General features: G+C 46.9%; 36 protein-coding genes (2 of these 36 only partly in view). 24 read left to right on the top strand and 12 right to left on the bottom strand.

Features of this window, described 5'->3' with window-relative positions; translation table 11 throughout:
* From BUR42_RS05420 to BUR42_RS05440, 5 genes are all read left to right on the top strand, one after another.
* Positions 1 to 145 carry the 3' portion of a hypothetical protein gene (locus BUR42_RS05420; protein ID WP_074238252.1) on the top strand. The gene continues 116 nt to the left of window position 1, outside the view, so the window shows 145 of its 261 coding nt (coding positions 117–261); its start codon lies beyond the left edge, outside the window; it ends in the stop codon at positions 143 to 145.
* A 224-nt stretch (positions 146 to 369) separates the two neighbouring features.
* Positions 370 to 1,464 carry a TlpA family protein disulfide reductase gene (locus BUR42_RS05425; RefSeq protein WP_159442219.1) on the top strand — a complete coding sequence of 365 codons (1,095 nt, stop codon included), beginning with the start codon at positions 370 to 372 and terminating at the stop codon, positions 1,462 to 1,464.
* A 20-nt stretch (positions 1,465 to 1,484) separates the two neighbouring features.
* Positions 1,485 to 3,227 (top strand): galactosyltransferase-related protein, encoded by a 1,743-nt coding sequence (locus BUR42_RS05430; protein ID WP_074238254.1) that lies wholly within the window; start codon positions 1,485 to 1,487, stop codon positions 3,225 to 3,227.
* An 8-nt stretch (positions 3,228 to 3,235) separates the two neighbouring features.
* On the top strand, positions 3,236 to 4,318 hold the full coding sequence (locus tag BUR42_RS05435; protein ID WP_143197344.1) for a glycoside hydrolase family protein: 1,083 nt from the start codon (positions 3,236 to 3,238) through the stop codon (positions 4,316 to 4,318).
* Positions 4,319 to 4,480: 162 nt separating this feature from the next.
* Positions 4,481 to 6,685 carry a hypothetical protein gene (locus BUR42_RS05440; RefSeq protein ID WP_074238256.1) on the top strand — a complete coding sequence of 735 codons (2,205 nt, stop codon included), beginning with the start codon at positions 4,481 to 4,483 and terminating at the stop codon, positions 6,683 to 6,685.
* Between the two features lie 44 nt (positions 6,686 to 6,729).
* Here BUR42_RS05440 and BUR42_RS05445 read toward each other — a convergent pair whose 3' ends face one another.
* Together BUR42_RS05445 and BUR42_RS05450 are read right to left on the bottom strand one after the other, a co-directional pair.
* Positions 6,730 to 9,111: an ABC transporter permease gene (locus BUR42_RS05445; RefSeq protein ID WP_074238257.1), complete on the bottom strand. Its 2,382-nt coding sequence runs from the start codon at positions 9,109 to 9,111 to the stop codon at positions 6,730 to 6,732.
* 118 nt (positions 9,112 to 9,229) lie between these two features.
* Positions 9,230 to 9,913, bottom strand: coding sequence for a hypothetical protein (locus BUR42_RS05450; RefSeq protein ID WP_074238258.1), 684 nt, complete (start codon positions 9,911 to 9,913; stop codon positions 9,230 to 9,232).
* 26 nt (positions 9,914 to 9,939) lie between these two features.
* Between BUR42_RS05450 and BUR42_RS05455 the strand changes: the two genes are divergently transcribed.
* A complete protein-coding gene (locus BUR42_RS05455; RefSeq protein WP_074238259.1) occupies positions 9,940 to 12,135 on the top strand; it encodes a glycosyl hydrolase family 95 catalytic domain-containing protein in 2,196 nt (731 codons plus the stop codon).
* Here BUR42_RS05455 and BUR42_RS05460 read toward each other — a convergent pair.
* The gene (locus tag BUR42_RS05460) at positions 12,118 to 12,960 is read right to left on the bottom strand and encodes a DUF4349 domain-containing protein (protein ID WP_074238260.1); all 843 of its coding nucleotides are present in this window, start codon (positions 12,958 to 12,960) and stop codon (positions 12,118 to 12,120) included. The two genes, BUR42_RS05455 and BUR42_RS05460, sit on opposite strands and share 18 nt — an antisense overlap.
* Before the next feature lie 56 nt (positions 12,961 to 13,016).
* Entirely contained in the window at positions 13,017 to 14,003 is a 987-nt protein-coding gene (locus BUR42_RS05465; protein ID WP_074238261.1) for an LLM class flavin-dependent oxidoreductase, read from the bottom strand.
* A gap of 129 nt (positions 14,004 to 14,132) precedes the next feature.
* Here BUR42_RS05465 and BUR42_RS05470 point away from each other — a divergent pair, with 129 nt between their 5' ends.
* The 6 genes from BUR42_RS05470 to BUR42_RS05495 all read left to right on the top strand — a co-directional run bounded on the left by BUR42_RS05470 (position 14,133) and on the right by BUR42_RS05495 (position 23,430).
* Positions 14,133 to 14,711, top strand: a complete 579-nt coding sequence (locus tag BUR42_RS05470; protein ID WP_074238262.1) for an RNA polymerase sigma factor — start codon at positions 14,133 to 14,135, stop codon at positions 14,709 to 14,711.
* Between the two features lie 39 nt (positions 14,712 to 14,750).
* Positions 14,751 to 15,896 (top strand): FecR family protein, encoded by a 1,146-nt coding sequence (locus tag BUR42_RS05475; RefSeq protein ID WP_074238263.1) that lies wholly within the window; start codon positions 14,751 to 14,753, stop codon positions 15,894 to 15,896.
* 170 nt (positions 15,897 to 16,066) lie between these two features.
* Positions 16,067 to 19,498 (top strand): SusC/RagA family TonB-linked outer membrane protein, encoded by a 3,432-nt coding sequence (locus BUR42_RS05480; RefSeq protein ID WP_234979613.1) that lies wholly within the window; start codon positions 16,067 to 16,069, stop codon positions 19,496 to 19,498.
* A 20-nt stretch (positions 19,499 to 19,518) separates the two neighbouring features.
* Complete coding sequence (locus BUR42_RS05485; protein WP_074238265.1) at positions 19,519 to 21,075, top strand: RagB/SusD family nutrient uptake outer membrane protein; 1,557 nt, start codon at positions 19,519 to 19,521, stop codon at positions 21,073 to 21,075.
* Between the two features lie 20 nt (positions 21,076 to 21,095).
* On the top strand, positions 21,096 to 21,926 hold the full coding sequence (locus BUR42_RS05490) for a PKD domain-containing protein (protein WP_143197345.1): 831 nt from the start codon (positions 21,096 to 21,098) through the stop codon (positions 21,924 to 21,926).
* Positions 21,927 to 21,984: 58 nt separating this feature from the next.
* A complete protein-coding gene (locus BUR42_RS05495) occupies positions 21,985 to 23,430 on the top strand; it encodes a glycoside hydrolase family 30 protein (protein WP_074238267.1) in 1,446 nt (481 codons plus the stop codon).
* Positions 23,431 to 23,452: 22 nt separating this feature from the next.
* On the opposite strand, the gene BUR42_RS05500 is transcribed toward BUR42_RS05495, so the two are convergent.
* A complete protein-coding gene (locus BUR42_RS05500; protein WP_074238268.1) occupies positions 23,453 to 25,630 on the bottom strand; it encodes a DUF5916 domain-containing protein in 2,178 nt (725 codons plus the stop codon).
* Between the two features lie 97 nt (positions 25,631 to 25,727).
* Between BUR42_RS05500 and BUR42_RS05505 the strand changes: the two genes are divergently transcribed.
* Positions 25,728 to 27,347 (top strand): DUF4139 domain-containing protein, encoded by a 1,620-nt coding sequence (locus tag BUR42_RS05505; protein ID WP_074238269.1) that lies wholly within the window; start codon positions 25,728 to 25,730, stop codon positions 27,345 to 27,347.
* Between the two features lie 36 nt (positions 27,348 to 27,383).
* Here the strand turns inward: BUR42_RS05505 and BUR42_RS05510 are convergent, their stop codons facing one another.
* The 4 genes from BUR42_RS05510 to BUR42_RS05525 are packed head-to-tail and all read right to left on the bottom strand — an operon-like array spanning position 27,384 to position 32,111.
* Positions 27,384 to 29,225: an outer membrane protein assembly factor BamB family protein gene (locus BUR42_RS05510; protein WP_074238270.1), complete on the bottom strand. Its 1,842-nt coding sequence runs from the start codon at positions 29,223 to 29,225 to the stop codon at positions 27,384 to 27,386.
* A complete protein-coding gene (locus tag BUR42_RS05515; protein WP_074238271.1) occupies positions 29,222 to 29,542 on the bottom strand; it encodes a cupin domain-containing protein in 321 nt (106 codons plus the stop codon). The genes BUR42_RS05510 and BUR42_RS05515 overlap by 4 nt, the downstream gene beginning before the upstream one ends.
* Complete coding sequence (locus BUR42_RS05520; RefSeq protein WP_200798219.1) at positions 29,543 to 30,784, bottom strand: tetratricopeptide repeat protein; 1,242 nt, start codon at positions 30,782 to 30,784, stop codon at positions 29,543 to 29,545. It abuts the gene before it with no gap.
* Positions 30,785 to 30,797: 13 nt separating this feature from the next.
* Positions 30,798 to 32,111, bottom strand: a complete 1,314-nt coding sequence (locus BUR42_RS05525) for an AAA family ATPase (RefSeq protein WP_074238273.1) — start codon at positions 32,109 to 32,111, stop codon at positions 30,798 to 30,800.
* A 75-nt stretch (positions 32,112 to 32,186) separates the two neighbouring features.
* On the opposite strand from BUR42_RS05525, the gene BUR42_RS05530 reads away from it, so the two are divergent.
* Complete coding sequence (locus BUR42_RS05530) at positions 32,187 to 32,666, top strand: RNA polymerase sigma factor (protein WP_234979614.1); 480 nt, start codon at positions 32,187 to 32,189, stop codon at positions 32,664 to 32,666.
* Entirely contained in the window at positions 32,654 to 33,190 is a 537-nt protein-coding gene (locus BUR42_RS05535; RefSeq protein WP_074238274.1) for a hypothetical protein, read from the top strand. Before BUR42_RS05530 ends, BUR42_RS05535 begins: the two co-directional genes overlap by 13 nt.
* Positions 33,191 to 33,360: 170 nt before the next feature.
* Here the strand turns inward: BUR42_RS05535 and BUR42_RS05540 are convergent, their stop codons facing one another.
* The gene (locus BUR42_RS05540; protein ID WP_200798220.1) at positions 33,361 to 34,509 is read right to left on the bottom strand and encodes a putative sensor domain DACNV-containing protein; all 1,149 of its coding nucleotides are present in this window, start codon (positions 34,507 to 34,509) and stop codon (positions 33,361 to 33,363) included.
* A gap of 113 nt (positions 34,510 to 34,622) precedes the next feature.
* Here BUR42_RS05540 and BUR42_RS05545 point away from each other — a divergent pair, with 113 nt between their 5' ends.
* Positions 34,623 to 36,566, top strand: a complete 1,944-nt coding sequence (locus tag BUR42_RS05545) for a lectin-like domain-containing protein (protein WP_074238275.1) — start codon at positions 34,623 to 34,625, stop codon at positions 36,564 to 36,566.
* A gap of 5 nt (positions 36,567 to 36,571) precedes the next feature.
* Here the strand turns inward: BUR42_RS05545 and BUR42_RS05550 are convergent, their stop codons facing one another.
* Positions 36,572 to 40,879 carry a T9SS type B sorting domain-containing protein gene (locus BUR42_RS05550; RefSeq protein ID WP_074238276.1) on the bottom strand — a complete coding sequence of 1,436 codons (4,308 nt, stop codon included), beginning with the start codon at positions 40,877 to 40,879 and terminating at the stop codon, positions 36,572 to 36,574.
* Positions 40,880 to 40,987: 108 nt separating this feature from the next.
* Here BUR42_RS05550 and BUR42_RS05555 point away from each other — a divergent pair, with 108 nt between their 5' ends.
* The 7 genes from BUR42_RS05555 (at position 40,988) to BUR42_RS05585 (ending at position 53,690) form a co-directional block, all read left to right on the top strand.
* The gene (locus tag BUR42_RS05555) at positions 40,988 to 41,497 is read left to right on the top strand and encodes a GNAT family N-acetyltransferase (protein ID WP_074238277.1); all 510 of its coding nucleotides are present in this window, start codon (positions 40,988 to 40,990) and stop codon (positions 41,495 to 41,497) included.
* 48 nt (positions 41,498 to 41,545) lie between these two features.
* On the top strand, positions 41,546 to 44,596 hold the full coding sequence (locus BUR42_RS05560; protein WP_074238278.1) for a glycosyl hydrolase: 3,051 nt from the start codon (positions 41,546 to 41,548) through the stop codon (positions 44,594 to 44,596).
* The gene (locus BUR42_RS05565; RefSeq protein ID WP_074238279.1) at positions 44,596 to 46,323 is read left to right on the top strand and encodes an alpha-L-rhamnosidase-related protein; all 1,728 of its coding nucleotides are present in this window, start codon (positions 44,596 to 44,598) and stop codon (positions 46,321 to 46,323) included. The genes BUR42_RS05560 and BUR42_RS05565 overlap by 1 nt, the downstream gene beginning before the upstream one ends.
* Before the next feature lie 45 nt (positions 46,324 to 46,368).
* Positions 46,369 to 46,932 (top strand): RNA polymerase sigma factor, encoded by a 564-nt coding sequence (locus BUR42_RS05570; RefSeq protein WP_143197346.1) that lies wholly within the window; start codon positions 46,369 to 46,371, stop codon positions 46,930 to 46,932.
* Between the two features lie 68 nt (positions 46,933 to 47,000).
* Positions 47,001 to 48,062 (top strand): FecR family protein, encoded by a 1,062-nt coding sequence (locus tag BUR42_RS05575; protein WP_074238281.1) that lies wholly within the window; start codon positions 47,001 to 47,003, stop codon positions 48,060 to 48,062.
* 198 nt (positions 48,063 to 48,260) lie between these two features.
* The gene (locus BUR42_RS05580) at positions 48,261 to 52,049 is read left to right on the top strand and encodes a SusC/RagA family TonB-linked outer membrane protein (protein ID WP_084185417.1); all 3,789 of its coding nucleotides are present in this window, start codon (positions 48,261 to 48,263) and stop codon (positions 52,047 to 52,049) included.
* An 18-nt stretch (positions 52,050 to 52,067) separates the two neighbouring features.
* A complete protein-coding gene (locus BUR42_RS05585; protein ID WP_074238282.1) occupies positions 52,068 to 53,690 on the top strand; it encodes a SusD/RagB family nutrient-binding outer membrane lipoprotein in 1,623 nt (540 codons plus the stop codon).
* Positions 53,691 to 54,033: 343 nt separating this feature from the next.
* On the opposite strand, the gene BUR42_RS05590 is transcribed toward BUR42_RS05585, so the two are convergent.
* The gene (locus tag BUR42_RS05590) at positions 54,034 to 56,853 is read right to left on the bottom strand and encodes a triple tyrosine motif-containing protein (protein WP_074238283.1); all 2,820 of its coding nucleotides are present in this window, start codon (positions 56,851 to 56,853) and stop codon (positions 54,034 to 54,036) included.
* 254 nt (positions 56,854 to 57,107) lie between these two features.
* Here BUR42_RS05590 and BUR42_RS05595 point away from each other — a divergent pair, with 254 nt between their 5' ends.
* Positions 57,108 to 57,671, top strand: the beginning of a protein-coding gene (locus BUR42_RS05595; protein WP_074238284.1) for a family 16 glycosylhydrolase. It continues 648 nt past the right edge of the window; 564 of the gene's 1,212 nt are visible here — the first part of the coding sequence; its start codon is at positions 57,108 to 57,110; the stop codon falls past the right edge of the window.

Here is a 57,671-nt window from a genome sequence, read left to right on the forward strand (position 1 = left end):
TATCAGCCAGGCCTGTCACAGCGGATTGACCATTAGCTGTTCAGGAAGTGGTTCTGCCTGCAAATCTGTAACCTGCGCCAGCGGCACTGTTGGGATCCAATGCGATAGCGATGATCCGATCTGCTGCTCCAGGGATGAAGCTTAGCAGCTTCCCTGCCGGTAGTATATAACGCTGGTAAAAAATGTTATCCGCAACCCTGGAAAAAGTGATTTTTTCTTCAGGGTTGCGGATAGTTTGGTATCTTGAAATAAAAGTCTGGTATGAGATTTTACAGCGGATATATCCTGGTTAACTTACTGCTTATATGCTCAACTGTTTCTCTTGCGCAGGAACGGATAGTCAAAGCAGGGATGAAACCAATCACCTATATGAGAGGCACAGGAAGAACGATCACTGTGCTTAAGGAGCTGCAGGTATGGTGCAAAGGTGCCCAGCCTGACAGTGTTTTATGGGCGGTTCGCTATGCATCGCGTGGAGATACCAGCTGTGAAGACTTAGCAGCAACGTTAAAGGTATTGACGAAAAGGGAAGGCCGGAACCTGAAATTAGCCATCCTTCGCCACTATAATCCTTTTCTCAGCAAAGACGTAGTACTGAGTTATGTTTCCGATTCCCTGAAAAAATGGAATCGCAGTAATTATCCGGATGATGCCGTACCCCCCGTGGTGCTTGAACTTCCATTCTGTATAAACAGCCGGATAACACTCCGGCCATCAGAGATCTATTTTTTCCCTTTTAATACCGGTATAGGTTATCCGGACACTTGTTTGAATGAAATGCCACTTGCTGCGTCCATCGGGAGGAGCGGAGTGGTAGAACTGGGAAGTACTGAGCTCTATTTTAATAAACCTACCTATAATTCACCGGATGAGAAGATCTCCATTATGGTGAAACAGAATGGAAAAGTGCAGGAGGATAAGATCGTTGATCAGCTTGTTTATAAGAACAAGTATAAACTGACGGATACCCTTGTGATCGGTAAAGAGCTGTTCAGGATAGACAGCATTGGAGGGGATTGGGAAAATGTTTACCTGCGCCGCTTGAAATCCGGCACACTGCAGGCAAAAATGCCGGAAGCGTATATGCGCCAGCTGGCACCATATTTTAAAAATGCAGAGGAATACCTGATGCTTGATTTCTGGGGAACCTGGTGTAAACCATGTATTGCTGCCATGCCGGAATTACGGGAATTACACAGTAAAGTAAGGTCCAGGGTGCCCTTTGTGAGCGTTTGTTTTGATAACCCGGAGAATTATACCAGGGCAAAGGAGATCTTTGCTGAAAATAAGCTGGAATGGCCGCAGATCTTTAGCAGCATGAAGGATAGGGAGCACACCATTGTAGGCGCGCTGTCTGTAACTGTTTTTCCTACCTATATGCTCGTTAAAAAGAACGGAGATATATTTTTCAGTTCCGGCCCCACGGGGTTCAGAGAACTAAATGAGATCGTTTTGAAACATTAACCCTTTTGAAAATTGATTTAATGGTTTTTCTTTCCGCTCAGCCAGACGACTATTATTTCACATGGCAGATTGAACTGCAGATCTTTAATTTCAATAAGCTCGGGATCCTCCCGGAGAATATTCATATACTGATCGGGTACGATCCCAAAAAGCAGCTCAGTCATTACTTCCATGATATTATAGATAAGTGGAAACACAAGGCATCCTTTTTTGTATACCCCGATGAACGGCAACAAAAGAAATACCCTTCTTCCATAAGGCCTAATATTATCCGGCAACATTTTGAGCAATTCCCTGCATTGCAGCATGAGGTCATTTTTTATCATGATTCAGACATCGTGTTCCGTGAATTACCTGATTTTGAAGAGATGGCGGCAAACGATACCTGGTATGTTTCTGATACCAGGAGGTATCTTGATTCTGCCTACATTAAAAGAACAACGCGGGAAGGTTTTTTGGAAGAAATGTGTGCCACAGTGGGGATACCTCCTGATCTGGTTATAGAAAATGATCCCAATTGCGGTGGCGCACAGTACCTGTTAAAAAATATCCCCATTTCCTTCTGGAGTAAGATCGAAGCAGATAGTGAAGTGCTTTATGAGCAGATGCTGGTACATAACAGGGAACAATCCAGGATACCGGTTTCCACAACTGAACCAGATCAGCCCAAAAGCAGAGGTATCCAGGCCTGGTGTGCGGATATGTGGGCACTCTTCTGGAATGCATTGCTGATGGAAAGAAAAGTAGAGATCCACCCCCAGTTGAACTTTTGCTGGGCCAGCACACCTATAGAAGATTGGCATCAGAACAGGATACTGCATTACACCGGTCATATTACGAAAACAGAGGTCTCCAAATTCAGGAAAGGTAATTACCTGCATTTCCCTCCTTATTACGACAGTGAGCTGGTGCATATCACTGAAGATACCTGCAGCTTTGCACTCACTACCCTGATAAAGGAATTTGTAAATGAGGAAGCTAAACAACGGATCGATCTGACGGATGTAACTTTTCTGATCGCAGTGCGCATTGATTCCGATAGCAGGCTCGAAAACCTGTCTATCCTGCTGCAATACCTGAAAAAGTATTTCAATACGAATATCTGTATACTCGAGTCGGATACGGAACGGAAAGTGCCGGAAAAATTAACGGAAGAATGCAGGTATGCTTTCGCTGAGGATACGCAATTGCTGCTATACCGCACCAGGCTGAACAATAGCCTGATATCAGAGGCATCTACAGATATTATTGTGATCTATGACACGGATATTGTCCTGCCCATCGGCCAGATCCTGCAAAGTGTTGAAAAGTTAAGAGAAGGAAAAGCAGATATGGTATTTCCCTTTGATGGAAGGTGTACCAGTGTAGATATGATCTTTAAAACGATGTTCAGCAGAATGCTGGACCCTGAACTATTTACTTTTAATGAAGGGAAATTTGTAACAGGTACAAGCCATTGTTATGGCGGGGCTGTTTTCATAAACAGGGAAAAATACAGGAAAGCGGGTATGGATAATGAATACATCACCAGTTGGGGGCCGGAAGATGTGGAACGTGCAAAACGGATGAAAAATCTTGAGTATAAGGTAGAGCGGGTACCCGGCCCTTTATTTCACCTGCCACATATGAGAACTGAAAATTCGGCATATGCCGACATAGATACGAGGGTGGGCTTTATGGAAGAATATCTTAAAGTGTGCAATATGGATAGAGCAGAGCTCGAAGATTATATCACATCGTGGCCCTGGGCGCGAGCAGTTTAAAACAGCATATGAATAATCAATCAACATTAACAGCAGTTAAATCACCCACATTGCTCAAACGCCTTCACGCCGCAAGCGGAGATACGCAATATGGACTATTGAGTGGGCAGATAGGTAGTGCTATCTTATATTACCTCTTATCCAAACACACTTCGGATGAAACATTGAAGGAAGAAGGCCTTGCTTTGCTGGATGAGATCAGTGAAAATATAACATCCATACAAAAGCTGGGTTTCGGTGATGGCCTGGCCGGTATTGGCTGGGGAGTAGAGTGGCTGGTGCAGAATGAACTGCTGGCCGATACAAATACCGATGATGTATTGGAAGATGTGGACAACACCTTATATAAAGCCGTGATCTATACAAGAGAGAAAGATACCTCTTTAATGACCGGCATGCTCGGAAGTATCGCTTATTTTTTAAGACGGGAATTAAGCCGCAACCCCGGAACACACCGGTTTAGAAGAATCTGCCACCAGGAATGCATCGTAATATTGACGGATTGTTTATATGAGACATTATCCGGAGAAAATGGTTTGCTGAAAGATACCCCGGAACCAGCAACGGAGAATAATTTCATTATCAACCTGGGGCAGGTACTTACATTAATGTCTTCCATCATTGATATAAACAGGCCTACAGTTAAAGCCATACTGAGAGGATCGGTGAAGTATGCAGGGGAAGTATTAACCGGCGTTCTATCATTAGAAGCTTCTGCCAGGCCCTTAAACGAGCACCTGAACTTTTTGTATCTCGCTATTTGTATGCTGATAGCTGGTAAAAAACGGCAGGATAGCCTGTTGCAATCACAGGCAATTGAATACATAGGGCAATTGTATACAGCACTGCCCGGGGATGCTCTCTCAGGCCAACAGCTGCAGCTCAAAAAACTCTCTGTTCTTATGTTGCTTTATGTTCATCTGCCGAAGAATGAATATAAGGAAGAAATGGAGACGCTGATCCGCTCCCTCTCAGCGGAGGATCTGCCGTTCCTGCTTTATAATGGTTCAGGAACACTCATGCTGGCAGAAATATGTTTAAATGATCCATTGCTGATTGAAGATTGGCATGAACTTATCTTCTTGAAATAAGACGCTCCATTCTGTTTTTTTAATGTTCCCTGCCTGTGAAATAGCGTATTAGTACGCATGCCTTTCCCGTATAACCCTCCTAACTTTATATCCGGTCTTTCTCCATTAGCCCCAGAATAGTATTCGAAACACCCCAAATAGTACACCCCAAAATTGAACATCATGGAAAAACTGAAGATCCCCAATGTGTCGGCGGCTCAGTTATCAGAGCTTCTGTACAATCGCCAGACCTTCCTGCTCAACAAATTCTTCCTGCAGGACCTCAAGGCAGCCAGCATCACACAATGGGAAGAGATCACCTGTGTAGGTTTCAACCCCGAAAAAGCAAAACTGGAAGCCATCGTAAGCATTAAACTGGCCTCCGGTTACAGCGGCGGCCTCTGCTCCAACGGCTCCAAAGAGTACGTCCGTTTCTTCGTAGACTTTAAAGATGGCAACGGCTTCCAGGACATGGGCTATTCCAGCTTCAAAGTAGCAGACATCTCCGAAGCCCCAGCGGGCCCCCAGCACCCCCTCAAGTACATGACGCATCTTTTCATCGACGATGAAAAGTACCGTAAGTTCCTGACCTGTGGTACGGCTGTGATCCCAACTGTCCGCGCCGTATTATCCTGGAATGTGGTACCCTCCACAGACCCCAATGCCACCCCGCATTATGGAAACGTAAAGGATGTGGACATTCAGCTGAAACGTAAAAGGCGTTTTATCTGGGGAGATATCTTCCAGGCCCTGGACGTAAAGATCAAACCGGACTTCCTGGCCCACATCAGCATCAACGAGGAAATTCACATCCCTCAACCACCGAACCCGCCGCTGGAAACTTTCTACGCTGCTTACAAACGTGCAAAGGTTCCCGATCACAGAACCTTCTATTCCTCCGTGGCACCCCTGCTCACCAATGCGAAGAAGTTCAAAGCCCTCAGCAGCTACAACCTCTTCGAGGTTCAAAAGTTAAAGATAGACGTAAAGGCCATCTCGGACTTCATCCTTAAACCCGTTAGCCAGGCAGATGTAACCTTCGAGGAACTGATGTGCGTAGGCTTAAACACACCCCTGGATACCCTCGGTGCCGTCATCAAACTAAAGAAAAGCAGCGGCTTCAGTGGCGACCTTTGCCACAATGGCTCACAGGAGCACGTGGCCTTCTGGGCAGACTGGAATAACAATGGCATCTTTGATCAATACCTCGGCACCGCCAGTATTACTGTGCATGATATTGACAATATCCCCGCAGATGGTTTATACTACAACGTAGACCTGCCCATCAATCTCACCAACCGCATCCGCACCTGCGCGCAGCCCAATATCATCAGGGTAAGGGCCGTACTATCCTGGTCGTCATTACCATCTACCACAGATCCTAATGATCTCAACACCTGGGGTAACCGGGTAGATGCTGTTGTACAGATCCGCCCAAGCCAGGCCGCGAAAGTAGAAGCGGAACTGACGCATGTGGGAGGAGTGGACCGTGATCTGATACACCCGGTAACTTTCCTGGTGAACTCAGATACTACTAATCCTACTTCCAGCAACAACCGTCCATATGGCGGATGGGTAAGTTTCCATGGTATCATTAACCGCGCGGGTTTCAATGGTATTATCAAATACAAGATCGAATATAAGAAACATGGTGCGGCAGATAGCACCTATGCATCTGTATCTACAGCCGAAACATTCTCTATGATTGATTTTGCGCCGGATCCGAATGTAGAGTTCAGTGATACGCAAACGCCTGCTGATGGCTGGTTCATCTACAAAGAAAACCCCGCTATCGGTTTGTACAATCAAACACATTATCTAGCAGGCTGGAGTACGAATGGTTTAACAGATGGTAATTATACGATCCGTTTTACCCATACAGATGCATTGGGTATTGAACAGGTAGCTGATCTGTTCTCTGTAGTGATCAACAATGTGCACATGACCATTAGCACAACGGCGAATGTATCCGTTGATCTCACTAAAACACTGGATCTCGTGATTGATGGTGGTGATTGCCATTGCTATGATAAAACGGCTACCAATCACACCGTGAGCGGTCACCTCAGAGCAGTGCATCCATACTTCGCATTGTGGAGCCTGGACCTGCAACCATCTTCACATACGCATGGAACAGTACCAACACCATCCAGCCGTTATTACGATGCATTGCCGAATGCCGGTGATGTAGGTAACCTTGCGGATAATACGGATGATGGAGATGAAAATGCACCATGGAGCGTAGATGTATCTGCCATGGATAATTGCGGATATACAGTAAGCCTGGCTGCACGTAGCCGTGTGATCAGGGATAGTTCAACTGTATTCCCATGGTATGGTATCAAAGCTGTAGGATTCTCTGTTACGGACAAATGTCCGAATACTTAACCCCAAAGATAGCGCCCCGTGTAACAGCGGGGCGCTTATTAAATTTATTCGCTTGCTAAACTATCTGCCGGGTTCGCCAATGCTGCCTTCACCGATTGCAAACTCACCGTTATCAAAGCAATCAATAAAATAGCCCCGCCCGCTAATGCAAACAGCCACCAGGGCATAGCTGCCCGCGCCGCAAAATCCTGTAACCACTGCTGTTCCGCCCATATCGCAACAGGGATGCCGATCACCATCGCTATCAATACCAGTTTAACATAGTCCTTTGCAAAAAGCTGAACAATGCCTATAGCACTGGCTCCCAGCACTTTTCTGATACCAATCTCTTTTGTACGCCGTGCAATATTATGCGCCGTAAGCCCCAGCAAACCAAGGCAGGTAATAAAAACAGTAAGGAAAGAAAACACCGAAATGATCTGCCCGAATTGCACATCAGATTTATATTGCCGGTTATACAACTGGTCCAGGAAAAAATAGTCGAAGGCCCTGCCCGGATAATGAGTGAGCCAGGTTTTCTCTGCCGCGGCAATGACTTTATCCACCTCCCGGGTATTGATCTTTACCGCGATGTATTTAGCATGATGAGGAATATAATAATTGATCATAGGCAACTGTGCCTCTTTGACTGATAGCTGGTTGAAATTCTTTACAACACCGATAACCGTTGTTTTTCCATGATAAGTGATCACCTGCCCAATGGCTTTTTCAGGTGAAGAAAAACCCAGTAAACGGCAGCTTTCTTCATTGAGCAATACTTCATTAGCATTTGCAGCACTATTGCTGAAATTCCTACCTGCCAGTAATGTCATCTTCAGTAAGGGAATAAAACTGGAATCTATAGCATAGGCAGAAAAGTTGTAACCGTTCTTTTCACTCCCCAGCAAAGCCACGTTATTGGTGGTGTTCATATAACTGGGATCTACTCCCGGTAAAGCACCTGCTAAGGATACTTCTTTAACCGCAGGGAGTTTCAGCAGATCGTTACGCATGGCCTGATGAAGACTTACACGTGCGGAATCGCTTTTCCCGTCGTCGAGATCATTGATAACGAGGATCTGTTCAATATCCATCCCTTTATCCTGCTGCCGCATGAATTGCAGCTGCCGGTATATAACAAGTGTGAAGGCGATCACTACCGTGGCTACGGCAAACTGCCCTACCACCAATGTTCTTCTTAATGTACTTCCGCGGGCGCCACCTTTGTTGCTGGACCTGCTCATGATCACAACTGGTTTCACCGCAGAAAGCATTATGGCAGGTTGTAGCCCGGACAGCAAACAGTTCAGCCCAAATAGAAGTACGCAGGTAGTCCAGAAGGAAGGTGAATGAAAGATTTCTGCATCCAGTGGTTTGCCCACTATTTGCAGGTAGAAGGGAATGAATACATATACCAATACCAACGCCAGGATAAAGGCCGCCAGGTTAATAAGCAGCGATTCCAGGAAGAACTGGTACACCAGGCCAAGGCGGGTAGAACCTAATACTTTCCTGATCCCTGCTTCCTTTAATCTTTCTGAAGAACGGGCAGTAGTAAGGTTTACATAATTAACGGAACCGATTACCAGGATCAGGATTGCTATCAGCAGCAGGAATTTCACGGTTCCTGCATTCCCCGGAGGCTCCGGTTCGTAAGTACGTTTGGAGTAAAGATGAATGTCTTTGATAGGCCCTGCCGTCAATATCTCATCTTTCAAACGTTGTTTGGATAAAGCAAGCAGTTTCTGATTCAGTGCTGCAGGAGAGGCGCCGGGCACCAATTCCACATAAGTGAAGTTGTTGTTGCTGCTCCAGTTATTAAGGGTGGAATCTGTTTTGGTAACAAGGGAAAAAGGAATTAACAGATCGAACTTCAGATGAGTGTTCTCGGGAATGTCTTTAAACACACCTGTTACTGTTAGCGTGAATTTGGCTACCTGTAATACTTTTCCAACAGGACTTGTTTTCCCGAAGATCTTTTTCGCTGTATTTTCACTCAGCATAACTTCGTCAGGCCGGGTCAATGCCCTGCTTTTATTTCCTTCAATAAGATCTATATTGAAAAGTGAGAAGTATTGTGAATCTGCTGCATATACCTTGTCTACTATAAACCCTTTTTCGCCGGACTTTACCTCTGTATTTCCCACATGTTCTATCCGGGCATAATTCTTCACTTCAGGCATATCCTTTAACATCGTAGGGCCCAGTACCGGATAAGTTTCACAATCCGTAGTTACATATTCCGCACCATTGTAAATATCCAGCGTTACCCGGTAGATGTTGTCTGCCTTGGTGTGAATATCCTCATAGCTATGCTCAAACCGCACATAATGGATAATAAGGAGGAAAATAGCGGTAGCCAGTGCCAGGCCAGTGATATTAATAGCGCTGTAAACCCTGTCTTTCCAGATATTCCTGTAAGCGATCTTTAGATGGTTTCTGAGCATAGCGGGTTGTTTATGGGAACAGCAGTAACAGGAATTGTGCCATGGGTTAAATTATTGTAAATCAATTATCTGGATAGGAATATCTGTCCGGATACGGACAGGCAATGTCCGCAGATGATCACCACCCCTTTTTCTCCATCCACTTCCGGATTATCCTCAGGTCTCCTGTTGGAATTTCCCTCGTTTCATATTTGAACTTCGTAAGATAATAATGCCCATCCGTTTTATCCATTGTTTCCACCCATGCAAACCGCCCGTCGGCTGCTAATTCAGTAGGCCGGTGATAAGAATAGGAGGAAGTATTCCTAACCGGCAAAAGATACCCTGTTATAACTGTATTTTTCCTGGGCCCATGTTTTATACACCGGTAGCGGATATAGCTTGTATCGCGTATTACAGTATCAGCGATCCGTACAGCGCTGTCCATTACAGCAATATGGCGCATCTGAATACCCAGGGGTTTCAGCGCGAGGTCCTGTGCAGCAGTATCTGGTAAAGCGGCAGCAGAAAAGTTTTTATATGGAACGTATTTCTGCAGTGCAGTATTGATGAAATAGTAGCTGGTGTCGTTGTAGAAGGGCGGTTTTAATTCAGCTGGCGTCTTTATCTTTTTGAAGTCTATCTTTAAAAGGCGCTCTACGATATATTCCTTGTAACATCTCAAATAGAAATCGGCAACAGGTGCACCCGTCCACCTGTCTTTTACAGGGTATACCACGGAAATCTCAACGGTCACCACTGTTTCAGATTGCGCAGCAGCAGCCTGATAAAAGCAGCATAGGAATAGGATTTTTTTGTACATTGGACTAAGATAATAAATTCCACCGCATGAAAATTAGCCGCCTGTTGCTCGGCCTGTGTTTCATTACACAAGCTGCTGCACAAACGCCGGGTAACTATAGCTTTGTCTATACTTCAGCCCCGCAAAATGTTCCTACTGCAAAAGTACCGGATGCCCCCCTGGCAGGTAATGGCGATATCGGCCTCACATTTGGCGGAACGCCCGATCACATGAAACTCTATTTCGGAAAGAATGATTTCTGGCGTGCCTATCCTGTTTACCCTGGTGGAGGTATTGCTTTTCCCGGAGGGCTGGATATAAGGATCAAAGCACTCAGCAATGCTTCCTACTATGCGGAACAGATCCCCACAAAAGGCTCCATTCATGCCGTTTTTGCAAAAGATGATTTAAAAGTAGAAGTGAATACATTAGTCACTGCTATGCACAACACCGTGATCACGGAGATCACTGCCAATAGAACCTGCAAGGTAGAATTAGACCTTTGGGCACCGGAGGGTAATACCGCCGTAGTAAAGAAAGGCCCCGGTTGGGTCTCCCGCTCTTTCTCCAATACCCCCTTACTGGAATGGCCCAGCGAAGTAACATTGAGAATGAAAGTATACGGAGACCAGACGTTACAACCGGGTAAAAAACTAACCATCACTGTTACATTTAACAAAACACCTGAAGAAAATATCGCCGAAATGAAAGCCGCACACCAGCAATGGTGGGATAAATTCTGGCAACGTTCCAGCATACAGATCAACGATACCATGCTGGAAAAATACTACACCAATTCCCAATACCTCTTTGCCGCTTCATCAAGGCCCGGGAAATACGCACCAGGCATCTGGGGCCCTTTCATCACCAAAGATTCTTCCGCATGGGGTGGCGATTATCACCTCAACTATAACTACCAGGCTCCTTACTGGGCAGCCTTTTCTTCCAACTATATAGACCTCACGGATAACTACGATCAACCCCTGCTGGATTACATGGAAAAAGGAAGGTGGCACGCAAAAGACCTCCTGAACATACGTGGCATCTATTTCCCGGTAGGTATCGGACCGGGGGGATTATGCACCACATTATGGCCGCTCACGCCTGATGAAATGGAAGCCCGCTACGGTACACGGGAAAATACTATCGACCATGGTTATAAATTCCTGGGCCAGAAGATCAACGCCGTTTTCGGTGCCGCGAATATGCTGATGCGCTTTTATAGTACTTATGATGAACAGTATGCTGAAAAAGTATACCCTTACCTGTTAGCCTGTGCCGATTTCTGGGAAGACTATCTCAAATTCGAAAATGGCCGTTATGTGATAGAGAATGATCATTACGGAGAAGTAATGCCGAACTTAAAGAACAAAGGGCAGTGGCGGCACATGCTGGGAGATTATAATTCCACCCTTTCACTGGGGCTTGTAAAAATGCTTTTTAAAGGTATGATCAATGTGAGCACTTACCTGCATAAGGATGCAGCCAGGCAGGCTAAATGGCAACACATTCTCACACACCTTAGCCCATTTCCAACACAGGAGGTTGATGGCAGGGTGCGTTTAAAAAGCGTGGAAAAGAGTCCTTCTCCATGGCACAGCGGAGCCATGGGATTAGCCAGGGTTTCCATTCACGGATTAATACTTCCCGGAGAAGTATGCGGCCCGGTAACTGATTCTGCTTTCAACGCCATCTTATTGAGTGATGTATCACATTGGAAAGACAAAATGCAGGAACCCGGCAGCTGGGGCAACACATTCGGTAACGGCATAGAAACCTGTTTTCCCGCAGCCGTACGCGTAGGTTACGATGCAGATGAGATTATTAAACAATTGAAAGCACGTATCTATGCACAATCCAACCGCAATGGCTGGATCACTGCTGCAGGTGGGGGAACGGAAACATTATCTGCCGTACCGCTCACCATCAACGAAATGCTGCTGCAAAGTTATGAAGGCCGCGTTCGCATCTTTCCCAACTGGAATCACAAAAAAGACGCAAAGTTCAACAACCTGCGTGCATATGGCGCTTTTGTGATCAGCAGCAGTTTGAAAGATGGCCGCGTGGAATATGTGAAACTGCAAAGCGAAAAAGGTCGTGACTGTGAGATGGAGAACCCATGGCCCGGTAAAGCAGTGAAACTTACACGCAATAACAAACCTGCATCCTCCACCTTAACAGGCAGGACCTTTACTTTTAAAACCAGTAAGAACGAATCGATTGAACTAAGCCCGCTTGAATAACAAACGCTTATAGCCAAACCAGAGCAGGATGGCTATGATCCATAACGGCCAGAGCTGAAAGAAGAAGATGAAAATACTGCGTGTTACATTCACGCCGGTGCGGAAGGCGGTTGCCGTTTCTGTGCCAAACCCGGCACGCGTAATGCTGGCAGGATTGAGTACGATCTGTACATCAGCTACCTGCGGTTGAAATAACTGAACATTGATGGTAGAATAAGCTACATCTTCCACGATGGCCATGTTGGCGATCTCGCGTTCAATGAAAGCTGTTTTCTTCTGTTCATTGTATTTCCGTACTTCCAGCTCACTGTCTTTTTTAGTGTGCGTGGTTTCCCGTTCATCCTGCACCGCCGCATCATTTTTTAATTCATTGCTCAGGTACTGCAGGGTAACATCACTGTCCCGCAAGGTGCGTTGATCAATGTAACCAGCCATCGCTGTAATGATGTTGAAAACGGAATCAAGATGTGCAACAGGTACTCTTAGAGTGAGTGTAGATACAGGTGTGTAGAGCTGTACCTGTTTAATGGAATCTGCACTGTAGGAGTACTCATGTTGCTCCTGTGCATCGTTACGGAGGACGCTTTCCACTACAATACCATCCACGGACGTCACCAGTTTTTCCAGCTTAATGGTAGCAGCGGTTACATCCTGCACACGGCAATGGATGTCTGCTGTTTTGATCCTTTTGCGGGAAGGTGATAGAAGGTTAGTGGTATCTGCAGCGGCGGCAATCTCGTCCTTCGCTTCGTTGTAGCGGGCCTGTTCACAGGCAAACAAAGTTAACATGGGTATGGCTACCCAATAGATAGAGGAACTGCGCATAGGAAATAGATTTCCTGTTTATACGCAGTCTTTTAAAAAGTAACCTTATTGAAATGTTAAATTCCAAATTCCTTCGCCAGTAATTTAAAAGAAGTGATCCTTTCTTCCGCGTTTTCAGAAATGGTACACAGCACCACTTCATTCACGCCATACTGCGCACAAAGCGTTTCAATCTGTTGCCGCATTCTTTTCGGCGTACCGGAGATCATGCGCCCGCGGTTATAATTGATCCGCAGTTGTTCTTCCGGCATGTATTCCATGTCGGCGATCTCTTCATAAGAAGGGAGAGGGGTATCCCTTCCTCTTTCAATATGCAGGATGCGGTAATCAAATACCGTTTGCCATCTTTCCACTGCTTCCTCATCTTCTGAACAAAAGGCAAAGATGCCGAAGTTAGCTTCCGGTGCTTTGAGCGTAGCAGATGGTTTGAAATGTTTACGGTATTGCGCTACCACTTCAGGCCCGCCGGTAGGATTGATGAATTGTGCAAAGGAAAGCGCAGATCCGAAGTGTGCGGCAAGGCTGGCACTGCCACCGCTGGAAGTGAGCATCCACAATGGAGGAACTGTTTCCGCTTTGGGCATGGCTTTTACCTGCTGATGTTTATCTGTAAGAAAATGCTGCAGGTCCATGATCTGCTGCACGAATTCTGCTTCGCTGAAAGAATTCATGGGGTTCAGTAAACGTGCCGTTACCCTGTCGCCTCCCGGCGCACGGCCAATACCCAGATCAACCCTGCCGGGGAACAAAGCTTCCAGCATCCGGAAGTTCTCTGCTACTTTTAAAGCACTGTGATTGGGAAGCATAATGCCCGCCGCACCCAGCCTGATCTGTTTGGTCTGCCCGCCCAGGAAGCCTAACAGCACTTCCGGCGTTGAGCCTGCTATATTCGCTATATTATGATGTTCCGATACCCAGTACCGGTAATAACCCAGTTCGTCTGCCAGTTTAGCCAGGGCCAGGGTTTCCTGCATGGCATTGGTGGTTGTGCTGCCCAGCCTTACATGAGATTGATCCAGGATACTTAATCTGATCTTTTCCATAAGGATCAAAGGTAGGTACAATGGTACTGTGCAACAAGTAGGTACTTTTTGGTAACCAGTTACCTTGAGTATAGTATTTTTCTTTAGATTTACACAACACACAGTCTGCCAAAATCTACAAATATTATCATGGATAGGGAATTGGTGATACGTATGAAGCAGGGAGATGAAACAGCGTTTACTGCCATTTATCGTCAACTTCATCCTTCATTGTACGTTTATATGCTGCGCTTTTGCAAGATGCCATCGCTTGCGGAAGACCTCGTGCATGATGTATTTCTCAGGATCTGGGAAATAAGGGACCGTATTAACCCGGACCTTCCCTTTATGGGCTACCTCTACCGCATAGCCCGCAACCATACCTTTAAAACCCTTCAGAAGCTCGCTACAGACCGCACATTAAGGGAACAGCTCCTCAATCACATAGCCGCACAGGAATCCGAACAACCGGAACAGCTGGTGAAAGCCAAGGAATACGACCGCCTTTTTCATGAAGCCCTGAACCATATGCCTCCCCAGCGCCTCAATGTTTTCCGCCTTTGCAGGCAGGAGGGCAGAACTTACGACGAAGCTGCTGCCATCCTGGGCATTTCCCGCAATGCCGTTAAGAAACACATGGTACTCAGCATGCGTTTTATCCATGATTATGTATTCCGCTACGGAGATGTAATGATGGCCCTTTACGTGTCCGGAAAAATTATTTTTTAAGCAGGGTACCCTACCCGGGTCTTTTCGGATATTATAGATATGCCACAACAGGAAGAAGACCTTTTACAGCGTTACCTCGAAGGTAAATGTACACCTGAAGAGGTGCTTACATTAATGCAATGGTTAGAGGGAACGGATGCCCACCGTTCCCTGTTACGCCGGATGCAGAGCGAGTTTCAGCGTACCATGGCGGAGCAGCATCAGATATCTCCCGTACAGAGCGATCGTATAGAAGCCCGTTTATTACAGGATATCAGCACGGTAAAGATCGTGAGGATGAAGATCTACCGCCGCTGGATAGCTGCCGCAGCCATCGTGGCAATTTTAGCGGCTGCTAGCACGGTATTTTTACTAAAGGAAAAAGAACGCTCCACTGTACCCCTTGTTAAAACAGAAGTTCCCGATGTAGCCCCCGGCACCAATAAAGCCGTATTGACCCTCGCCAATGGTTCCACTTTAACGCTGGACAGTGCTGGCAACCAGGTGATCAAACAGGGCGCTACCGTAGTACATCAGAAAAATGGTCAACTCCAATACGATACAGAGCGCAACTCCACGGCCGTAGGTTACAACATACTCACCGTACCGCGTGGAGGACAATTCCACGTGGTGCTGCCGGATGGGAGTAAAGTATGGCTGAACGCCGCATCCAGCCTTAAATACCCCACTGCTTTCACCGGGAATGAGCGCCTGGTGGAATTGCAGGGGCAGGGTTATTTTGAAGTCACTAAAAATGCAGAACAACCCTTTATTGTAAAGGTGGAAGAGATGACTGTAAAAGTACTGGGCACCAGCTTTGATGTGATGGCCTACAAAGATGAAAAAGCCATCAACACCACGCTCATAGAAGGCGCCGTAAAAGTGAACGATCAATTGCTGAAACCCGGGCAGCAGGCTTCCCTCGATAACGCCAATGGTTGTATGTACGTGTACAATAATGCAGACATTCAGCAGGTGATTGCCTGGAAGACCGGCTTCTTTGAATTTGATAACGCTAAGCTGGCAGACATTATGCGCCAGGTTTCCCGCTGGTACGACATTGACATTACATACAACGCGAATACAGAACCAAAACTATTCGGTGGGCGGATCAGCAGAAACCTGCCCCTTTCCGAAATATTACATATGCTCGAAGCTAACGGAGCAAAGTTCAACATGAAAGGAAGAAGTTTATCAATAGAATAAATCCACGTATAACCTAAATCTAATCGTTATGAAAAAAACTACTACAAGTTAATGTAAAGGCATGCCCATAAAAAAACCGGAAGCGCTTGCAACACCTCCGGCAACGTCTGGGTATCCCTAATCGTCCCGTTAAGAACTGATATTTCGTAATTCCCAAACAATGCAAAAGTATGAAATTAAACTTTAGTGGCGGAGCTGGCACCGCTCAAAGCCCACATGTACTTCGTAAATTCCTCGTCGTTATGAAACTTACCACCTTCCTGATGCTCGTAGCCTGTCTGCAGATCAGTGCAAAAGGCCTGAGCCAGCAGATCTCCATTAAGGAAAGGAACGCTCCCCTTAAAAGGGTGCTGAAAGAGGTAGCCCGCCAGGCCGGTATTTCCATTGTTTACGATGAAAGCCTGATGGCCCGTTCCAACCCTGTGAACATAGAACTCAAAAATGCCACGGTAAAAGAAGCTTTAGACCTTTTACTCCTGAACCAGCCCTTATCCTTTTCCATGGAAGGCCAGCGCATCACCATTCTCCAGTTAGCAGCTGATCCAAAACCTATTGCCGATACCGGTTTACTTATCACCGGCCGTATCCTGGGGGATGCCGGAGAACCTATTCCCGGCGCCACCGTAAGGATCCAGGGAACCACTTCCGGTACCACGGCAGATGCCAATGGCCAATATTCCATCCGGGTGCCCAATGCCAAAACTTCCCTGGTTTTCAGCTTTATTGGTTATGCCCCGCAAACCCTCAGGCTCAGTGGCAAAACACTCAATGTAACCCTCCAGCTTTCTGAAACCGCATTAACGGAAACCGTAGTGGTGGGATATGGTGTTCAGAAGAAAAGTGTGGTAACCGGCGCTATCTCCAGTGTTCGTGCCAAAGAACTGGAAGATATGCCCATTACCCGTTTGGAACAAGCCCTCCAGGGCCGTACTGCCGGAGTGATCATTGCCCAGAACTCAGGCCAGCCGGGTTCTGCCGCTGCTGTGAGAGTGAGAGGTACCACCTCCTTCTCCAACAACGATCCCTTATGGGTAGTGGATGGTGTGGTGGTAGACAATGGCGGTATCGGTTACCTGAACCAATACGACATTGAATCCATAGAGGTATTAAAGGACGCCGCTTCACAAGCGATCTATGGTGCCCGTGCCGCTTCCGGCGTTATCCTCGTTACCACTAAAAAAGGGAAAGCAGGAAAAGTGACCGTGAACTATAATGGGTATTACGGAACTTCTGCTCCCGCCCGCAAGCTCAAATTACTTAACGCCACTGAATATGCCACGCTCCGCAACGAAGCCGCGGCCGCCAATGGGAGTGCTTTGCCTTATGCAGACCCAAAATCCTTTGGCGTGGGAACAGACTGGCAGGCACAGATCTTCAACAACGATGCCCGCCGCCAGAACCACGAGCTGAGTGTAAGTGGTGGTAATGAAAAATCCACTTATTATACCTCTTTCGGTTACCTGAACATGGAAGGGATCGTTGCTTCAGATATCTCTAAATACCAGCGTTTCAATATCCGTATCAACTCTGTACATAAACTAACAAAATGGCTCACCTTCGGAGAGAACATCGGATATGCCTATGATAAAAGCGTAGGCCTCGGTAATACCAACAGCGAATTTGGTGGCCCTTTAAGCTCTGCTATCAACCTGGACCCTATTACACCCGTAGTAGTAACAGATCCTGCAATAGCGGCAGCTGCACCTTACAACAATGTGGGGGTAAGGAAAGATGCACTGGGCCGTCCATATGGCATCTCTTCTGCAGTAGGGCAGGAAATGACCAACCCGCTGGCCTTCATCTCAACCCGCATCGGCAACTATGGCTGGTCTCACAACGTAGTGGGCAACGTTTACCTGGAAGCTGAACCCATTAAAGGATTGAAGTTCCGTTCCACCATGGGTGCCAAGATCGCTTTCTGGGGCGGCGAAACTTTCACGCCCATTTCCTGGTTGAACTCTTCCAACATTTCCTCCCGTACTTCCTTCAACCGCAGCATGAACGAAGGGTACAACTGGAACCTGGAAAACATCGTATCCTATTCCCGTGCCATTGGCCAGCATAACTTTACCGTGCTGGCTGGTCAGGGTGCTTATATGGATAGCCGTACCCGCAACATCAACGTTACTTTCAACGATGTGCCGGCAGATAATTTCAAAGATGCTTCCCTCAACTTTAAAGTGCCGGCAGACAAACGTTTATCTGACGGGGGAGAAGGAGCCGATCACCGCGTTGCTTCTTTCTTTGGAAGAGTGAACTATAACTATAAAGAAAGATACCTCGCAGAAGGTATCATCCGCTGGGATGGTTCCACCCGTTTTGGTTCTAATAACAAGTACGGCAGATATCCTTCTTTCTCTCTGGGATGGGTGCCTTCCATGGAAACATTCTGGCCGGAAAACAAAGTGGTAGACCGCCTGAAGATCCGTGGTGGTTATGGTGTGGTAGGAAATGATAACATCGGCAACTTTGCTTATCTCTCCACCATCGGTAGCGGACGCAATTACACTTTTGGTAATAGCGGCAGCTACCAGGTAGGTTACAGTCCTAATGCCCCTGCAAACCCTGATCTGGCCTGGGAAGAAACCAGCCAAACGAGTATTGGTTTTGATGCGGACATCCTCAGGAATATCCGCCTCACTTTTGAATGGTTCAGAAAAAGGACCACGGGTATCCTCCAGAATCCCCGGATCCCTGCTTATGTAGGCGCTATCGGTAACCCTGCGGATAACATAGCTTCCATGAACAACACAGGGCTTGAACTGGAACTGGATTACCGCAACCACATCGGCGATGATTTTGAATTCAATATAGGCGGTAACGTTTCTTATGTGAAGAATGAAGTAACAGACCTGGGCCCTGGTATCAGTTACCTGGCAGGTGGCCAGACCTTCCAGACCATGGGAGCTATCACCCGTACTGCCATTGGTCAGCCACTGAACAACTTCTTTGGATACAGAACAATGGGGGTGTTCCAAACCCAGGCAGATGTAGATGCCTACATCGGAAAGGATGGAACAAAGATCCAGCCCAATGCAAAACCCGGAGACTTCCGCTGGAAAGATGGCAACGGCGATGGAAAGATCACTGAGCTGGACCGTGAATTCATGGGCACGCCCACACCTAAATGGACCTATGGTTTTACCGTAAATGCAGCCTATAAAGGATTTGATCTCGTGATCTTCGGACAAGGCGCTGCCGGCAACCAGATCTTCCAGGGCCTGCGCCGTTTGGATATCGGAAATGCCAACTGGCAGACAAAAGCATTGGAACGCTGGACCGGCCCCGGTTCTACCAATACTTATCCAAGGCTGATCACATTGGATCCCAATAAGAACTTCACCAATCCATCTGATTTCTATTTGGAAAATGGTGATTACTGGAGATTGAAAACAGTACAAATAGGTTACTCCTTACCCAAAGCATTGATCAACAGGATAGGCCTGCAGAAATTACGTGTGCACATTATGAGTGAGAACCTGCTCACCTTCACCAAATATACCGGTTACGATCCTGAGATCGGCGGAGGTGTATTGAGCATCGATCGTGGTATCTATCCACAGGCACGCTCTTTTATGGCAGGCATGAATGTTACTTTCTAATGTTTTAAAAGCTGATCAAAATGAAAAGAAGACATATTCCATACGTTATCGCTTTAACAGCAGGCTTGCAATTAATGAGCGGCTGTAATAATTTCCTCGATATCAAACCAAAGGGAACTGACCTGGAATCCAATTTTTACCGCAATGAAGATGAAGCTTTCAAAGCACTCATCGCTGTATATGATGTAGTAGGCTGGCAGGGCAATGGTTATGTAACAAGGGTAGGTACTTTTAATGCTGCTTCCGACGATCATGTGGCAGGTGGCGGCGGCCCGACTGATATCAACGACTTCCAGGTTATTTCCAATTATACCCTCACACCTGAAGTAGGCCCGCACAACGAGTTATGGCGGAAAGGTTTCTCCGGTGTGTTCCGCGCAAACGTGATCCTCACTAAACTGCCAAACATACCCATGGATGAAAACAAAAAGAAAAGGTTCACCGCAGAAGCAAAATTCCTGCGCGCCTATTTCTATTTTGATCTCGTGCGTATGTTCAAGAACGTACCGCTCTTCACCAAACCCGTGCAGACCAGTGAAATGTACAATGTGCTGCAGGCGCCTCCGGCAGATGTTTACAAACTGGTGGAGCAGGACCTGAAAGATGCCATCGCTGAAGCGAACCTGCCCAACACAGTGCCCATAGCCACAGAAGGCGGCAGGGTTACAAAAGGAGCAGCCCATGCTTTACTGGGTAAAGTATATCTCTATCAGCAACAATGGGCAGCAGCTGTTACAGCGCTTGAAAATGTAAATGGCACAACGCCGGGGCAACTAAATGCCACCTATGGTTACAAGTTGCTGGACAATTTTGCCAATCTCTGGAAATCTGATCTTGCTTCAAAGTTCAACAGCGAATCTGTCTTTGAAATATCCTATACTTCCACTTCGGCCGGTGGCTGGGGCTGCGTATCCTGCACGGAAGGAAATGTACTCAACATCATGGTAGGCCCGAGAGGATATAAAACCCTTACAGCCGCTGCGCCGGATTATGCTTCCGGCTGGAGCTTCCTGCCCGTCACCACTTCTCTTTTTGATGCCATCCATTTTGACCCGCGTTATAAATCCACTGTTGCTAACCTGGACAGCCTGGAGAAGAACAACATAGCGACGTATGAAAAAGGTTATATGAACACCGGTTACTTCCTCGAAAAACTGGCAGGCAGGTTATCCAACAAAACCACCGGCGGTGGCGCAGTAGAATTGAACTATCCGCAGAATATCTATGATATCCGCTTAGCAGATACTTACCTGATGGAAGCAGAAGCACGCGTGCGTGGAGGAGAAAGTGGTGCAAGCGGCACCCGCTCCTATGCATTGCTGAATGCGGTGCGCGCACGTGTGGGATTAGGTCCCATCCTCGCTACCATCGATAATATCTTTGATGAAAGAAGACTGGAACTCGCCGGAGAAGGGCATCGCTGGTTTGATCTCGTAAGGTCTGGCAAAGCAGCTACCAATGCGGTTTTACTGGCCCGTGGTTTTAAACCGGAAAAACATTCGATCCTGCCTATTCCATTACTGGAGCTGGATAATACCAAGATGGAACAAAGCAAAGAATGGGGAGGAACAAAATGATCATCAAAAAAATGCACAACATGAAGTTACTATATAGCATAACGGCTGCTTTATTACTGGCAGCCTGTTCTCCTGAATCAGAAAAAATGGACCTCGTTTCTGCTGCACCGGCTACTTTTACTGCAGTGCCGCTGGCAGCGAACCCTAACAAGATCGTAGTGACCAGTACCACTTCCGGCGGATTTATCTGGAAGTGGCAATATGGTGCCAGTGGTACCTCCGCAAAAGAAAAAGATACGCTCACCTTTTCCAAAAAAGGTAATTACAATATACAGCTCACTGTTTTCACCAGGGGTGGATTTACCACAGCAGCACAAGCGGTGACCATTGCAAACGATCTGCCCGCAGTAGATATCCTCAAAGGAGGAAATATGGAAGCAGGCAGTGAAGCACACTGGACCCTGCTGAATACCGGCGGCGCACAAACCACTATTGCCATAGCAGGTGGTGTGATGAGGTTCTCCAATACGGCCAATTCCAACGGTGGTATTTACCAGGCCATTAATGTAATAGCAGGGAAGGAGTATACTTTTTCCGGAAAGGTAAAAGGCGCCGGTGCTACCAACTCCTGGTTTGAAGTGGTATTTGGTACCACTGCCCCTGTACAGGGTGCAGATTACAGCGGTACCAAATGGAATTCCATGAACACCTGGTCCGGATGCGGTATCTTGCCTTTCAATGGAGACCTGGCAGAGATCGGTTGTGACGGAGATGGAAAAGGTAAAGGCGGAAAGATGAAATTCACGGCTACCGGTAAAGTGTACATGGTGATCAAAGCTGGCAGCTCCGGCGGTACATTAGGTACCGGTGGTATAGAAATTGACGATATTAAATTTTTAGAAGAGCAATAATTACCTGGCATAACGGCTGGTAGTATTCTTGCTGCCGGCCGTTATAAATTTATGAACCATGAAGCAAAAAATATCTCTGACACTAATTGTCTGGGCCTTTAGCGCCATCTGTTGTAAAGGAAACGGAGGTGATGCCCCCGGTCCTGTAGGCCCGCCACCCGGCCCTCCGGGACCAATAGCCTCTGATGTGGCCTTCTGGTTAACCAAACCGGATAAGTCCGTATTATTCCAGAAACAAAATGTAAGCCTGGTGTTTAAGGATGCCGCCAACGCATTCCCCACCATCACGGTAGATGATACACAATCCTTCCAGGGCATTGATGGTTTTGGTTATACCCTTACGGGAGGAAGTGCCACCCTCATTAATTCCTTATCTCCTGCCAAACAGGATGCGCTCCTGAAAGAATTATTCCTTTGGGACAGTACTTTCATCGGTGTTAGTTACCTCCGTGTAAGCATTGGAGCCTCAGACCTGAGCGCCAGTACTTTCTCCTATAATGATCTGCCTGCGGGGCAAACAGATCCTGATCTGCTGCAGTTTAGCATCAGTAAAGAACAAACAGACCTGATCCCTGTATTGAAGAAGATCGTGGCGCTGAACCCCCATATCAAAATATTGGGTTCACCCTGGAGCGCACCTACCTGGATGAAAACCAATAATGATTTCAAAGGAGGCAGCCTGAAGCCGGAATTTTATGGTGTATATGCAAAATATTTCGTAAAATACATTCAGGCCATGAAAGCGGAAGGTATTACGATCGATGCTATTACTCCCCAGAATGAACCCTTGCATGGCGGAAATAATCCCAGTATGGTGATGCAGGCTGCTGAACAGGCGGCATTCATCAGGGACCACCTGGGGCCAGCCTTCCGGGCGGCGAATATCACAACCAAAATCATTACTTATGATCACAATGCAGATCGCCCTGATTATCCTGCTGATATCCTTAAAGATGCTGGAGCCAGGCAATTTGTGGATGGTTCGGCTTTTCATCTTTATGGTGGTTCTATTTCTGCTTTAACCCAGCTGCACAATGCTTTTCCCGATAAACATATCTACTTCACGGAACAGTGGGTAGGTGGCCCCGGAAATTTTGCAGGAGACCTCCAATGGCACATTTCTACCCTCATTATCGGCGCCACGCGTAACTGGAGCCGTAATGTGCTGGAATGGAACCTCGCCGCAGATGCCAATTATAAACCGCATACAGAAGGAGGATGCACCACCTGCCTCGGTGCCCTCACTATTGGTACAGATGTATCAAGGAATGTAGCCTATTACATCATCGCACACGCATCGAAATTCGTAAGGCCGGGCTCAGTACGTATTGCATCAGACATTTCCGGCAACCTGGAAAATGTGGCATTCAAAACGCCGGATGGAAAAAAAGTACTGATCGTGCTGAATAACGGGAATGCTCCGCAATCGTTTAACATCCGTTTTAATGGAAAAACAGTCACCACGGAACTGGTGAATGGTGCCGTAGGAACCTATGTATGGTAAACCAGGATTTATGCATGGTGAACTAGAGGTTTAACCAATACACCAGTTTAAGCACCAAAGCCCTGTTTTTAACGTAGTAAGGTTCCGGAAGGTAATTGTCCGTATATACAATGAACAGGTCTGAAGCGGGCCGGTAACGCCATTGCAAACGCGTATTCAGGTTCACATTCTTCATCTGTTCATTGTATTGCATAAAACCTGTGAAGAAAAGTGTATTCGTCATGGTTACATCCACACGGGGCCCCACCAGCCAGAAAGCCTGGTTGCCCCATGGCTGCGGTAAACGGATGTCGTTATAGTTCGCGCTCAAAGCTAGGCTCACATAAGGCTGAAAACGATACCCCAGTTCTCCCGTAAAAGTAAAGCGTTTGCCATCTGCATAATAACCGCCATAACGGGTGGATAATGCATACGTAAAAAGGCTTTGCGGTTTGGAAACATAATCCGCGCCGATGGTGTTCCAGCTATGCCGTGTACCCGCGGCCAGGCTATCCTTCCCGATATTCACGGGGTCAAAGGGTTGCAGTAATTTGATATAGCTCGTAGAGCTCCATAACGTAAAAGTATTGCGCTGACGGAACACCATGCCATAGGATAACAATACTTCATTATCCGTACGTTTCATTTTTTCATCAAAGAAATTAGTAGTGCTAAGCTGTGGTCCATGACTCAGCAGCGCACCTTTCTTTGGGAAAAAGAGCCGCGTGATCTGCGGGTTCAGTTTGATATACCCCTTCCTGGGTACATAACCCACTTCTGCATTATAATTGTTACCAACGTATTCATGCTGCCAGCTGATATTCCATACACGGCTGGTGTATTGCAGGTTGGCGGCATGCACCCAGTCTTTCCCTGATCTGCCCGGTGTATTGGATTTTAACACCATGGCTTTCCCTGTCCAGAAATTATTAGCAGAGGCCAGGTTGTATTCCAGCCCGTAGTTGCGGTTGTAGCGATTGTAAACAGGCTGGCCCGGCAATGCTTTGTCCGGGTTGTAGTTCAGTGATTCTTTATTGATAAAGATGAACCCCACATTGGAACGTGCAAACACACGCCTTTGCAGGGCAGCCACTGTGAAGTTCTGTGCAGGTAAAGCGGTAGAAGTTTGTTTGCCCGTTTGCATATTCATCACGCCCAGGCGCCAGTCTTTATTCAGCTTGCCACTTAACCGCGCACCAAAATGAATGGGCACGCCAAGGCCTATACGCCGTGAAAAGAACGGACGGATGGTGGAATAGCCAAAGTTGGTGAACTGATCCCCATTCTCGAGGAAGAACTGCCTTCTTTCAGGAAAGAACAATTCAAAGCGGTCTAAGTTAGTCACCTGTTTATCTACATCTACCTGGGAGAAATCAGGGTTCACGGTAAGGTCCAGGTTGAGGGAGGAAGTGATGCCTATCTTGGCATCCAGCCCTGCGTCTCCACGGAATGCAGCATCTTTCTCATTCTCATAGTTCTTATTCACACCACCCAGCAGGTAAGGAATAACGGATACATTCACGCCCGGATCTGGCGGAGGCACATCCCAAACGAGTACCCCTGTATAAGCCAGGGAAGCAGAAGGAAATTGCCGGGGTACCGGTGCCCAGCTGCTTTTCTCTGTTGTTTTCAGATCATTTCTGCCGAAGTTTATGCCCCATTGCGTAATACCTTTTTTATAGCGGATAGATTTGAAAGGGATGGCTGCTTCAAAGATCCATTTGTCAGGATAGTTCTTTACTACGGAACTCCATTTGTTTTCCCAGCTCAGGTCTACCTTCCCGCCATCGTACATCAATCCGTCCCACTGCGCACCTGCGGCATTGGCACCAAAGGAGAAACCATTCGTCTGATCATCAAAAGGGTCCATGAAAAGCAGGAAGTTATCATTCTTCAGGAAGGCGAAGTCGCGGCGGAGGGATTCTACCATGTAAGGGCCGGGGGCACCATTATAATTCACTACCAGCAGGTAGATATTCTTATCATCATACGTCATTTGTACATCCGTACGCACTTTTGCATAACTCGTGTCCATGGGCAGGATCATGTAAAAGTTGGTAGCCGTGTCCGATGCAGCCCAGGCTGGTTCATCCACTATACCGTCAATTTTAACAGGGGAAGTTGCCCTGCGGATATGCAGCTGGTAGGCATCATTCTTCTTTTGCGCAAAAATGGGCAGGCTGAACAGACAACAGAAAAGTAGGCAAGAGTAAAGTCGCACGCTAGAGTAGTTTCCGGATTAAGCGTACAAAATACAGAAATCACTTCATTTATGCAATTATGAAGAAAACTGCATCTTTACCAAAAATACCGTGTTTATGAAAGTCTTATGGACATCTTTTTCTTTGTGCCTGATCAGCATCAGCGTATTAGCCCAAAGCCCTCTGACAGGGCAAGCCAGCCTTGAATCTGTGACCGTTTACCGGGTAGGGGCGGAATTGAATCACAAGGCCCGTATCAGTCTGCCTAAGGGCAGGAGTGAGTTGCTGATCAACAATGTAGCCAATGTGCTGGACGAAAACAGCCTCCAGATAGCAGCAGGTGCCAACGTGACCATTATGTCCGCCACTTTTGAAAGGAACTTCCTGAAAGATGAAAATAAAAGTCCTGCCTATCTGAAGCTGGAAGACAGCCTGAAAGTAGCCAGCCGGGAACTGACCAAAACCCGTAATATCCGCACTTCAGAAGAAAATACCCTGGTGCTGCTGGATAAGAACCAAAGCCTGCACGGTAACTCCGCTTCCGTAGCTGAGCTGATCAAGCTAGCTGATTACTATAAAACCAAACAATTGGAACTCCGGAACAGTGTTGCCCTTCTGAAGGAAAAAGAAGTAGTGCAGGAAAAGCAGGTAACAAAGATCCAGCAGCAGCTGGAAGAGTTGAACGCCAATCCTGATAAGAATGGCGGGCAGCTGGTATTGCAGGTGATGGCAGAGAATGCAGCCACTACAGATATTTCCATCAGTTACCTCACCCCCAATGCCTACTGGACGGTATACTATGATCTGCGTTCGGATAAAACCACTGAGCCTTTAAAGATCCTTTACAAAGCCAATGTGATGCAATCCACAGGAATAGACTGGAAGAAAGTAAAGCTTACTTTGTCTACGGGTAATCCTTCACAGAATGGCACAGCGCCGGTATTATCCGCCTGGTTCCTCCGTTATGGCACGGAATATCAGCTCCGGGGCCGTGTAGCGGGAACACAGATGCAGAACAGGATCCAAACATTAGAGGAAAGGGCTGCGCCTCCAGCGGCACCTTTAGCAGAAATGGTGGTTACCCAGGATAAAGGTATTGCAGATTTCACCACCGCTAACGAAAACCAGCTCAGTGCCACCTTCGATATTGATATCCCGTACGATATTGCTCCCACCGGCAAACAGCACAGCGTAACACTTAAAGAATACACGGTTCCTGCACGTTACAAATACTATGCAGTACCTAAAGCAGATCCTGATGCCTTCCTGATGGCAGAGATCACGGATTATGAGAAGTTTAACTTTTTACCGGGAGAAGCCAACATTATATTTGAAAACATGTACGTAGGTAAATCGTTCATCGATCCCAATGCTACATCAGATACGCTCAATCTCAGTGTGGGCCGTGATAAGAAAGTGATCGTAAAAAGAGAGAAGATCACGGATGTGGCTGCCGGTGTGAAATTCCTTGGCAGTCAGAAGAAACAAACATTCACTTACGAGATCCGTGTGCGCAACGCCAAGAAAGAACCCGTGAACCTTCTGCTGAAAGATCAGTACCCTGTTTCCACAGATAAGAACATGGAAGTGGAATTACTGGAATCCTCCGATGCAGCCGTGAATACAGAAACCGGTGTGTTGACCTGGAAGCTGAGCATTGAGCCGGGAGAAACAAAGAAAGTGCGGTTAAGTTATTCCGTGAAGTATCCCAAAGATAAGATCATTGCTAATCTGTAATAAAAAAGCCGGATCATTTACGATCCGGCTTTTTTATTAATATTCTAAACACAATAATTTCCCATCCATGGAAGAGGCGATCAGCATCTTATCATTCACTGGCTGCACCGTGTTCACTAAACAATTAGAGAACTTATGCTGCCAGATCAGCGAACCATCTTTGGCAGATAATGCATGCACCACACCGGACTGCCCTGCAACATACACTACCCCGTTAAATTCATTGATAGGAGAAGGGCAGATCTCATAACCCATTTCTACAGGAGATTTCCATACGATCTCTCTTGCATTACTCCTTGCATTAAAGGCCATCACATTTCCCTGCATGGTTTTAGCATATACACGATTGCTGTCTACGGATATACCCAATGCTTCACGCACCCAGTTGGCCGTATCCCTGAAACGCCATAACTCACTACCGGTATTGGTATTCAATACGGTCATATACCTGTCCGGTGAAACGAGGTAGGCCTTTTGATCAATGGCTACGGGCCACATGGCAGCAGGGGAGAACATCCTGTTATTGGCGCCATTGCTCCACGTCCATGCAGGCTGGCCGGTATTGGCATCCAATGCATAGAACTTATTACCCCAGGAGCCGAAATATACTTTTCCTTCATACACCATCGGTTTCGTTTCCACAAAACCTTTCACGCTATCGTAGTCCCATTGCATTTTGCCGGTAGGGATGTCCCACGCCCTGCAATGCCCGTCGGAACCAGCTATGATTGCCAGTTTGCCGGATAATGCGGCGGAGGAAACGATCGCTTTGCCTGTTTCCTGCTGCCAGGCCAGTTTACCGGTTTGTATATTGAGGCAGTACACTTTACCATCAGTAGAGGGTACCACCACATATTTTTCATATACTAACGGTGTGGCGTATATTTTTCCCTGTGTGTGATATTTCCAGGCGGCTTTACCTGTTTGCAGGTTCACCGCCTTAATATCTCCGTTGGTATTGGTGTAGATCACTTTTCCATCTGCAATTGCCACAGCACTGCCCATATCACCAGCTTCCTGTACCATCCATTTCACTTTCACGGAAGGGTAGGTGGTGTTCACGCTGTAAGAGGGGCGGGGCGGGTTTTGCATCCAGGCCGGGCCATTCAATGCCACATGCGTCCAGGCCTTGCGTGTTTCCACACCCGGTGTGCGTTCATTGAAATGCAGGGAATCTGCCGTTACAGATATAATGTTGTAGCCACCGATCGCCGCTTTGGCCCGAAGGTTGGAGCGGCACATGATGCCGGGTTTTCCTTCAAAGTCAAATGCTTTATTCACGTGTCCATGGCCGCAAAGCATAGCTTTCACATTCCTGCTGCGGAGGCGGTCCAGCACATCATACCAGTTATTCAGCCCACTGTCCTGCGGATAATGGTTCACATAGATGATGGGCTGCTGTTTGTTCTTTTGTTTTTTTAATTGTTCATCCAGCCAGACAATATTTTCCCTTGGCACCTGGCCTGGCCCCATGCGCATATTAGGTCCGCAATTGGTACCTAAGAACAGGTACCCTTTATGCTCAAAGCTGAAGGTTTCATCGCCGTAAACAGTACGGAAAGAATTACAGCCGCTTTCAGACCATTTGGTATCATGGTTGCCCGGGATGATATGCCAGGGTTTGGTAAGTTTGCTGATAATGCTTTTGGAAAGTTTCAACTCTTCATCAGAGCCAAATTCCGTTACATCCCCGGAAAAGATCACAAAAGCAATATCCGCCTGCTGGTTGATATCTGCTACGGTACGTTCCAGGTCTTCAGCGCCGGTTTCCGTTCCTACATGCGTATCCGTTACAAGGGCAAAACGAAAGCTGGTATCCTGTGCATTGGCAGTAAAGCCAAGGCTTGCACAGAGCAGTATTAAATAGAAATGTTTCATTTGTAATCTTCTCTGACAGGACTGAAAGAATCAATTAAACGGCAATCAGTAATGGCTTTTCCGCCATGCGCCACGTTGGAGGGGATCAATACCACATCATGTGCCTGTAAGGTATGCACAACACCATCCAGCTCCATTTCCAGCGTGCCGGAAAGCAGGTAGGTCATCTGCTCATGCGGATGCTGGTGTACCGGCAATAAAGTGCCTGCTTTCGCTTCCCAGTAAGCCAGTGTATGTTTTTCTCCATGCATGAATCTGCCTGTCATGCCCGGTAATGTTTCGCGGGAAGGAAGGTCTTGGAAGGATACAGGTTTCATTTATCTGTTTTGTTCTTTTATGACTAAATAATTTGCCAGCCAGGAGAATAACATCACCCCAACCAGGTAGGCCAATGTAAATCCGTTGATCAGTTCTTTGCTGAGTATTCCGGTAACGATGCCTGCTATGCCTAATACCGCCAGTACGCTGGTATAGATGATCAGTAAGGTCCTGTTCTTAACGGAATTGAACATGGAGCTGAGGGGCACCATCATGGAAACGCCTACGATCACGATCGTAAGCATATATTCCTGCCCGGTGGCAAGATATAATGCGCCTCCTGCTATGGCCGTTACGGCACTCACACCTACAAAGTTGGAAGAGATGATCTCATCCCTGTCCAGCAAATGTTTTCCGTATTTATTCAACCGCAGGAAGAGGTTGCTCAGGGGAGTAATGATCCAGGTAGAAAAAGCAAAGATGGCAATGAGGATGATAACGGGATACAGGAAAGGTTCAAACGCCGGGTAGCTGGCTGCAATGAAACGCAGGGCGCGGGAAACGAAAAAGATACCGATGATCACACCCCATTGATATTTGGCGGTGAGGTTGCCCATCCAGAATGCATACTTCAAAAATACCCTGTACAGGAAATACTTTGCTTTCAATGCTTCTATCATGCCGGACTGTGCCAGTTGGAGGCTGGGATCAATGCGTAATGCTTCCGTGAAATGATACAACGCTTCTTTCGGAGAGCCTTTTTCCAGCAAACCCCAGCCGTAATTCGCATGGGTGTAGGCATTATGAGGGTCCTGCCGCAGGGAGCCTTCTATGCTGCTGAAGGATTCTTCTTTCCGGTCTAGTTTCAGCAAAGCGGTGCTGCGTGCATTGAGGGCATTGATGTTTTCAGGATCGCGCTCCAACGCTGCATCCGCCAGTTGCAGTGCCGCTTCAAACTGTTTCCTGTCCAGCTTCAGCAAAGCGTATAAAGCAAAATAATCCGCATCGTCCGGATCAAGTGAAATGGCCTGCTGCAAGTCCTTCTCCGCGAGGTCGTATTTATCTTCATGCACATAAATGCGTGCACGCACATAAAAGAGATGGCTTAGCCCCGGGTTTAAACCGATTGCAGTGTTTACCAGGTTTAAAGCCTCTGTATATTTATTCTGCTGGATCTTTACTTCACAAATGATGCTGATCACATTCACATCATTCGGGTCCTGCGCAAAAAGATTGTTCAGGATGTTCTCCGCCTCTTTGTACTTACGCTGCTGCAAAAGCAGGATAGCGCGTTGTATCATTTGATCAGACATTTTACTTTTTGATTTTCATATAATGAAGGATATCGTCGTACAAACCGGCATCGTTGGCATACAAAGCGAAGTTCTTGGCAATGGCAAACCATTCCTTTGTACTGGCTTTGTGTTTTTTTGCTGCCTGCAGCAGGTCCTTTGTACTCAGGGGAAGCGGAATGCCGCCCTGGAAAGATGCTTCCAGTTTTTCTTCTATGGCCATATCAATAATGGCCCCGATATCGGCGCCGGAAAACTCCGGTATATTTTTACTTAATCCTTCGTAATCTATTTGTTCCGCCGGTTTGCCTTTCAGCTTCAGCTGCAGCATGGCTGCACGGGCTTCCTGGTCTGGCGGCGGCACAAAAATGATCCTGTCGAACCGGCCGGGGCGGCGGAATGCAGGGTCCAGGTGCCAGGGGATATTGGTGGCACCCAATATCAGCACACCTTCATTTGAATTCTCCACACCGTCCAGCTCCTGCAGGAACTGGTTGATCAGGTGCCTGCCGGAAGATTGTTTCATATCACTTCTGCTGGCGCCCAATGCATCTATTTCGTCAAAGAACAATACACAGGGTGTGTTCTTCCTGGCATATTCAAAGATGCGGTGCAGGTTCTTTTCACTGTTGCCCATCCACATATCCAGTATATCGTTCAGCCCTACGTTGATGAAACGCGCATTCACCTGGCCGGCAGTGGCTTTGGCGATCATTGTTTTTCCGCAACCCGGAGGGCCGTAAAGCAGGATGCTTCCTCCTGTTTTTTTACCGTAGGCTTTATACAGATCAGGATGTTTCAGTGGCTGGATGATCTTTATTTCGATCTCTTTCTTTACCTGTTGCATACCACTCACATCAGAGAAGTCGATATCCGGCTTCTGCATAAAAAGGGAAATGCCATCCTCATCATCGCCATTTTCTTCCGCCTGGAATTGCTGGCGTACCCGCAGTTTGGCATCCAGCTCTTCATCAGAAAAGTGCGGATCGCCTTCCAATATTTTCTGGTAAGCTTCACGTGCATTATCCCAGGCGTTCTCACGCAGGGAAGATTTAGCGTATAATAACAATATTTCCGGGTTGTCCGGATGACTTTTGAGCAGATCTTCCAGGATCACATTACAGGTAGCGTAGGCCTCTTTTTTAAAGTATACATTGGCCAGGCCTATCAGGCCTTTTTCGTTATTTTCGATGCCCAGCGCAGCCAGGTATTCCTGTTCTGCCTCGTCTAACCTGTTCAGCTGGTACAGGGTTTCCGCAAGGTGAAGTCTCAGTGGCACATTCTCCGGCGAGAATTTCAATGCTTCTCTTAAGCTGTCTATGGTACTTTGTGTCATATCAGTTACTAAGATAGATAATTTTGCAGCCAGCTGTAAGTTTTTGTAGAAAAGTACAACCTACCTTTAAACCGCATGATGGAGGAAACAGCATTTTTACAGCAGATAGACCAGCATCAGGGGATCATTCATAAGATCTGCCGGCTTTACCGGGATAGCCCGGAAGACCGGGAAGACCTTTTCCAGGAAATAGTATTTCAGCTATGGAAAACAAAACACACTTTCCAGGGAAAAGCAAAGTTCAGCTCCTGGATGTACAGGGTAGCCCTGAGTACTGCCATGGCTACTTTTCGTAAAAAGAAACCCGCCATCATTTACACGCCGGAACTGCCGGACATCCCGCAAACGGAAGATGAAGACCAGCAACGCCAGCAATTACTTGCGGCGCTGAAACAGCTGGATGATGCAGATAAAGCCCTCATGGCTTTATACCTGGATGATCTGAGCTACGAGGAAATAGCAGAGATCGCCGGCATCAGCGAAAATTACGTAGGGGTGAAACTAACCCGTATCAGGAACAGGATCATTAAAATCTTAGGAACATGGACCCATTAAAAGAAGCCTGGAAAAACGCAGGCAACAACACAAAAAGCACCGCAGAGATGAAGGAAATGTTAAAAGAAAATAAACACCCGGTACTCAGGAAAATAAGAATACAGATGATCGTGGAAATAGTGGGGTTCACCGCATTTGGATTGGTTTTTTACGATTTTTTTGATGGGCATAAAAAACCACTTTACGTGATCATTATACTGGTGGCCTCTCTGCTGTTGGTTATTTTCCATAATCTGATCGGCTACTTTAACACAAAAAGGTCAGCAAGAGGAGATAATCTGCGCGTTTCACTTGAAAAATACGAGCAGGAGCTAAAGACATTTGCATTAATATCCATTCTTTCCCGCGTCATCTATACTGCAGGGACAATCATTTATTTTGCATGGCCTTTTTATATTAAGTTGTGGCCAATGCTTCTTTTGCTGGCATTAGTAGTGGCACAGGTAATTATCGTAGCCAGGCTGTGGCGGAACAGGATACGCGCAATCGATGCAACAGTGGAATCATTGAAAGAGGGGGAGTGATGAAGCTCCCCCAAAGGTGTGATGCAGGTATAGGGGGAGGCAATGTTAAAACCCATTTAATGTTTGATGTCTAATGTATGCGTATACGGAGGGTTTCATTTCACATTACGAATTTTGCAAAATATCTCTTTCCTTACCGTTATTTGTTTGTTAAAACATATAATGATATTTTACAAAAGCAGGATATCAATGCGATGGGCCTGTACCATTTCCACTTCCGGAGACCAGGAAAATACCGTGAAATTGCCGTCCTGGCTGGCTACCAATGCCAATGCATCTCTTTGATCATGAATAAACTGGGCCGCAGAAAGATGACGTGTGCCGCCTATAGCGGAAGGATGTAAGATCATGGTGTTGCCCCCCATCACCGGTTCAGACATACGGATCAATTCTACCGGGGTAGAGCGGTTAGCGCGCGTGATCTTTGCGCCGAAGGCTATTAATTCATGCTCATCGTTGATCACTGTGGCGCCATCTACAGCTGTAAGCCCTGTTACATTTTCCACTTCCCGCCGCAGCGCATTCTGCCAGTATATTTCACTCACAATATTCCCGTCTTTGCGGATCAGGTCTGCCACACCGGAAAATGAAGGGGATACGGGGTATTGAAGGGGATGAATGATAGATTCCCGCCAGTTATCGTGCGCAGATGGCACCACCAGCAGAATACCGCCACGTTTATGCGCACGCATGGAAACTGCCATCTGTATAAGCACATTCACGGGTTCATTCCATACCACAGAGGCATTCAGCCCCAGCAGGTTAGTAAGGATCTCAGGACTGTCCGGCTGCTGGCCTATATCCTCATTCACCACCCGCACCTGGTCGCCCTTCAGCATAGCCACATTGGTGAATTTTCCCAGTCCGGAAAGACGGCGGTGTTTGATCACCAGTAATCCGGGTTCAGAAACATCCAGTACAAAACAATAATTAGGCAATTTGATCGTTGTGCCCCAGATATACAATCCATCTTCATCATGCCAGATGCCTACATGCACCCCCGGCCGTTCTACGCCTGGGGCCAGTTTGGTTAATGCTTTGGCGGTGAGTGGAATGCGGCGTTCAAACAGCAGGGGTTTGCCTGCCTGTTCCGGTTGCAGGAAAGCGAGGGAAATACGGGTCACATAACCTTCTTCCTTGCGCAGGCTGGCCCAGAAAGCAACATCGATGATGATCTCTATTGCTTTTTCGGAAGGGGCAGTGGCCAGTTCTTCTTCACCGTTTTTTGCAGCGCAGGCCAGGTGTTTATCGAAATGAGCGGCAACAGTGCCGCATACCTTTGTGGCTGCCTGGTAGGTTGATTCATGCGTCAATTCCATAAATGCTGTTGGTTTCTATTCTTCCCGCCAAAGATACACCGATCCCTTTTTATATAGGATAATCCCTGCAGAAGTATTAATTTGCCATTACGTTCCAACTACTATTCCTTTCCATGAAAAGACTAATATGCCTGTTTAGCAGCATACTATGCCTCCATGGAATAGTAAATGCACAGCAAAATTTACAGCCTTACATTCTGAACGGTTCTGCCACCCAGCGGACCTGTAATTGTTATGTACTTACCCCAGATGCACAGCAATTAAGTGGTACTGTATGGAACAAGAACAAAATAGACCTTTCCCAATCTTTCAATTATGTGTTTGATGTGAACCTCGGGTGCAAGGATGGCAGTGGGGCAGATGGCATCGGATTTATCCTGCAAACTAAAGGCACTAACCTCGGCGCCATCGGACAAGGTCTGGGCTTCAAAGGGATATCACCTTCGCTGGGTGTGTTGATCGATACTTATCAGAACAATAACGAAAATGATCCGCCATATGATCACCTGGCCATCCAGATGAATGGTTTATCTGATCACAGCAGTTCCGGCAACCTGGCGGGGCCCATTACATTGCTGGACGGACAGGAGAATATAGAAGACTGTAACTGGCACCTGTTTCGCATCAAATGGGATGCCGTTACTCATCAGCTGGAGGTGAGTGTGGATAACCAGGTGCGGCTTTCCATTCAGAAAGACCTGGTGATGGATATCTTCAACGGAGACCCCATGGTTTTCTGGGGTTTTGGCGGTTCTACCGGCGGCTCTTCCAACCTGCAGCAGTTCTGTGCAGCCCTGCGCCCGGAATTCCGTTTCGATTCACAACAGATCTTATGCGATGGTACTGCGGTACAGTTGAACGATAATTCCAGCTCATTCGGCGTTATAACCCGCCGCTGGTGGGATCTGGGAGATGGTACAACTTCCACCGCATTACAACCACCGGCGCATATCTATCCCAAAGCAGGACATTATGAAGTGAAACTGGTGATAGAAGATAACAGCGGTTGCATTTCAGATACCCTCAAAGCACCCGTCACCATTGGTTCTTATCCCGTTGTGGATTTTGAACCGCCTATCCTTTGCCTGGGTACTCCGCTGCAGGTGAACGATGCCACTACCATTGCAGTAGGAACGCTGGAAAAATGGAACTGGGATTGGGGTGGCGGCATTACTTCCAATGTAAAAGATCCGATAGCACCTTATACCACACCCGGATTTTACAATGTACAGTTAACCGTTACCTCCAAAGAAGGCTGCAGCTCAACAGGAGGTACGCAGGTGCAGATAGCAGAACAGCCCGTGATCTCCGCTACAGGAAAAAATGCCTGTTTCGGTGAACTCAATGTATTCACCGGTACCAATGAAACACCACATTTACCTATCCATAAATGGTACTGGGACCTGGGTAATGGCGATAACAGCACACAGGAAAACCTCAGTTACCGTTATGCCGCAGGAGGCAAGTATGCCGCAAGGCTGCATGCCGTGAGTGACCTGGGTTGTGCCGCTAAACCTATTGATGTGCCCGTGGAAGTGGTAGACCTGAAAGCACATGCAGGAAGGGATACCCTCATTGCCCGCGATCAGCCGCTGCAACTGGAAGGGCTCGCAGCTGGTACAGGACTGACCTATGCCTGGGAACCCGCAACGGGGCTCAATGATACACGTTTGTCCAATCCGGTGGCCATCTTGCAGAAGGACCAGACCTTCCGTTTTGTAGTTACCTCTCCCGAAGGTTGCATGGATGATGATACCATGCATGTGAAAGTATATGCCGGCCCTGAGTTTTATGTACCCACCGGGTTTACACCCAATAACGATGGCATGAATGATTATTTCCGTGTGATTGCTCCGGGTGTGCCCAAGCTGGATTTCTTTAAGGTTTGGGACAGGTGGGGGAATGAATTTTTCTCCGCTACTTCACTTACAGATGTATGGGATGGTACCTTTAAAGGAAAACCTGCAGATACCGGTACTTATGTATGGATGGTGCAGGGGGTGGATTATAAAGGCAGGCTGTTCAGCAGGCAGGGTACTGTTACATTGATCAGGTAGTGAACTTACCTTATCAGTACTGCAGAGCCTTTGATGATCTGTTCCGGCTCACCTTCCAATTGATAAACACAACTCCAGATATAAGCACCTGCCGTGGCATTAGCCTGATTGATCTTTCCATCCCATCCTTTGTACACTTCATTGGACCGGAATACCAAGGTACCCCATCTGTCGTAAACAGAGAATAGATATTTATTTACCTTTCCCATTACTACAGGGCGGAGAAGGTCGTTCAGCCCATCGTTATTAGGAGTGAAGGCTGTTGGTACATATACGCCCCAGCCGCAATCCTTTGTGCCGATCATAACAAATGATCTGCCTGTGCATCCATACTGGTCTGTTACTTCCAGCCAGTATTCCCCGGGAGTTCTGGTGATCAATTGCGGAGCGTTGCTACCATCACTCCAATGAAAGGAAACAAACTGCCCTTTTACAGGGATCCTTATTTCGCCGCGCAGGCACATCAACGTATCCGATACAAGAAAACCCTGTGGGCCGGGGGTAACCTGTTTGTACCAGGCGGTGTCTGTAAAGCTGCAGCCATTATCGCCTGTTACTTTTACCCACCACTTGCCGGCTGTATTTACAGTGATCTTTGCGGTATTGGCACCGGTGCTCCAGATGTAGCTTACGCCATCATTACCTGCATTCAGCACTTGCTCTGTACCATCGCAGATATAGTTTTCCTTTGGTAATGCAACCACCGGCAAAGACATAAGGCTCAACAACCTGAAAGTATCTTTTGCGATACATCCGTTTATGTCTGTACTGCTCACGGTATATTCACCGGCTGCTTTTGCAGACAGGATATGACCGGTATGTCCGGTATTCCACTGAATGTTTGAAAACCCGCTGCCAACTTCCAATTGCACAGCATCCCCGCTGCAGATATGCTGATCAGCCGGCAGGCCAATAGTTAAAGGTGCCTGTATCTTAACAAGCAGTGTGTCTTTAAAAATACAGCCATTTCCTCTATCTCCTTCCAGTATGTATGTGGTGTCTGTTTCCGGAGTAAGGACCACCTTGTCTGTTTTATCCGTTCTGTTATAATCTGTATTCCATTTGAAATTCCCGAAGCCCGCAGGCAGGTTTAGTGTGATGGCGGTTTCACGGCATTTGAGTATGTCCGGCCCCAGGCTGAATGGATAATTACCCGCATCGAGCACTTCAATGATATCTGTTGCCTGGTTATTACATTTATCCGTTACCGTTACTTCATATGTTCCGGGAGAGGTTACTTCAAATGTTTGAGCAGTGCTTCCATCTTTCCATTCATACGCTTTAAAACCTGCGCCTCCATCCAGTATAACAGAGGCTCCTTTACAGATCTCCAGGTCAGCGCCGAGATTAACAGTAGTAGCAGGTTTTGCAACCTCCACAGGCATAGAGGTCGCATATATTTTACAACCTCCATCCAACAATGCATTGATAGTAGTACTGCCGGCTTTTTTAAATTTAACGGTTAGCTGATCGCCGGCTTTGGAGATGATTTCCGCATAAGCAGCATCTATTTTCCAGGTAAGAGGGGCAGTACACCCAACAGGTTTCTGTGCAGTATATGTGAATGTTTGAGAAAGATCGCAGATGAGATCTGTGCCCTGAACTGTAGCAGCCTGGCAGGCGGAATAGCTGGCGCAGGAAGGATAAGCAAGAACAGGACTTGCAAATGGCACCGGCACTCTGCTTGTTGTTTTAATATTTACAGGGCCTACATTCCAGGGATCTATCGGAGCAACTTCAGTGAGCAGCAGAGGAATAGTGTTAGCGCCTGCAGGCCCGGCTGCAACAGGTAAGCTTACACAGGCTCCGGTACTGTTCTCAATTTCCCCATCACTGTTCAGGCGCATCAGAAAACCTTCGTTCATGGGTTCATTCACCAGTGTTACGCCATATTTGAAACCTGTGATCAGAAAGCCGCCGTTATCTGCCTTCAGGCTCACGACAGTATGTTTCTTTAGCTGGGTGAAATTCCTGGACCATGTTATACTTCCGTCCAATGCCATTTTGTGAACGCGGATAGTGGTATCTTTATTCGTAGCGCTTTCGTGGGCTATCACTAATTGATCATCAAGACTTTTGGTAAAAGTGGTATAAGTTTGATCGCGCAGCCATACATACTCTTTTGTTCTACTGAGCCAGGGATTATTTAATCGGAAGCCAGGTAATTGTTCTCCCGTATCATCTTTTAATTTTACAACTGCACCGTGGAACTGGTAGTTCTCAAAACTAAGTTCTTTTTGCAGACCGGTACCCACATACAACGTATCGTTGATCCTTGCCATACCCAGTATACTAACATCTTCACCGGTTCCGGCTTTAAAGCGCCGGCCCCATTTGAAATCGCCGGTTGCCGCATCCAGCTTAACGATCATGATCTCTTCGGGCACATACATATTGTAAAAGTCAAAAGCTACGTAAACACTTTCCTTTTCATACAGTAATGCCCGCACTACCTTGTCAGTACGACTGGGAATAAGGAGTTTTTGCCATACCAGGTTGCCGTTCCGGTCCAGTTTCATTATGGAATTATGAAGGGGAGGGTTGCCATAGCTGTCGTTGGATACCATGATATACCCACCATCTTCTGTTTCCTGAACAAAGGCAATGTTCCCGCCATAATTGTGTGCGGTGCGCCGGGCCCATAGAACATTTCCATCATAATCCATTTTCATGATAAAGCCTGAATCATATACGCTGTGATCTTTGATAACAGCTTCTTCACCTACTATTAACACATTATTATCTGATGTGTTAATGATCCTCGAATAATTGGTACCGCCATCTTCAGTTGCCTTGGGGTCAAACTGTTTAGCCCATCGGATATTACCGCCAGGCTTCAGCTTGATCACTTCTGAGCGGCCTATCCCGTAGTAAGATCTGAAACCGATGGTCACAATATCTCCATCATTGGTTCTCACAGCATCTGCAAGCATGGTGGAATATTCCTCCTTAATAGCTGTAAAGAAAGAGGTGGCGCAATTATCGCCATTATCTATGGGAGGAGCGGGGGTACAATACTGATTGCTGCAAACGGTGGTTGTGGATACCTGTTGATCTGTGACTGTAGTAACAGGGAGTACGGTATTGACAATAACAGAACGGGTGCTTTGCCATTGATAAGGTTTACCTTCAATCTTGTCTCCTCCGCCCCCGGTTCCTCCATAAGGATTGGATGCGCAGCCGCCGGCGATACCGTAGGGGTCTGTTTTGATCAGGCAAATGGACTGGCCGGCCATGTAGTTAATACGGCCAGTGATCACATAACCATTATTACCAGTGAGATCAAATCCATTAAAGTCCCGGATGGCACTGGATCTGTAATCCCGTGTCCATTCCTGGCGTCCTTCTTTTATCGTTCTTCCGATCTGGGGAAACCCTATATTCGGAGGCCCATCCATGATGTACACGTAACCCTCATTTATACCGGGTTTTACCTGGAGGTTTTTAACCCGGCCACCACCACTGGAAGTAAGTTTTTGACTTTGGATCAGATAATTGGTGCCGGCTGCTGTTGCTTTTATTACCAGCAGGTGCGTAGCAAGGCTACCATAAGCAGTTTCACTTTCAGCGATCTTCATGCCCCAGCTATAACCGCCGGGGATAGCTGTGAGGCAAATCCCTTCTTCGAAGTAATCCTTAATGCGGGTATATTGAAGCGTGGATAAAGGAAGACCATCATTCAGGCCGGCACGCATCAGGAAAGCGTCTTTGAGATCTCCTGCCATAAAACCTGTCACCAGTAATTCACCATTGAGTTCAAGCAGGCTGTTAAATCCATCTGTTCCGCCACTTTCAAATAATTGCACCCAAATCGGTGTGCCTGCCGGATCCAACCTTGCAAGTATGCCATCTGCCTGCGCGGTGCTGTCGTTTGTATTGGCAACCAATGCATACCCGCCTCCTGATAGTTCAATAATGTCCTTTCCGCTAACGGCCATATTCTCAATATCTATCACCTTGCTCCAGGTTATTTGTCCTGCTGCATCCGCTTTTACTACCCAGAGTTGTGGAAGGCTGTTCAATTCGCTGTTACCAATAGCAATAAAACCATTATCGGCGGTTTGCTTTACTTTCACAAGAGCATCATTATCTGCCCGGCCCATAGAACGCGCCCATACAGTGTTACCGGTATTATCGGTTTTGATCAACAGGCCATCCCATTTCCCTGCACCGCCGGCATTGGTTTTTCCGGCCACCATAATATCTCCCTGGGCTGTATATACTACGGCATTCCCTATAGCATCGCCATTGAGCTTCAGGGTATTTTGAAATGTGTTATTGCATTGTTGGGCGTATATTCCCCCGGGAAACATACAAAAAAGGAGAAATAAGATTATCAAAGCGCGAAATAGCTGCATGGCGGTATAAGGAATATCTTCCAAAAATAAGCTTTTTTAATTTTCTTTCCTTTGCTTTGCATCATGGAATTCGTTCAAAGCACTGAAAAAGACCTGGGTATAATTTTCGGGTTGTATGATGATGCTGTTGTATTTCAAAAAACTGTTTCCAATAAACACTGGAAACAGTTCGACAGGGAAATGGTGATAACAGAAATAAAAGAAGGCCGTCAATGGAAGATCATTGACAATGGTGGTGTTGCCTGCATCTTTGTGGTTGCCTACAGCGATCCTTTCATCTGGGGAGAACGCGGCCATGGGAAAGCCATTTATATTCACCGCATCGTTACCAATCCCAGCTTCCGGGGCGGCAACTACGTTAAAGCCATTGTTGCATGGGCCAGTCAGCATGCGAAAGAAACCGGCAATACCTATATCCGGATGGACACCTGGGGCGATAATGCCCGCCTCATTGAATATTACACCAGCTGCGGTTTTAATTTCCTCGGTGTCTTTGCACCGGACGATATCTCTCAACTCCCCAAACATTACAGCGATATTACATTGGCCTTTTTTGAAATGGAAGTAAAGTAGGACGGTACAGGATGCTATGAGCCGATATTCTCCTTATTTTACGGGGATATGAAATATTTATTTGCCCTGTTCTGCGTTTGTTCCATTCCTGTACTTGCACAGCAAAATGCAGTACAGAAAGGCTTTGCCATACCACCTGACAGCACTAAGCTCAGCATGTACTGGTACTGGATGAGCGATAATATCAGTGAAGAAGGGGTGAAGAAAGACCTGGCTTCCATGGCAGCGCTTGGTATCGGCCGTGCCTTTATTGGTAATATCGGCTACAATGAAAACGAAGTGCCCTATGGCAAAGTAAAACTGTTTTCAGATGAATGGTGGAAGATAACCCGTACGGCTATCCGTACTGCAGGCGAAAAGGGTATTGAGATAGGATTGTTCAACAGCCCCGGATGGAGCCAGAGCGGCGGCCCCTGGATCAAACCTGCAGCATCCATGCGTTACCTCGCCGGGGAAGAAGTAACCGTAAAAGGCCCGCAGCAGCTTTCCCTGGCTTTAAAAGAAGCCGGAAAAGATTTTCAGGATGTAGTGGTACTCGCTTATCCTGCCCCTGCGGAAGACCTGCTGGTGGCGGCTAACTTCAAAACAGGCGAAACATTCATAGACCTGGAACTACCACAAGAGAATACCGCAAGAAGTCTCATCCTCTATATGAAAGGGCGTTTCCGCGCAGAAGCGGAATTACAGGTGAAAGAAGGGAACAGTTACCGCTCCATCACCACCTTCCTGGTGGACCGCACCAATCCCAGCGATAATGTGGGTTTCAGGCCCTTCGCACCCTTCAGCGTTTCTTTTGCTCCTGTAAAAGGCAAAAGCTTTCGCCTGCTTTTAAAGAATAATTCCAAAGAAGGACTTACAGCAGTACACCTGCTGAAAGCACCACGCATTGAACGGTATGAAGAGAAACAATTATCCAAGATGTTCCAGCAGCCCCTGCCTTTATGGAACGAATACCAATGGCCGCAACATCCCACAGCAACAGATACCGTACTCACTATTCCTGCATCACAGGTGAAAGACATCACGCAATATTTCGGAAAGGACGGTATCCTGCGCTGGAATGTACCTGCCGGCAACTGGATCATCACCCGTTACGGCATGCTCACCACAGGAGTGAAGAATGCCCCTGCATCTAAAGAAGGCGCTGGCCTTGAAGTGGATAAGATCAACCGCGTTCCTATGCAGTATCATTATGATGCATTCGTGGGTAAGGTCCGCAGCAGCATCCCTGCCAATGAACGCAGCTCCCTGAAATGGGTAGTGGCAGATAGTTATGAAACCGGTTCCCAGAACTGGACAGATGATATGGCACAGTCCTTCAAAGAACAATACGGCTATGATCCCTTGCCCTGGCTCCCTGTTCTTTCCGGCAGGGTAGTGGGCTCCGCAGATCAAAGCGACCGTTTCCTCTGGGACCTGCGGAGGCTGGTGGCAGATCGTGTGGCATATGAATATGTAGCTGGTTTACGGGATATCAGCCATAAGGATGGGATGCGGTTGTGGCTCGAGAATTATGGCCACTGGGGCTTCCCTTCTGAATTCCTCAAATATGGCGGACAGGCAGATGAAGTAGGCGGTGAATTCTGGAATGAAGGAACACTGGGTAATATTGAATGCCGCGCAGCTTCTTCTGCTGCACATATTTACGGGAAGAACAGGGTGGCCGCAGAATCCTTTACGGCAGGCGGACAAGCTTATGTGCGTTATCCTGCACTGCTCAAAAAACGTGGCGACTGGTCTTTCACAGAAGGCATCAATCATACTTTGTTGCATGTATTCATTCATCAGCCTTATGAAGACCGTAACCCCGGCGTAAACGTAGGTTTCGGTACAGAGTTCAACAGAAAGAACACCTGGTTCTACCAGGGCAGAGCATTTGTGGATTATCTCCGCAGATGTAATTTTATTTTGCAGCAGGGTAAACCCGTGAACGATATCGCCTATTTCATAGGAGAAGATGCACCAAAAATGACGGGCATCAGAAACCCCGAATTACCCCATGGTTATTCTTACGATTATATCAATGCAGAAGTGATCTTGCAAAGGCTGAGCGTTAAAGACGGCTGGTTTGTATTGCCGGATGGTGTTCGCTACCGCCTGCTGGTATTACCGGAGCTGGAAACCATGCGGCCGGAGCTCCTGAAAAAACTGTTTGCTTTAGCGAAACAGGGAGGTGTGATCTTAGGCCCTGCTCCCAAACGTTCTCCCAGTTTGCAGGATTTTCCCAGGGCGGATGCGCAGATAAAAAAACTCGCAGATGAGATGTGGAAGCTCCCTAATGTATTAACAGGTAAGCGTATGGAGGAAGCATTGAGCTTTGTTCATTTATTGCCTGATGTCAGAGGAATTAAAGAACAGATCTTATACACACACCGCACTGCCAAAGATGCGGATTATTATTTTCTCTCTAATCAATCAGACACAACAGTTAATTTTTCGCCCACCTTCCGGATGGAAGGAAAACAGCCTGAGTTGTGGGATGCCGTAACAGGTAAAATAAGAGATCTGCCTTCTTTTGATCTTAAGTTCAAGGGCATTACGGTTCCATTGACGCTGGAGGCATATGAGAGTGTATTCATCGTATTCCGTAAACCGCCGGTACTTCCGCAAACCGGCCGTAAAAACTTCCCGCAACCGCAAACATTGCAGGAGCTTAAAGGCCCCTGGCAGGTGAAATTCGATTCCACCTACACATTTAATACTTTAACAGACTGGAGCCAGCACGCTGATGAACGCATAAAGAACTTTTCCGGCACTGCTTATTACAACACCACCTTTTCTGCCACGCCCGGCAAAGAACGTTACTACATTAACCTGGGGCCCGTGATGGTAATGGCGAAAGTGAAACTGAACGGTAAAGACCTTGGTACCCTCTGGACCGCACCGTGGAAAATAGACGTTACAGAAGCATTAAAGAAAGGTGAAAATAAACTGGAAGTGGAAGTAGTGAACACATGGGTGAACGGTCTTATAGGAGATAGTAAACTTCCCGTAAAAGAGCGGAAATACCGGGCTAATGTAAACCCGTATAAGCCTGAAAGCAAATATCAATCTGCCGGTCTTTTAGGCCCGGTGAAACTGGAATCAACACCATATTAATGAGGATACTGTTATTATTACTGATCAGCATGCAGGCTGCTGCACAGCAACTGCCACCCGTATTTGCGAAAGACCGTGTTGCACAGAACACCGCTACCGTGCGCAGTTATTTATCACCGGAAAGGATCGTATGGAAAACGGACAGCGGCATCGTTAATGCAGAACGTTTCTTATTACCCGGTAACGGGCAGGCTGACCTGGCCAACAGGAATATGTGCAAACTCAAAGGCCGCGCCGGTATTTTACTGGATTATGGAAAAGAGCTGCATGGCGGTTTGCAGATCGTAACAGGCATGTATAAAGGTAATAAACCCGTGAAACTGCGTGTACGCTTCGGAGAATCTGTCAGCGAAGCCATGAGTGATATAGAGCCGAAGAAGAATGCCACAAACGATCATGCCATGCGTGACATGATCGTGGAAGTGCCCTGGCTGGGGAAACTGGAAGTAGGGAACACCGGTTTCCGCTTTGTAAGGATCGATCTGCTGGATGAGAATGCGGCATTGGACCTGAAAGAAGTGCGTGCTGTTTTTGTTTACAGGGACCTCGCCTATAAAGGCTCTTTTAATTGCAGTGATCCTTTGCTGAACAAGATCTGGCTCACCGGCGCTTACACCGTACAGCTCAATATGCAGGATTATCTCTGGGATGGTATTAAGCGGGACAGGCTGGTATGGGTAGGAGATATGCATCCGGAAGTATCCACCATTTATTCCGTGTTCGGAGATAATGAAGTGATCAGTAAAAGTCTTGATCTCTCTAAAGAGATCACACCATTGCCACATTACATGAATGGCATGGTATCTTATTCCATGTGGTGGGTACTCATTCAGCGCGATGTTTACCTGCACACCGGTAACCTTGCTTACCTGCAGCAACAGGCCGCTTACCTGAAAGGATTATTGCAACACTTCGTCACTAAAATAGATGCACAGCATAAAGAGTCGCTGCAGGATGGTACCCGTTTCCTGGACTGGCCTTCCAGTGAGGACCCTAAAGCAGTGCATGCAGGCTTGCAGGCTATGATGATCATGACGCTGAAAGCAGGAGAGGAGTTGAGCAAAGTGTTGGGAGATAATGTTACTGCTGCAACCTGTGCAAAAGCAGTGGCAGAACTAAAGCAATATATACCGGATGCAAACAATTCAAAACAGGCGGCTGCATTGATGGCACTCTCTGGTCTTGCGCCGGCTGAAAAGATGAATAAAGAGATCATTGCCGTGAATGGCGTAAAGAACTATTCAACCTTCTATGGATATTATATGCTGCAGGCAAAAGCCATGGCAGGAGACCAGGCAGGTGCCATAGCAGATATAAAAACATATTGGGGCGCTATGCTCAGCATGGGTGCCACTACTTTCTGGGAAGACTTTAATATGGACTGGCTGCCCAACGCATCGCGCATTGATGAGCTGGTAAAACCCGGGCAAAAGGATATTCACGGGGATTATGGTGCATACTGCTACATAGGCCTGCGGCATAGCCTTTGCCATGGATGGGCTTCAGGCCCTACACCCTGGTTAACAGAACATGTACTGGGTATTAAAGTGCTGGCTCCGGGTTGCCGTGTGATTAAGATCAAACCCTTCCTGGGTGATCTGAGCTATGCAGAAGGCACTTTTCCTACGCCTTACGGCATTGTATCCGTAAAGCACACCAAACAGGCCAACGGAAAGATACACTCAGAAATAAAGTCCCCCAAAGAGGTGAGGGTGATAAGAGAATAGAATTTGAAGAAAAAACTATACCTTGTATCAATAAACAGTAATTTTTTGATCAGCAGTGAACACGATATGGAATGGAGCCGTATGAAAAACGGTGATCCAGCCGCCCTTGAAGCAATTTACAGGGCTCACATCAGATCGTTGGTGCGCTATGGTTTAAAACTGACCCATGACCTCGACCTGATCAGGGATAGCATCCAGGACCTCTTCCTGGAGATCTGGCGCAACCGGGAGAACCTTGCTGATACTTCTCATCCCAAATTCTACCTTTTCAGAGCTTTACGGAACAAACTATCCAAAGCACAAACAAAACAATCCTTTGTCAGCGAAAATGAGCTGCGCCTGGCCTCAGACAGCCTCCTGGAAGAATACGTGGAATTAACCATCACCGCCAGGGAAACGGAAGCAGAGAACCGGCAGGCCCTGAAACAGTTATTACATAAACTACCCCGGCGGCAGCAGGAAGCCGTATATCTCCGCTTTTACCAGAACATCCCCTACGAACGCATCGCGGAACTGATGAGTATGAATTACCAGTCCGTTTTAAACCTCATGCAGCGTGCCCTGAAGGCTTTAAGGAAAGAATATACCCCCCGTTCCTCCAAAGACTAAAAAAACTTTCCCAAAAGTGAGTATATAGGTAAGGAAACAGACATTACCTTATATAGACCTGCTATTTCATGGACCACCAGGAGGAGAAAATACATGCATTATTACTGGATAACCGGTTTGTAGACTGGGTGATCAATCCGCAAAGCCCCTATGCCGGCTACTGGCTGCAATGGGCTGCAACGGACCCGGAGCATGCATGGTTGCTGGAAGAAGCAAAACATTTTCTCCTGGAAATGAGGCTGGCAGAAGAAGAGGGGCAGCAGGAACTGAGTGAAGTGCAATTGGAACAGATGTTAGACCGGATCCGTGAAGAAATAGCACCTGTACCTCAAAAGAGAAGCATCGCAAAATACTGGTACATGGCAGCAGCCGTGCTGGCAGGGGCCATTGCATTAGGCATTTTTATGTTTTCTCCCAAAGAGAACACCATAACAGGTACAGATAAAAAAGAAGCCTATTCCACAGATGTGATCCGGTATAATGGCAACAAAGAAGATGAACTGCTCTTTCTGCCGGATGGTTCCAAAGTAGTACTGGCCAAAGGTGCAAGGATCTCCTATAATATGCTCATGAATGGCAGTAAAAGGGAAGTAACCCTGTCTGGCGAAGCCTTCTTTGATGTGGCTAAAAATGCAGAACAACCCTTTTATATCTATACAAAGAATGTGGTTGTAAAGGTGCTGGGCACGAGTTTTAAAGTAACGGCATCCGGCAACCAGGAAGCTGTGGCCGTTAAAACAGGTAAAGTATCCGTTTACCTCAAAGGGCAGGACCTTGAGCAGTCTGCCGCCAGGATTGTACTGCCACAGCAGGTATGCAGGTATTCAGAAAACAGTAAGGAACTGATCACAGAAACATTCACAGATAAATTACCCATTGCTAGCGGGCTGGAAAAGGCCAGGAACTATAATTTTGAAGATGCCCCGCTGGACTCCGTTATCAAAACCCTGGAGAAAATGTATGCTATCCCCATACAATATAATGCAGATACTTTTGCAGGCTGCTTTATAACAATATCATTGGGTGATGAAAGCCTCGAAGAGATCTTAAAAGTTATTACAAGAACAGTGGACGCATCTTATAGTTACAGCGGCTATGGCATAACGTTAAAGGGAAAAGGTTGCCGCTGAGAAATTTAGTTTTACAGACAGGAATGAGCACGTTTATTAATCATCAGTAACAGCTAACGTTAACAAACTCAGAAATTAAACAACAAGTATGGATTAACAACCAAAATCAGGGCGCCCGCTCTTGAAAGGGCCTCCTATGCACTATTCCATAGGTGTTCCCGCACCTCATTAATTCACGTTACTAAATCGTTTTATGTTATGAAGAAAATTGGATTGTGTACCTACTCAGCTTCTTTTTTTATGAAAGCAGCCCTCATACATTATTTCCTGACCCTTGCATTCATCGTAGGGGTACAGGCCGCGCCTGCAAACGGGCAGGGCATCCTGGATAAACGCATTTCCATTACCGTAGAGCGTGAATCCTTCAAAGCTGTATTACAGAAAATAAGCCTCAAAGCCGGTGTGAAATTTTCCTATACACGCAATACACTTCCTGAAAAAGAAAAAGTAAGCGTGCTGGCGAAAGATGAAACCCTGGAGAAGGTATTTACCAACCTGTTTGATCCTTTCGATATCGACTTCGAGGCTATCGGCAGCCAGGTGGTATTGCGGAAGCAAAAGCTCATGAGCGTGCTGATGAACCATGCAGAGAGCGGCAATGCCACCGAGATCAATTTTAAACAGGTAACAGGCACTATCAAAGATGTTAGCGGCAGCCCTGTTCCCGGTGTAACGGTGAGCATTAAAGGAACTACCAAAGGCACCAACACAGATGGGAATGGTAATTTTAAGATAGAAGCAAACGAAGGTGATGTACTGGTATTTTCTGCTATAGGTTTTAAGCGCCTTGAAATGAAAGTTGGGAGCGAAAGCTCCTACTCGGTGGTACTGGAAACCGATGAAAAAGCCTTAAGTGAGGTAGTGGTAACGGCGATGGGCGTTAAACGCTCTCCGCGTTCACTGGGTTATTCTGTACAGAAAGTTGACGGAAGTAACATTACCATCGCACAGGCACCTACCATTGCGCAGGGCCTGATGGGAAAGGTGGCAGGTTTGAATATCAGCCAGGCATCCGGTGGTGTGGAAGGTGGTTCTTCCCGTCTTGTAATACGTGGTAATACAACCCTTACCGGCGATAACCGCGCACTTATTATTGTAGATGGTGTGGCACTTAATAATGACCCTGTTAATAACAATGCGAATAACGGTGGCGGCGGTGCTGTAGGTACCCAGCAGGGGGCTGATGTTTCCGGTTACAACGACTGGGGTACCGGGCTTAATTTTATCAACCCGGAAGACATTGAGGATGTTACGGTGTTGAAAGGGCCCGCAGCAGCAGCTTTATATGGTGCAAGGGGAGCGAACGGTGTGATACTCGTGACCCGTAAGAAAGGAGAAAGAAGAAAGGGCCTGGGTGTAGACTACTCTTTCTCCAGCCGTGCAACAAAGGTTTATGAATACCTGGATTTCCAGAATGATTTTGGTTCCGGTCTTGTAGGTGCTTTGTGGACAGCAGATCAGGGAAAACAATTCCCGGTGAATGGTGCAGGGAAGCGTTACCAGATCGGTACCTACTCGGGCAGTTATGCAGCCGGTGATTACAAAACAGGTGCCTATGGCATGCTGCCTTACAACAACAGCACACAGGCATGGGACCTTTTTTCTTTTCCCAGCGGATTATCCTGGGGCCCAAAATTCGACAATCAACCTGTGCTCTGGTATGATGGCGTAGAAAGACCTTACTCTGCACAGCCCAATAACTGGAAAGATTATTTTCCTGATGGTTATGTGAACCAGCATAACGTTTCCATCTCCGGTGGCGGCGATTTTGGTACCATCCGCGCTTCTTATACCAGGGATGATAGTAAAGCCAATATCCTGAACAGTAATTATAAGAGCAATATCTTCAATGTTGGTTCCAGTATAAAGGTGAGTAAAATGCTCACAGCTGATATCACCGGTAGCTACGTCAACTACGAACGTTTGAATGCACCCCCCGTAGGAGCTGGCGCTTTTATGGCGGGTATGTCTTATGCAGCAACGAGAGACTATCGGCCGGATGTGGAGAAGCTGAATAATTTTGCGCCGGATGGCTCACAAAGGGACGTAACTAACTCCAGCAATTTTCCTGCAGGTTCTCCGCCATACCCTTATTATTCTTACATGGCCAATTCTTACTGGAACATCTATAAGAATAACACCGTCTTCAATCGCAACCAGTTGTTAGGTAGCATTAAACTCACTGCTAACCTTACAGACTTTTTAACATTGACCACACAGGGAAGCATTGATAATTCAAATGATGGTACGGAAATAAGGGAGTATCCCAAGAATGTTCAGGGAACACAGGGAGCTTACAGGCAGGCGAATGCCCGTAACATGAGCCGTAACCTGAATGCGATGCTGAGATTGTACAAGGATAATCTCTTCAATAAACAATTTAATGCGAGTATCACCGGCGGTGTGGAGTCCTATTACCGGAACGATTATACCGTGAGCAACAAAACAAAAGGCAACTTTATCAGCCCTTTTATTTTTGCACTGAATAATGGATCAGAAGCACCTGATCCGGCACAGGAGATCCGTTATGCCAAGAAGATCAATTCAGGCTTCGGATTTATAGACCTCTCTTTCAGGAATTACCTTTTCCTGCAGGTAACAGGTAGGAACGACTGGTCTTCCACGCTTACAGATGGTACCAATTCTTACTTCTATCCATCCGTTAACGCGAGCTATGTATTCTCGGATGGTATTCCGGGTATGCAGAATGCTTTGCCCTGGCTGAGCTTTGGTAAATTAAGCCTCTCTTATGCAGAAACAGGTAGTGATACAGACCCCTATTCTATTTTTAACGTATTGAATACGGCAGCATACAATCAACAAGCTGCGCAAACCTTCCCCAGTAATTTGAAATTCCCTGGTGTTGCACCGCAAAGGACCCGCCAGTATGAAGCAGGTTTGAGCATAGGTATGTTCAATAATCGTGTGAACCTGGAGGTAACAGCGTACTCCATGAAAACGTTCAACCAGATCCTCTCTAACAGCCTGCCGATGTCTTCCGGATTTACTTCGGTACAGCTCAATAAAGGATCTTTAGGTAATAAAGGGATTGAATTTATCATCGGCGCCAACCCGGTAAGTACAAGGGATTTTTCCTGGAACATTTCATTGAATGGTGCACACGCACAGAACAAGGTACTGGCACTGGATGAAGGAACAGATGCAATTTCACTGGGTACTTTCTTTGGCGGAAGCGGCGTTTCCCAGCGTGTGAAAGTAGGAGAGAACTACGGCACCCTTTATGGCCGTGATTTCACTTACCTGAATGGTAAAAAAGTAGTGAAGAGAGCGGTGAACCCACAAAACCAGCAGTTGCTGAGTTATATGGTGAACGGGCAGCCGCAGGCGGCAGGTACACAATGGGTATTAACGCCCAACGAAGTACCCATTGGTAATTCTCAGCCATTCCTTACCGGTGGTATTGCCAATACTTTGCGCTACAAGGGCATCTCCTTATACTTTATGGTAGATGGTAAATTCGGCGGCGATACCTATTTTGGTACTTATGCGGCAGCTATGGGGAACGGCCTGTTACAGGAAACTACCAAAGAACGTAACGGTGGCGGTCTTCCCATGACCTATCCCGATGGTACCACCGGCAATACAGGTATCATTTTCGATGGTGTGTTCGCAGATGGCAAACCCAATACAGATGTGGTAGCCTATCCATGGTATTACCTGGGTACCTATACTTCCTGGAATCACCTGGGTGTTCCAAGGTCTGCCTCTGTATTTGAAAATACCTGGATGAAATTAAGAGAGGTTGCATTGACCTACCAGGTGCCGCAAAGTGTGGTAAGACAAACAAAGATCTTCCAGAACCTGAGCCTTTCACTGATCGGACGGGACCTTTTTTACCTCTTCACTACCATCCCCAAAGGGCTTAATCCTGAAGGCGTAAATGGTATTGGTAACATGCAGGGTATTGAATACTCTTCCATGCCAAGGATAAGGTCTTTTGGTTTTACTGTGAAAGCCTCTTTATAATTTAAAAACTGTTGAATCATGAAGATCATAAAAAAATCAATATACAGTTTACTGGTCTGCGGGGCATTATGTGGCGCAGGTGCATGTGAGAAAGGGTTTGAAGAGATCAATACGCCATACAAAGATGCCAGTGAAAACACGGCATCCATATCCGGTCTGTTCAATGGCCTTGTATCTTCACTGGGTAAATACGGGGATGATGCACTGAATGTGAGCTTATTGTATCCCATCACTAATCAGCAGGCCTATCAGAATACGGTAGCGCCTTACCTGAACTATAGCGTAACATACTGGAGCCAGTACTATCCTGATCTGCTCGTTTACAAAACCATTCTGAGAAAGATCGGAGAACAGGCTAATCCGCAATCCTTCAATAACATCAAATACATGGCCAGCGTACTGATGGCCAACAAAACCCTTCGCATGCTGGATTATTATGGAGACATTCCATACAGCCAGGCTTCATTGGCAAAAGAAGGGAACACCTATTTCCGCCCGCCTTACGATGCACAACCGGAGGTTTACAAAAGCGTGCTGGCAGACCTGAAGGCTGCTGCCGATGGATTGGGAACAGAAACCGGCCAGGTGAACCTGGGTTCTTCAGAGTCTTTCCTGAACAGTGATTTCACTGCCTGGAAAAAGTTCGCGAATGCCTTGCGTTTAAGATATGCAGTAAGGTTGTACGCTAAGGAAAAAGCCATAGCGGATGCGATCATTACGGATATTATCGGCGGCAACAAACCCTTGCCGGCTAATCAAAACCTCACCAGCCTGTACCTGGATAATTTCGGATTATGGCCCAGCCGTGTAACCGTGGCCGGGCAAACACTGGGTGCGCTGGACAGCAAGTGGGATTCCTACCGTGAGTTATCCATTTCCAACATCCGCATGAGTAGCAATGTATGGCAGCAAATGTCTTCCACCAATGCAACAAACGGCTCCGGTATCTTTGATCCGCGCTGTTATGTTTACTTTATGACCAATAACGCGGACCAATGGGTGCCACAGCCCCAGAACGGTTCTCAGCCTGAAGGTGGCCGCCCTTATGATGTGGGTACAGAAAGGAAAGCTATCGGCAGCGATCCCGCCAATAAATTCGCCTGCGTGAATTACCTGATGGCATACGACAGGGTGTTCTATCCCATACTCATCATTACAGAAGCAGATGTACATTTCCTGAAAGCAGAGATCTATCAACGCGGAATGGGTGTTGCCAAGGATATAGCAAAAGCCAAAGCTGAGTATGAAGCGGGGATCACCGCCTCTGTGAACTTCTGGTATGCTTATACCCAGCTTTCTCCAACCTGGGCACCTGCAAGGCCGGTTGCGCCTACGGCAGGTCAAATGACGGCATTCCTTACTAATCCGGCCGTGCTGTATAATGGTGCCAACGACGCAGATGCGTTGAAGAAGATCGCCACACAATCCTGGCTGGCTACGATGTTCCAGCCGGCAGAATCCTGGGCTACCGTGCGGAGAACGGGTTTAACGCCTAAGGACCCTACTTATAATCCTTCCGTGGTGAATAAACTGCCTTATCCTGATGATGAGAACGTGAATAACCATGAGAACTGGCAGAAGGCTACGAATGGAGAGAATCCTACACAGCAGGTGCAGAAGAAAGTGTACTGGATGCAATAACCCTGGGTATATTGGTTGACTATAAAGAAGAATGGAGCTCGTTGTGATGACGGGCTCCATTTGATTTCTATAGTGGCAATATGGCGCCAAAATGACAGGTACCCCACCTTGATACGGGATGGCTACGGGATTGATACGGGATTGATACGGGAATGATACGGGATTACTACGGGAAAAACGCCCGATTAAACCGGATTTTGACCCTCTGAACAAACAATATCCGACCCTTAAAACAAAGTCCCCCCATTACAACCTGCCTGACTTGTTCCTGAAATAATGGAACCATGAAAAATAACATGCTGCTGCAGAAGATGTAAGGGCATCTACCTTACCGGAAAATCCCTCATACGCCCTGCACCGACAACAGGAAATCATACAAAGAAACATCTGCAGGTACTTCCAGTTTCTTCCTTAACCGGTAACGGCTCGTTTCCACACCTCTCACAGATATTCCCATGGATTGTGCTATCTCTTTCGTTGTGAGATTGATGCGCAGATAAGCGCAGAGTTTCATATCCGTTGTACTCAGGTCACTGCAGCGCTTTTTAAGGATAGACAGGAAATTATTATGCACTTCATCAAAATGCCGGGAGAATTGTTCCCAGTCTTCTGTATTCTCTTCCGCTTCGTCAAACAGGCGTAATACTTTTTTGAAAGAAGGCAGGGGAGAAGGTGTGATCTTCTGAATGGTCTGTAACAATTCTTCTTTTATGTTGAAGAGTAGTTTGCCTCTTTGCACCAGGTGCATAGTAGTAATGGCCAGTTCTTTATTCTTGAACTGGATGTCCGCTGCCAGCTTATCATTCTGTAAACGTTCCTTTTCATATTCGTGATGCAGGATCAGGCGGGCCTGTTCCTTCTTATGTCTTTGCTGCTGGGCCACAAACAACCTGTAGCAGCACCAGATCAGTACCAATCCCAGCAACACAGCTATGCTTTTTGCCAGCGTTGTCTGATGCCATGCAGGCAAGATCTGGAAAGCATAACTGGCAGCCTTTGATATATTCCCTAAATTATCCCTGGCCTTTACGGAGAAGGCGTACTTCCCATGAGGCAGGTTTGTATAATCTTTCTCTGTACGGGCAGACCATTCACTCCAATCTCCATCAAAGCCTTCCAGTTTGTAACTAAACTCCATGTTATTCCCGAAAGAGGGTGCGGCATATTCAAAATGAAAACTGGCAAATGCATTTGGCAGTTTTTTAAGCATAGCTGCGGAAGCTGGCAGATATCCGCTGAACAACAGGCTGTCCCGCGCGTTCACCTGGCTGATCATTACAGTGGGACTGCCTTTGGGTTGTTTGTATTTTTTGTAATTGATATGATACATTCCTTTTTCACCGCCAATGAAAATATTCTCTTCGTTGTACGGGTAGATGCATTCAAATCCGCTGACGATCATCCCTTTTAATTCGGGGAAATGTACAATGCTGTATGGCTTTTGCAGGGAAGGCTGATGAAAGTCTACCACACCCGGCATTTTCCCGGATACGAACCAGATATTACCCGTAGCATCTTCTGCCAGGTATTGAACAGCGGTATTACCAAGAATGGGAAACAACCAGGCAGATGGAACAAAACGCTGTTGAATAGGATCAAATTCATAAATGCCGGAAGACGTAGCCACCACCATTCTTCCGCGGACCCGGAATACAAAGTTGTTATAGCTGGAAGGAAGCCCCTGCTGCTGTGTGTACAGGGTATACCGCAGTGTAGTATCCCTTTCCAGTACGATCCTGTAAACACCCCGGTAAGGATGCGAAGCCCAAATCACACTATCCTGTTCTGCCGTAAGAAAGCGAAGCGATTCAAACAGCAGGTTCACCTGCCGGACAGGTGAAAGCGCTGCACCCATGGTACGCAGCCCATTATAGCAACCGATCAGCGTACGTGCCTGCTGTGGCAGGAATAACCAGCAACCGGTTCCTTTAAAAAGGGGATAAGCGGCAGGGCCGTTGATACGGAAAGCGCCTTCATGATGGGTCATTAAGAGATCTTCTCCCACAGTGGCCAGGCTCCATACCTGCCCGTTGGTATGTGCTACTTTTTGGAATTGATTATCCTGGAAGCTAAGGTCAGTATGCTCCTGCAGCGGGGTAACAAAGAGCCCGTCTGAAGTGCCGATGTATAATTGCCTGTTGAATACCCTGGCGGCGTAAGTGGTCAGGTACTGATGCTGGTCCGGATGTATCTGTTTGATAGCGGAATTATACCGGATCATGTCTATACCATTATCCAGGGCCAGCCAGATGTTCCGGCCGTTATCTGCAAAGATCCTCCGCACGCTGTTGTGCTGAAGGCCTTCCCGGATGCCGAACTTTTGGATGAGTGCGCCCGTGTTTTTATGCAGGATGTAACAACCTCCTTCCGCAGTACCCAGCAGCAACTGATCATTATCCCATTCTTTAGCGCAGTAGATGCGGTCTGTTTGCAGGGCTTCGTTCACCGGGGTATTGAAAGGGAAAAGCTGCTGGTTGTATAATTTAAAAATCCCGTTCTTAAGTGTGAATACAAGAAGTGTATCCTGCTTTCCTTCCAGCACGGCGGTAATCAGTAGCTTTTGGGAAGCCATAGCAGGAGCCACCACGCGCCAGTTATCGGAAACAAATTTCATCAGTCCCTCCCGTGCATCCTGGGCATATAAACCATGCGGTGTATTGCAGAGCAAACGCCATTCTCCCGGGGCGGGATATACACGTATGGCATTGTCCTTATAAGAAAAGATCTTGTTATTACTGCGGAAGAAAACTGCATCGTTATAACACACAATATTCCAGATATCTGCAAACTCCCTTTCCCCGGAAGGGATCAGTGGTTTAAGAGAGGTGTACCGCAGCAGGCCGTTCTCATCCGGCAGGTAATATCCGAAATCATCCTGCGCGCCGGTATAGATGCGGCCATCTTTACCTACCCTTACCGAGCGTAAATTGGTGTGATTAGGTACCGGAAGTACCTTCCAGTTCTGGCCGTTAAAAGTTAACAGCCCTTCATTATTGGCAAAGTAAAGGATACCATGCCGGTCCATGTCCATATCCCAGGTCTGGCCGCCTCCGGCATATTGCTGTTTAGTGTAATGAAGTATAGATGGGGCGCCGATCAGTTGACGCGCCTGGGTAATGGCTGCCATCAGCATGGGCAGCACAAACAATACAAGGCTTTTCATTCATAACGTTTCACTAAAAATAAAGAAAACAGGTTGAAGTAGACGTGGCGTAATAAACACGGATTGATTTACAGGTAGATAGAAAATGCTGACGTAGAATTGACGTACTGTTGAAATACCGCTTGCTGTAATTATTCTGGATATTTGACCCCGTTACCCAGGTATATTATCCACGTTCTTACGGCCCTTTCCGCACCCGGGGAGAAAGGAGCAGAGCACTAAACCCGGATTAATTCACACGTTAAAGAAAAACTATGAGACTTCACTCCTTATTTTTACCAGCTACTGCTATGCTGGTAACCTTCCTGTTTGCAGCAGGGTGTAAAAAAGACACCAAAAAAGAATCCATCCGGCTGAACAACAAACAAGCTGCCGTATCTGCCCAGGCATTACAGCTGGTATGGTCAGATGAATTTGATGGCACCAGCCTGAATACAGCCAAATGGAACTACGAGAACGGCAACCTGAACGTAAACAATGAACAACAGTATTATCAAACCTCAAATGTTAGCGTCAGCAATGGTAACCTGGTGATCACTGCCCGCAAGCAAAGCGTGGGCGGAAAACCTTATACCTCCGGCCGTATCAACACCAATGGGAAATTCTCGCAGAAATACGGGCGCATAGAAGCCAGCATTAAACTACCGGCCGTGCAGGGTTTATGGCCTGCCTTCTGGATGCTGGGCACCAATATCGGAGAGCCTAATGTGGGCTGGCCCAAATGCGGGGAAATAGACATCATGGAGCATGTGAACACAGGTAATACTGTGCTGGGCACCATTCACTGGTTTAATACAGCTTATACCTATTATGGTGGC

The organism is Chitinophaga niabensis (genome assembly GCF_900129465.1).
Taxonomy (GTDB): domain Bacteria; phylum Bacteroidota; class Bacteroidia; order Chitinophagales; family Chitinophagaceae; genus Chitinophaga; species Chitinophaga niabensis.

Excerpts from the sequence above, each read along its gene's own strand:
- BUR42_RS05430 (WP_074238254.1), top strand. The coding sequence starts at position 1,485 with ATGGTTTTTCTTTCCGCTCAGCCAGACGACTATTATTTCACATGGCAG.
- BUR42_RS05535 (WP_074238274.1), top strand. The coding sequence starts at position 32,654 with ATGGACCCATTAAAAGAAGCCTGGAAAAACGCAGGCAACAACACAAAA.
- BUR42_RS05470 (WP_074238262.1), top strand. The coding sequence starts at position 14,133 with ATGGATAGGGAATTGGTGATACGTATGAAGCAGGGAGATGAAACAGCG.
- BUR42_RS05565 (WP_074238279.1), top strand. The coding sequence starts at position 44,596 with ATGAGGATACTGTTATTATTACTGATCAGCATGCAGGCTGCTGCACAG.
- BUR42_RS05490 (WP_143197345.1), top strand. The coding sequence starts at position 21,096 with ATGAAGTTACTATATAGCATAACGGCTGCTTTATTACTGGCAGCCTGT.
- BUR42_RS05560 (WP_074238278.1), top strand. The coding sequence starts at position 41,546 with ATGAAATATTTATTTGCCCTGTTCTGCGTTTGTTCCATTCCTGTACTT.
- BUR42_RS05455 (WP_074238259.1), top strand. The coding sequence starts at position 9,940 with ATGAAAATTAGCCGCCTGTTGCTCGGCCTGTGTTTCATTACACAAGCT.
- BUR42_RS05450 (WP_074238258.1), bottom strand. The coding sequence starts at position 9,913 with ATGTACAAAAAAATCCTATTCCTATGCTGCTTTTATCAGGCTGCTGCT.
- BUR42_RS05445 (WP_074238257.1), bottom strand. The coding sequence starts at position 9,111 with ATGCTCAGAAACCATCTAAAGATCGCTTACAGGAATATCTGGAAAGAC.
- BUR42_RS05475 (WP_074238263.1), top strand. The coding sequence starts at position 14,751 with ATGCCACAACAGGAAGAAGACCTTTTACAGCGTTACCTCGAAGGTAAA.
- BUR42_RS05555 (WP_074238277.1), top strand. The coding sequence starts at position 40,988 with ATGGAATTCGTTCAAAGCACTGAAAAAGACCTGGGTATAATTTTCGGG.
- BUR42_RS05525 (WP_074238273.1), bottom strand. The coding sequence starts at position 32,111 with ATGACACAAAGTACCATAGACAGCTTAAGAGAAGCATTGAAATTCTCG.
- BUR42_RS05545 (WP_074238275.1), top strand. The coding sequence starts at position 34,623 with ATGAAAAGACTAATATGCCTGTTTAGCAGCATACTATGCCTCCATGGA.
- BUR42_RS05480 (WP_234979613.1), top strand. The coding sequence starts at position 16,067 with ATGAAATTAAACTTTAGTGGCGGAGCTGGCACCGCTCAAAGCCCACAT.
- BUR42_RS05495 (WP_074238267.1), top strand. The coding sequence starts at position 21,985 with ATGAAGCAAAAAATATCTCTGACACTAATTGTCTGGGCCTTTAGCGCC.
- BUR42_RS05575 (WP_074238281.1), top strand. The coding sequence starts at position 47,001 with ATGGACCACCAGGAGGAGAAAATACATGCATTATTACTGGATAACCGG.
- BUR42_RS05550 (WP_074238276.1), bottom strand. The coding sequence starts at position 40,879 with ATGTTTCCCGGGGGAATATACGCCCAACAATGCAATAACACATTTCAA.
- BUR42_RS05585 (WP_074238282.1), top strand. The coding sequence starts at position 52,068 with ATGAAGATCATAAAAAAATCAATATACAGTTTACTGGTCTGCGGGGCA.
- BUR42_RS05520 (WP_200798219.1), bottom strand. The coding sequence starts at position 30,784 with ATGATACAACGCGCTATCCTGCTTTTGCAGCAGCGTAAGTACAAAGAG.
- BUR42_RS05465 (WP_074238261.1), bottom strand. The coding sequence starts at position 14,003 with ATGGAAAAGATCAGATTAAGTATCCTGGATCAATCTCATGTAAGGCTG.
- BUR42_RS05590 (WP_074238283.1), bottom strand. The coding sequence starts at position 56,853 with ATGAAAAGCCTTGTATTGTTTGTGCTGCCCATGCTGATGGCAGCCATT.
- BUR42_RS05515 (WP_074238271.1), bottom strand. The coding sequence starts at position 29,542 with ATGAAACCTGTATCCTTCCAAGACCTTCCTTCCCGCGAAACATTACCG.
- BUR42_RS05580 (WP_084185417.1), top strand. The coding sequence starts at position 48,261 with ATGAAGAAAATTGGATTGTGTACCTACTCAGCTTCTTTTTTTATGAAA.
- BUR42_RS05440 (WP_074238256.1), top strand. The coding sequence starts at position 4,481 with ATGGAAAAACTGAAGATCCCCAATGTGTCGGCGGCTCAGTTATCAGAG.
- BUR42_RS05460 (WP_074238260.1), bottom strand. The coding sequence starts at position 12,960 with ATGCGCAGTTCCTCTATCTATTGGGTAGCCATACCCATGTTAACTTTG.
- BUR42_RS05425 (WP_159442219.1), top strand. The coding sequence starts at position 370 with ATGAGAGGCACAGGAAGAACGATCACTGTGCTTAAGGAGCTGCAGGTA.
- BUR42_RS05510 (WP_074238270.1), bottom strand. The coding sequence starts at position 29,225 with ATGAAACATTTCTATTTAATACTGCTCTGTGCAAGCCTTGGCTTTACT.
- BUR42_RS05505 (WP_074238269.1), top strand. The coding sequence starts at position 25,728 with ATGAAAGTCTTATGGACATCTTTTTCTTTGTGCCTGATCAGCATCAGC.
- BUR42_RS05435 (WP_143197344.1), top strand. The coding sequence starts at position 3,236 with ATGAATAATCAATCAACATTAACAGCAGTTAAATCACCCACATTGCTC.
- BUR42_RS05540 (WP_200798220.1), bottom strand. The coding sequence starts at position 34,509 with ATGGAATTGACGCATGAATCAACCTACCAGGCAGCCACAAAGGTATGC.
- BUR42_RS05530 (WP_234979614.1), top strand. The coding sequence starts at position 32,187 with ATGATGGAGGAAACAGCATTTTTACAGCAGATAGACCAGCATCAGGGG.
- BUR42_RS05485 (WP_074238265.1), top strand. The coding sequence starts at position 19,519 with ATGAAAAGAAGACATATTCCATACGTTATCGCTTTAACAGCAGGCTTG.